We start from the raw sequence: 57671 nt of genomic DNA, 5'->3' as shown, positions 1-57671 counted from the left end.
TGAGCTATCCGGGAACGCCCGAGGATCACCAGCGCCGTCTCGCCCGCTGGCGCGAGGCCGCAGGCGACAAACCCTATGTCAGCTTTTTCCATCTCGACCTGGACGCCAATCCCGCCGCGCCGCTACAGCGGATACGCTTCGGCGGGCGCTGCGGACGCCTGGCATTGATCGACGAACTTCGGGAGTTGCAGGCGCTCGGCGTGCAGCACATCGGCCTGCAGCTACGTCACTGCGAGCGCGACCTGCACGAAGTAATCGAGGAATTGGCCGAACAAGTATTGCCGCAATTTCACTCTTCATGACGCTGCAGCGCCGGCATCCCTGGCGGCTGTAGCGGATCATCCCGCAGATCCAGTGATCTTCACCATGCAAGGAACGGAAAATTGAAAACGATCGAAGTCAGCGTTTCCACCAGCATTGCCCGCCCGGCCGCAGAAGTTTGGGCACTTCTCGGCGGATTCGACCTGCTGCCCCGCTGGATCGAATCCATCACCAGCAGCCGCCTCGATGACGGTGGCCGCCTGCGTCATCTGGTGATGGCTGATGGCTCGGCCATCGTCGAGCGCCTGCTGGAGTTCAGCGAAAACGAACGCCACTACAGCTATGCCCTGGTCGAAAGCGCGCTCCCGGTAGCCGACTACGTCGCCCGGGTAGCGGTTCGCGATACCGGAACAGGCCAGGCGCTGGCGACCTGGTCCAGCCGCTTTCGCAACACGGGTTCCGACGAAGCCGGGATCATCGCAGACCTTGAAGGCTTCTATCGCGCCGGACTGGAACAGTTGAAGGCGTTGGTCGAAGCGCACTGAGCCGTCACGCACCCTGCATGAATGCCTGCAGGCGCGGAACCATAAAGTCGAGGAAGACCCGTACCCGTTGTGGAACGTAGCGCCCACCTGGATAGAGCGCATGGACTTCCTCGCAGTCGTGGCCGCTTTCGGCTAGCACCTCTACCAGGCGGCCGGCAGCGATATCCCGGTCGACATGGAAATCGGCCAGCCGGGCGATACCCACCCCGGCGATGGCCAGGCGGCGGACCGTCTCACCGTTGTTGGCCAGCAGGTTGCCGCGCACCATGCGGTCAAGGATGCGCCCTCCCTGCCGCAGCGGCCAGACCGGAGCCGTGCGCTGGAAATTGAAACCCAGGCAGTTGTGCCGATCGAGATCCTCGATAGCCGTGGGCACGCCGTGCCGTTCCAGATAAGCCGGAGCGGCGACCATCCGCCGCCGGGCCACACCGATTCGTCGCGCGCGCAGCGTCGAATCGCTCAGCGCGCCGATGCGAAAGGCGATATCGGTGCGTTCGAGATAGAGATCGACGATATCGTCCGATAGCGACAGGTCCACCAAGATACCGGGATGAGCTTCCCAGAAGGCCGGTAGCAACGGCTCGATCCCCCAGATGCCAAAGCCCACCGAGGCATTCACCCGCACCGTGCCGCAGGCGTTCTGCGCACCCTGCGCCAGGGTCTGCTCGATATCGTCCAGTTCGGCGAGCAATGCCTGGCTGCGTTCGTAATAGAGACGCCCTTCGTCAGTCAACGACAGCTTGCGGGTGGAACGCTCCAGCAGGCGCACGCCCAGCCGTTGCTCGATTCGGTGGACAAGCTTGCTGATGGTCGAGGGGCTGCTCAGCAACTGGCGAGCAGCCGTCGAAAAACTGCCGGTATCCACGACCCGCACGAATACCTGCATCTCCCCGACCCGGTTATCCATGCGTTTCCTCTCGTTCGGCAGTTTGGCGAGCGGTGAAACGGTATCACAAACCGATCGGAACTCTCGGCGCCTCTCAACCTGAGCCAGTTTTTCCTCTTGAAGATTCGTGAATAGATCTCACAGATCCTGGGTAGGTCCGGCCGATTATCAATCGACGGTACAGTCCGTGCAGGTTTCCTGCTGACTGTCCCGGTCCGCCGTACATTCGTCTGGTTGGTATCAGCGACCGATCATCCGGCGGATCGACTCGACCAGCCAGTATCGAATGGCCGATGCCGGAGCTTTGGGGATGTTCGCTGGTCGAATCGGCCTGAATCGCCGCTGCGCCATTCCGGCGACCTGGCTACCACACCAAAGGATGCTGCATGAAGATTCGTATCACCACACTGACGCTGGTTGCCTGCCTGAGTGCCACGCCTCTCCAGGCCCAGGTCATCGACCCCGGCCTGTGGGAGATCACCTCGCCGAACATGGAAATCGATGGCTGGAAAATGCCCAGCGTGCCGGAAATCCTCGGCAGTCTGCCCCAGGAACAGCGCCAGAACATGGAAGGCATCTTGCGTCAACGCGGCGTCGAACTGGCCGGCCAGGACGTGCGGGTCTGCCTGACCAGAGAGCAGGTCGAAGCCAATGAACTGCCGTTGCAAGACCCCCAGTCCGGCTGCCGCCAGCAGATCACCGACCGGAACGCCAGTGCCTGGAAGTTCCGCTTCGAATGCCCCGATACTCGGGGAACAGGAGAAGCCCGCTTCATCAGCAGCAAGGAGTTCCAGACCACAATCGACAGCACCTTCACCACCGGCAATGTCGAGCGCAGCGGCAAGGTGGAAACCCATAGCCGCTGGCTGCAGGCCGATTGCGGTGCGGTGAAGCCGGTGCAGTGAGCCCCGGCTTCTACGCTTCACCCGGCAATGGCAGCTGTCCGCCGAAGCGATCAGGCCGCCGGCTTGAACAGGCCCTTGAGCTTCTTGGCGAATCGCTTGAACGGGCGATATTCGTCGATGACCACGATAAAAACCTTGCGGTAATGTCCCGGCGGGCAGCTGATTTCGCGCACGCCATGCCATGAGTTGCCGCGCCGGCTGAACAACAGGCTGTAGTTGCCGATGGCCTGCGATTCGGTGGCGCTGTCGAAGTCTTCGAAAGCCGGTGCGCTTTTGGCGGCGAAGCGGCCGCCATCGTCGAGCACGATCGTCTGCCCACCCCAGGCCGCTTGCCAGTCGTCTTCGGTGTTGAAATAAAAGATATGCGAGCCCAGCTTTTCGTGGGCATCGCAGTGTGGCGAAACCGAGCAGCTCGCCGGGGTGTAGTGCCAGTGAAAGCGTAGCCTGAAGGCGCGTGTACCGAGCATGCGGGAAATGAATTGCCGGTAGTGCGAACCGGTCAACTCAGCCATGAACGCTTGCCAGTGTGGCGAAAGCTCGACGTTCGGCGAGTATTCCAGCGCCAGGCGGTCGTGGGAGCGCTGGCCGTAGCGGCGGGGCTTGCCGAACACTGGCGTGAGTTGCTCGATAGCGGGCAGGCTTTGGCGCAGGGCCGCGTAGCCTTCCTCGGTCAGCAGGCCGGCCGGATTGACCCAGGGATAGGGGTACTGCTGCTGGAACGCCTGGGTATCCATGTGCTCCAGGGCCGCGAGATCCAGATAGCGCATTTCATGCTCCTTTTTACAGAATCAGCACAATTGCTTGTTCAAGATCGCTGCCAGTTCAGGTCGATACCGGGCGCGGCTTGCGCAAAGAGTGCCACAGTGTCCCGGGTACCCCCCGGGCCAGCGGTGAGCGCAGCAGGCGCAGGTAGGCGGCCATCCCGAGCCGACGGCGCGCATGCAGGCACATGTCGATCCAGAGTCCGGTCATGGCGCGCGTGAGCGCCTCGGGAGCATAGCGCCGGGTGCGACGGTTGGCAGCCGCGAGCCGGATCAGCCACTGCTCGGTCCAGTCGAGGTAATCCTGGTTCAAGGAGGCGCCGAGCCGGCGGGGGCGCGACAAGGCATAGTGGCGGTCGAGATCCTCTTCGCCGGGAGTGATGCCGATTTCGAGCAGCGCCCGGCGGCTGATTTCCCGCTTGCGGTCATGGCCCAGGTCGTAGTTCTGCCGGGTGAAACGGCCACTGTGCTCGCGCCCGCAGACGAGGACATCCGCAAGATTGGCCATGCGGTATGTGCGAGCCAGGCGCAGATGCAGCTCGTAATCCTCACAGCTCGGGAAGTCGTCGCTATAGCCATATTCGCGCAAAATGGCAGTACGGCCCATGATCGTACGGTTGGTCAGGGCACAATAGAACAGCAGGCTGGCGTCCACGTCATCGGCATCCAACGGCCTGCGCCGGACCCGGTTGATGCGCTGGCCGTTGGCGTCCATGAAATCGCAGGCGCTGCCGATCTGCACCAGTTCGGGATGCCTGTCGAGAACCGCGACCTGCCGGGCCAGGCGAGTCGGCCAGGCCTTGTCGTCACTATCGAGCAGGGCGATGTATTCGCCGCGCGCCAGCTCCAGGCCACGATTCCGGGTTCCGGGAAGGCCCAGGTTGCGTGGATTGCACTCCACTCGCAGGCGTGGATCGCGATAGCGTGACAGCATTTCAAGAGTCGCGTCGGTGGAGCCGTCATCGACGACCAGGAGTTCGAAGTCCTCGAATGTCTGCGCCAGGATGCTGTCGACAGCAGTCGTGATGTAGTGCTGGCGGTTATGGACTGGAATGAAGACCGTCACACGCGGTATTGAGGACATGGCGAGATTTCCAAACAGACAAGCCGACACTGAAACATCTGAACGGTACTGAAAGCCCGGCAAGGTAGCACAATTGGCCAGTTGCAGGGTTTCGGCGAAGGGCTGCGTCACTTGCCCGGATGTGCTTGCATCACTGATTTGGTCTAGGCTTGCAGCATGTTTGCGGTTGCCTGCAACCGATCATGCAGCGAAGGATATTTCATGCCGGCAAGCGTCATTCCTGGCGCGATTGCACTATGGCTTTTATACCTCATTCTTTGGCTATATTACCGATCGCCTTAATCTGGAGAGTCTTCATCCACCGGATGCAAGAACAAGAGGACATATGACTTCTTCCGCACAGCCCCAACCGTCGTTTCCCTCATCGTCTGCCAATGCCAATGTCGAACCATCGACCGCTGTCCCGCAGATCCAGCCAGTAGTGCTGGAAGCCCGGCCCGGAGCTCCTCAGGCAACCGCTGTGCGGATATTTCTAGGCACCGAGCTGGCGCAATACCGTGCCGAGCGGGTCTTTTTCCATTCTCTCGAACAGGTCCGCAATCCTGACCGGCGCTACGAGGTCTACCGCATGACCGGCCTCCCCGGCTTCAACCAGGAGCGCTGGCGAACCGGTTTTACCAATTACCGTTTTGCCATTCCCGATCTGGCCGGTTGCCAGGGAAAGGCCATCTATACCGATGTGGACCAGATATTCACCGCAGACCCGGCCGAGCTGTTCGACCAATCCATGAGCAAACATGGATACCTGGCGCTCTCGCCGGAAGATACGGCAGTCATGCTGATCGATTGCGAACGCATGGTCAGTTGCTGGAATTTCGACTCCGCGAGCCAAAAGAGCAAGAAGACGCTGCTGGTCCAGGCCAATTCCGAACCGGGCCGCTGGGGTTCGCTCGACCCCGCATGGCATGCCCGGGATATGGAATACCGGCATGGCGAATCCAAGCTGCTGCATTATACGACTCTGCATTTGCAACCCTGGCGCCCGACGCCGGAGCAGTACACCTATCAGATTCACCCCTATGCCGAATACTTTCTCAGCCTCGAACAAGGCGCCGATGCCAGCGGCTATGAAATCTACACGGCAACCCATCCCAGCCCCGACTTCATCCCTGCCTGCCAGGCCCAGGCCACGCCAGGGGACAGCGGGACGGCATTGCTGCCTGCCGAGGTCGCAGCCTTTGCCCGGATGCTCGGCTGCACCAGCTCCGGCCTGGTGGGGGCATGGTATAAATCTGCAGTAACCGGACTGGCGGTCGAGCGCTGGTCGTTCCGGCAGCTACCGCAAACGGAACTGACGGCCCTGGATCTTATCGCTGCCACGCAGCTGGAATTACTTCCGCCGGAAGACCTTCCCTGGATAATCGACCGGCTCTTTGCACTAAGCCGCAAAATGGTCTTCATCCAGGGCAGCCTCACGTCGAATGGCGCCGTCACCAGCACTATCAATGGCTGGCGGACCCTGGTACGGCGGATTGCCCAGCGTTATCCCGAGCGCTGCTGGCAGCTGGATTGCCAGGGCCCCGATGGCCAGACCCAGAGGTTCCGGGCAGATTTTCCGCTACGGCAGAAGGCGGGGCAGACGCCCAAGGTGTGGGTGCTGCTTGGCCAGAATACCGGCGACAACGACCAGCTCGTGGCCATAGCCAAAGCCCTGGGCTGGCCCTATGAGTACCGGCAATCCAGCTTTGATCCGAACAAATACAAATTCATCCCCGATATCCTGCTGCACAAACCGCTATCGAAAGCCGCTCCGGGCCTGGAAGCACCCTGGCCCGACCTGGTCTTGAGCGCAGGCTATCGTTCCGCTCCGGTTGCACAATGGATCAAGCGTTGCTCGGGAGGAAAAACACGAATCGTGGCAATCGGCCGGCCACGGGCCATGCTTTCCAAATTCGATCTGATTCTGACGACGCCCCAATACGACCTGCCGCTCAAAGAAAACATGATCGATATGCCGGCTCCCTATATAGAGCCGCGCACTCTGGATGAAAACTCGCTGGCGATATGGCAGGAGCGCTTCGAAAAACTGCCGCGCCCCTGGGTTGCCTTGCTGATGGGCGGCAGCCGCGCACCTAACATTCTCGATGCGGAAACGGCCAGACAATTGGGACAGCAAGCCAGCGCCATCATCAAGGCCCAGGGTGGTTCCCTGTTGATTTCGACCAGCCCGCGCTCTGCCACCGAAGTAACCAATGCCCTGCTGTCGGCCATCGATGTACCGCACCTGGCCTACCGTTTCGAGCACTCGAAAATCAGTGAAAATCCCTACCCGGCGCTATTGAGGCTGGCCGATGCCTTCATCGTCACCGGTGAAAGCGTCTCCATGCTTACCGAAGCCCGGATGACCGACCGCCCCATAGCGCTATTCCCGTTACCGGTATTCCGCCGCTTCAAGGCCCGATTGCGCCATGCCCTGGAACAGCGCCTGGGTGTCGTCGACAGGGGAGTCGGTATACGCGGCACACCTCGGCAACAGAACAAGCTGGAGCGCTTCTACTATGCCGGCATAGCGGCAGGCTTTAACAAACGCGGTCGTCAGGTAGAGCTGGTGCATACCGCCTTGGGTATCGGCCCGCTTATCGAGGGTTTGCAGCAACCTTCAGGAGTGTCTCCCCAATTACTGGCATCTTCGCGTTTGCGAGCACTGGAAGCCGTTCGTTCATTGATCACGGCGGAACACTCGCTACGCTGAATAGCGCGACTGGGTCTTTTCCTGGAAACCGCTAAAGGCTGGAGGCTGGAGGCTGGAGGCTGGAGGCTGGATAAAGACCAGCCAGCCTCCAGCGGCTTCCATAGCCGGCAGGCATTGATTGGCTCAAATTAAAAACACCTGGCGTTCAACTTTTATTTTGCAAAACGTACCAATTTGCGGAAATAAATGCGCCAGTGACCTGTACAGTTAAAATTGATTAACTCAGGTATTACTTAATCTTCGAAATCCATGAATATAATTCTCCATTCTATTGTTGGATAAAAATATTCTTCGCCAGATTACCGAAAAGAAAAGAAGAAAGTGGCAGCCAGGAAATCCATATGGTACCGGCGCATCCAGATCAAGAGGCTGCACAACTGATTCAAGTTGCCTGGCTACAGATAGGCCAGATTACCGGGATTTTTACTCCGGGCGATATGATATAGCCATATTTCCAAAGTACGGAGCAACCACCTCGGTCACTTGGTAAGTAACTGAATTACCAGTGAATGATAGAGCATTGGTCGAATCAACCGTTGTCGTTACAACCACCACCCATGACTTGATAGCGCAGCAAATGTCTTTCGCCATGCGAGTCTTCATAAAGCATATAGGCAGGAACGACGCCGCAAACGGTCGAGTCACTCTTGACCGAAATGACTTTCTCTATATCCGGCTTCATGCCGTAGTGATACTCCTCGACCTCAAGGGCTTCAGGATTATTTTCGTCGAGTACATCATCTGGCTTATCGGAAATAATACTTTCCGTATTCAGCTCAATTTGATTTTTTGTAGAGACAAGGGCAGGTTCCTCGGCCACGGTCTCTTCGCCAGCACTTGAAGAATCAGCCATAGCCAGGCAAGGAAGAGCAGCCACCATCAGCATCGCAAGATTTTTCATGATTTTCTCCACTTTTTCCAGGCAAAACGGCACCCTTACACAGAATTTCCGTGATGCTCGAAAAATATCGTTTATCGAATCCAGAGAGATTTGCCTTGTTGGCAGTAGCTATTCTAGGAACCTCGGTTCAGCTGAATAAGCAGCAAGATCAGGAAGCATATTTACTTATCTGGAAACAATCGTCATAAGCTTGTAACCAAACCATGCTATGGCGACCAATCGGTTGCTGGTGAAGCACCCACACGCACGCCATCGCCGCCACCTCTGCTCGGCGGCATTCCAACGTTTGAAGTGCTCTTTTCTGTTACCTTCAAGGCAAGGCGCATGGGTATCGCAGATAAAGTCGCTTGAGCAGAGCGGCAGGCAGGCAGGCAGGCAGGCGGGCAGCAATCAGAGACAGTCGAAAGCGTTCACAAACACTGCGAAGCTTCCCTGGCGTTGTGCTGCCAGCCGGTATTGCGGATGGCAGATGGAGTTCAAACGGGATGAGCGCTTCAGGACGCCAATTACGCTGTATACCGAAAAGAACTCACAGCAATCGATTTCGGTGGAGCTAAAAGAAAGTTCAGGCCGCACTGTCTGATAATGACTTGAGCCAACAAGGGCGCACCTATACCGATTAAAACGCCAAGAACCAGGTGAATGGCTATCGAGTCTATTCCCATCAGCTTATTGAGAACTATCCGGATGCCACTTCCAGCCAGAATATGCATTAGATAGATGGTCATTGAAGAGGCTCCAATATACGTAAGCCATTCAAGTCGAACAGACTCCAAGCACATCGAAAGCGCAACTATGAAAAAAATCGAAATGATTGCCAATGCCAGCTGCATAGCACCACCTGTTTCGTAGGTCAGCCCTAACACGACATGAAATATATACTGTCCACACAGGAAGAAGATCAAGAAGATAAAAATCAGTTTCTTGCATTTTTCCTTGAAGAGATCTTTGACTTCGTTAAACCAGACTCCCAAGGCAAAAAAAACCATATTCTCAAAAATGAACCTGGTAGCTGGATTAAAGGCCAGATCATCTTTGCAGATGAAAAGCGCTCCGAATACAAGAACCAGTAATGATGAGCGTGCTCGGTCAATTAATGGATAAACAATTGAGCTAACAACGAAAACCAGAAAAAGAGCATACAAGAACCAGAACTGCGCTCTAGGTCGCCAAAACAAGGAAAAGACATCATTAAAAGTTACATTATTATTCGTATAACTTGACAGGGCCACCTCAAAAGAGCCTTGCAATAGAGACCATATGACAAATGGATATAAAATCGTATCGGCTTTGTTAAGAAGCAAGCCTGCCCTACCATGCTTTTCCAGCGTTTTATAGAAGAAGCGCCCGGACAAAAAGAAAAACAACGGCATATGAAATGTGTAAATGATGCTATCTATCAATAAAAACGCGTGCTCATCCAACGGAAGCTTCGCATTTAGCAAACCACGAGCTACATGCCCATACACTACTAAAATTATTCCTACTGCCTTTGCGTAATCGACCCATGAACTTCTTTCAATCATTGAGAATTTCGCTTGTCAGGATTATTTTTCAGAGCATATTTTTTAATAAAGACATCTAAACTTTATTGCCAAATCAAATAGCTATTGAACGTAGTTTTCCTTGGATATATCAATAATAACCAAGCGCAAGCATTCATTATTAGCCCGGCGCAGTAAGTCGAGGGTCAAGTCACTGCTAGGAATAGCTGCTTCACTATCAACTTCCAAGCTATGCATCACAGGTTGCAGGATGCGACTGTCGCAAAGCTTTAAACGTGCCTTGGTATAAGCCTTGCGCAAAACTTTGTCATGCTGCTGTATCAGATGATCTACATTATTTGGCGTTACCACATATGAATATGGCTGATTGATCCCCTTCTGAATGTCGGCTAATAACTCCGTTTTACTCTCAGTGTAGAAATCCACACCGAATACTCGGCTTATATTAGTTGCCATTTCTCACAGCTTCCCGATTCCAGCTACGGCTATTGGTCGTGGTCTTGATTCAGTTCATCAGCAGCATAGTTAGACATGTATTTCTTGTCCAGCTAGTCAGTTTTTTTGAATTGCGCAGAAAATCCATGCCTTGGCTGGCTTGTCATGCGTCTGTTCTGCCGACCGATTAACTTCTGGGCGGATAGGGACAATCCGGGTACAGGGCAATCCATTTGAAAATATTTGTCGAAAGAGCCGGCCAGAAACCAATCCAGCGTCAGTAAATCTGCTGCTCAACAAATCATCGAGAGTAAGAAATTTTCACATTACGCAGTACTTATGCATTTCGCGTGACGACTATTCGCAAAAATTATCATTCTCATTTGAGGGCTTTCATGACTTTAGCGCAAATGTCTGATAATACAAGTCATGTTCATGAGCGGCCTGAACAGTCACAAAATGGCTAATAACCATATGATTAAAAAGCTATTTATGTAGCTTTGTATTATTCAATCAACTGGTGTATCGCAACATTTTTGAAAAAAGAAGTTCTTGGCGAATGAACCCTTGTTCAGCTCGCCCGGAAGGCATAAAAAGCGGCTCAAGCCGGAGAGATATCGCAAAACCATGCAATAGTCCTGTCGGGCAGCTTTATCACCGGCGACGCTAATTAACGAAGCAATGATGACCTTTCATCATTCCCTCTGATAATCAGTTTCGCGCCATTCGATTCGTCTGCGTGCACTCCACTCGCCAGACTCCACCCTCCAATCAACCGGATGGCGAATTCCCATGGAAGACACAACCTTTCGCTCCTGGCGCCTGCCCACAGCCATTGTCGCCATGCTGGTACTGAATGCCTGCGGCAAGGCGCCACAAAGCAACCAGGCGCCACCGCCAGCCAAGGTCAGTGTGGCCGAGGTGCTGCATCAGCCGATTGTCGAGTGGGACGAGCTGAGCGGGCGCCTGGAAGCACCGGAGTATGTAGAAGTGCGGCCACGTGTGTCGGGTTATATCGACCGGGTGGCATTCGAAGAGGGTGGGTTGGTGGAAAAGGGACAGTTACTGTTCCAGATCGATCCACGGCCGTTCGAGGCAGAGGTCAAGCAGCAGGAAGCACGCCTGCAACAAGCTCGCGCGCTACTCAAGCGCACGCTTGCCGAAGCCCAGCGCGGCGAGTCGCTGCGTCAGGGCCGGGCCATTTCTGCCGAGCAAGCCGATGCACGCAGCAGTGCGGCACTGGAAGCCAAGGCGTCGGTCGCGGCGATCCAGGCCGAGCTGGACAATGCGCGACTCGATCTCGGGTTCACGCGTATTGTGTCACCCATCACCGGACGGGTCAGCCGTGCCGAGATTACCGCCGGCAATCTGGTCAACGCTGGCGAATCGCTGCTGACCAGCGTGGTTTCGACTGACCGGGTCTATGCCTATTTCGATGCCGACGAGCGCCAGTTCCTCAAGTACGGTGAGTTGGCACAAAAATCCGGCAAGACAGTTCGCGATGCCAGCCCGGTTTACCTCGGCTTATCTGGCGAGGACGGTACGCCGCATCAAGGTCGGCTGGATTTTCTCGACAATCGGATCAATCCACGCACCGGAACCATTCGCGGCCGCGCCGTGCTGGATAACGCCAATGGCCGCTTCACGCCAGGCCTCTATGTACGGGTGAAGCTGGTCGGCAGCGAGAATTACGAGGCCATGCTGATTCAGGATGGCGCGGTTGGCACCGACCTGGGCCGCAAATTCGTGCTGGTGCTGGGTACGGACCATAAAGTGGCCTATCGCGCCGTCGAACTGGGCCCGAAACTGGAAGGCTTGCGCATCGTGCGCGGCGGATTGCAACCGGGCGAGCGGATTGTGATTAACGGGTTGCAGCGGGCCGCTCCGGGCTCGACGGTCGATCCGCAGGATGTACCGATGGCCGATGCCAAGACCCTTGCCGCCCTCGCACGACAACGCGAGGCACTGGCCGCCGCCCGCACACCGGAAGCGCTGAAAGTCGGGCTGAAGTAAGCATCAAAGGCGCCTCTCCCTGCGCAAGCGATAAACCCGGTCTGATAAGCCCACTCACTCAGGCCAGATACCCCTACCCTCTTCCAAAGGGAGAGGGAACGCGCCGTGACGCTTGGCTTATCCAAGGAATGCTCTATGAATTTTTCCCAGTTCTTCATCAGGCGGCCGATCTTCGCCGCCGTACTGTCCCTGGTGATTCTGATCGCCGGCGGCATCGCGCTATTCCAGTTGCCGATCAGCGAGTACCCGGAAGTGGTGCCGCCCACCGTGGTGGTGCGCGCCAACTTCCCCGGCGCCAACCCCAAGGTGATCGGCGAAACAGTCGCCGCGCCGCTGGAGCAGGCCATCGTCGGCGTCGAAGGCATGCTCTACATGTCGTCCCAAGCCACCGCCGACGGCAAGATGACCCTGACCATCACCTTCGCCCTCGGCACCGATCTGGACAACGCCCAGGTGCAGGTGCAGAACCGCGTGACGCGCACCCAGCCCAAGCTGCCCGAGGAGGTGACGCGCCTGGGGATCACCGTGGACAAGGCCTCGCCCGACCTGACCATGGTGGTGCACCTGACCTCGCCGGATCAGCGCTACGACATGCTGTATCTCTCCAACTACGCGACCATCAACGTCAAGGACGAGCTGGCACGGCTGGACGGCGTGGGCGATGTGCAACTGTTCGGCCTCGGCGACTATTCGCTGCGCGTCTGGCTCGACCCGCATCAGGTGGCTTCGCGCAACCTCACCGCCAGCGATGTGGTGGCGGCGATCCGTGAGCAGAATCGCCAGGTCGCCGCCGGTTCCCTTGGTGCACCGCCGACGCCGGGCGATACCAGCTTCCAATTGTCGATCAATACCCAGGGCCGGCTGATCGCCGAGGAGGAATTCGAGAACATCATCGTCCACACTGGCGAACACGGCGAGATCACTCGCCTGAAGGACATCGCCCGCATCGAACTGGGCTCCAGCCAGTACGCCCTGCGCTCGCAACTGGACAACCAGCCGGCAGTGGCCATGCCAATCTTCCAGCGGCCCGGCTCCAACGCCATCGACATCTCCAACGCGGTGCGCCAGCGCATGGCCGAGCTGAAGCAGAGCTTCCCGCAGGGCGTCGACTACGCCATCGCCTACGACCCGACCGTGTTCGTGCGCGGCTCCATCGAAGCGGTGGTGCATACCCTGTTCGAGGCCATCGTGCTGGTGGTGCTGGTGGTGATCCTGTTCCTGCAAACCTGGCGCGCCTCGATCATCCCCCTGGCCGCCGTGCCAGTGTCGCTGATCGGCACCTTCGCGGTGATGCACCTGTTCGGCTTCTCACTCAACGCGCTGTCGCTGTTCGGCCTGGTGCTGGCCATCGGGATCGTGGTGGACGACGCCATCGTGGTGGTGGAGAACGTCGAACGCAATATCGCCCTGGGCAAGGAGCCGCTGGAGGCGACCCGCCAGGCGATGAAGGAAGTGACCGGGCCGATCATCGCCACCGCGCTGGTACTCTGCGCGGTGTTCGTGCCGACCGCCTTCATCTCCGGCCTGACCGGACAGTTCTACCAGCAGTTCGCCCTGACCATCGCGATTTCCACGGTGATTTCCGCGTTCAACTCGCTGACCCTCTCTCCGGCGCTGTCGGCGGTGCTGCTCAAGGGGCACCACGCACCCAAGGACGGTTTCTCGCGGCTACTGGAACGCTTGTTCGGCGGCTGGCTGTTCAATCCCTTCAACCGCCTGTTCGAACGCGCCAGCCATGGTTACGTTGGCGTCGTCCGCCGCGTGCTGCGCGGCAGTTCCATCGCCCTGCTGCTGTACGCCGGAATGATGGTGCTGACCTGGCTGGGTTTCGCCAACACGCCGACCGGCTTCGTGCCGCCGCAGGACAAGCAATATCTGGTGGCCTTCGCCCAGTTGCCGGACGCCGCCACCCTGGACCGCAGCGACGCGGTGATCCAGCGCATGGCGGAAATCGCCGGCGCGCATCCGGGCGTGGCCAATACCGTGGCCTTCCCCGGCCTGTCCATCAACGGCTTCACCAACAGTCCCAACAGCGGCATCGTCTTCGTCGCCCTGAAATCCTTCGAGGAGCGTCGTGACCCGAGTCTGTCCGGCAACGCCATCGCCGCCGAGCTGAACGGCCATTTCGCCGACATCCAGGATGCCTACATCGCCATCTTCCCACCGCCGCCGGTGATGGGTCTTGGCACCATCGGCGGCTTTCGCGTGCAGATCCAGGATCGCGGCGAACTCGGCTACCAGGCGCTGTACCAGGAAGTGCAGAACCTCATCGCCAAGAGTCGCAATGTGCCGGAGCTGGCCGGGCTGTTCACCAGCTACCAGTTCAACGTGCCGCAGATCGACGCCGACGTCGACCGCGAAAAGGCCAGGACCCACGGCGTGCCCATCGACGCCATCTTCGATACCTTGCAGGTCTACCTGGGCTCGCTGTACGCCAACGACTTCAACCGCTTCGGCCGCACCTATCAGGTCAACGTCCAGGCCGAACAGCGTTTTCGCCTGGAGCCCGAACAGATCGGCCGGCTCAAGGTCCGCAATGACCGTGGCGAAATGGTGCCGCTGTCCACCTTCGTCACGGTCAAGGACAGCGCCGGCCCCGACCGGGTGATGCACTACAACGGCTTTCTCACCGCCGAGATCAACGGCGCCGCCGCCCCCGGCTACAGCTCCGGGCAGGCCGAAGCTGCGATGGAGAAATTGCTGCGCGAAGAACTGCCCAACGGCATGAGCTTCGAATGGACCGAACTGACCTACCAGCAGATCCTCGCCGGCAACACCGCGATCTTCGTCTTCCCGCTCTGCGTGCTGCTGGCTTTTCTGGTGCTCGCCGCGCAGTACGAGAGCTGGGGCTTGCCGCTGGCGGTGATCCTGATCGTGCCGATGACCCTGCTGTCGGCCATCGCCGGGCTGACCATCGCCGGCAGCGACAACAATGTGTTCACCCAGATCGGCCTGATCGTGCTGGTCGGTCTGGCCTGCAAGAATGCCATCCTGATCGTCGAATTCGCCAAGGAGAAACACGAAGACGAAGGCATGGACCGCGTCGCTGCCGTGCTGGAAGCCTGTCGCCTGCGCCTGCGGCCGATCCTGATGACCTCCATCGCCTTCATCATGGGCGTGGTGCCGCTGGTGTTTTCCAGCGGCGCCGGCGCCGAGATGCGCCACGCCATGGGGGTGGCGGTGTTCAGCGGGATGATCGGCGTGACCTTCTTCGGCCTGCTGCTGACACCGGTGTTCTATGTACTGGTGCAGGGCTGGAAGGAGAAACGGCTAGCCCGGCAGATGGCGCTGGCGTCCGATGGACCACAAGGGCTGGACCAGCCCTAGGTTCTTGTTGACGGTTCGAGAGGCGGTCAATCCAGCTTGGCCGCCTTTCCTTCGCAGCGCATGGATTCCATGCAGCGGCTGATCAGGTCGTAGTTCTCCCGGTGGCAGGAATACTCGACCACTGCGTCACCACCTAGGCGGACGGCCCTCAGTTTGAGCAACCACAGAGATTCCCCTTTGGTATGGGGATAACGTATGGCGGCCTTGCTATCGCATGAATTGCTTTCGATATCCCGGATGACGGTATGTCTGGGCGGGGTGACGGATGCCGGATAAGCCTTGACCGATTCGGCTTCCTTGATTTCGTGCGGATAGAAGTTGGCCGTGGTCGCCGCGCAACCGAGCAGCGCCAGGGTTGCCATACCGATGTAGAAGTGCTTCATGCCGAACCGCCCGCCCACCAAGAAAGAATGCTGAAAGCCTACTGCAAAAAAATCCTACTCATAAACAATAAATCTTGCCAGATTAAGCACTTCCACTCTGTTTTGGCCTTGCCGACCGTTTTCTGGCAAGGCCTGCACTGAGGCCGGGTAAAACCTGGGACACTGGCCCTTCCTTTACCGATCATGGCGAGCGTTTTCCGATGAAACCGACGATCTTCCTGGCTTCGCGTATTTCCACAGCGTTTCGTGAGCAACTGGCCAGTTGCGCCACTCTTGTCGAGGCCGGTGTGCCGGGGTTCGCCGACGCGCTTGACGCACTTTGCGAGTCACAGCGCAACGCGATCGGCATCATCGTCGCCTTTGGTTCGGTGCGCATGCCGAACACCGCCCTGGATCGGCTTCCCCGGCTTGGCCTCATCTGCTGCCTGGGCAGTGGCTACGATGGCATCGATCTGGCCTATGCGAAACAGCGCGGCCTGTGGGTGACCAACAGCCCCAGTGCCAATGCGCAGAGTGTCGCGGACCTGGCACTGGGGCTGCTGATCTCCAGTGTGCGAAATCTGCCCCATGCCCGTCAGTACCTGGAGGCAGGGCGCTGGCAAGGGAATGCCGGTGAGCGTATGCAGCCGGTGCGCGGCCTGACTGGCCGCAAGGTGGGTATCTGTGGGTTGGGCGCGATTGGCCTGCACGTGGCTCGGCGTGCCGCCGCTTTCGATATGGAGGTCGGCTATCACAGTCGACACGCGCGCAAGGATGTCGCCTATCGCTATCACACCTCGATCCTGGCGCTCGCCGACTGGGCGGATGTCCTGGTGGTTGCCCTGCGAGCAGATGCCAGCACCTTTCATGCAATCGATGCGAAGGTTCTGCAAGCACTGGGGCCGGAAGGCTATCTGATCAATGTCTCACGCGGCTCGACCGTGGATGAAGTCGCGCTGATCGAGGCCCTGACGACAGGCCGGATCGCCGGAGCGGGGCTCGATGTGTACGAACACGAGCCGCAGATTCCCGCCGAGCTGTTCCAACTGGCCCATGTGACGCTGACGCCACATATCGGCGGGAGCACCCTCGAAGCCGCCCACGCGCAAGAGGCTGGCGTACTGGCCAATATCGAAGCGCACCTCGCTGGCCAGGCGCCGCTCACACCGGTGCCGCTGTAACTAAACCGCGCCGATGGCAGCAGGTGCCTGGCCAGCGAGGTGCCGCTGCCACATCGCTTCGAATAGTCCTTCGAGGTTGCGTGTGTAGGCAAGAATATCGAATAGCGGGGTCGTCAGTCGGTTCGTCAGCAACCGCTGCTTGAGCTGCGCCAATTGCGCAGGTTTAGTGGCGAGCGACAGGGCCAGCTCGAAATAACCGTGCAGGTTGGTCGTGATCAATTCCGGCAGGTCGATGGCATGCAGCAGGCTACCCGCTACCCGCGAGGCGAAGGTATCGCCGGCGCAGGTCACGATCGGTACGCCCACCCACAGGGCGTCGCTGGCGGTGGTGTGGGCGTTGTAGGGCAAGGTGTCGAGCACCAGATCCGCCAGTTGCAGGCGACCCAGATGTTCGATCTGCGGCTTGGCTTCGGCGAACAGCAGGCGGCTCGGCTCGATACCGTGCTGGAAAGCCAGGTTGCGCAGATTGCCTTCGGCCATGGCGTCCTTCAGCAGCCACAGCACGCTGCCCGGACAACCGGCCAGCAAGCGGCACCAGAGCGCGAAAATCTCCGGGGTGATCTTGTACGCCTGGTTGAAGCAGCAGAACACGAAACCCTCCTCCGGCAACCCGGCCGCCGCGCGACTGGGTAATGCTCCGATGGCACTGTAACGGCTGTGCGGCTGGTAGGAATCGGGCAGATAGGCAAAAGACTCGCTGTAGGCGGCAGCGCTGTCCGGCGGAGTGAGAAAGCGGTCGGTAATGATGTAGTCGCAGAAATCGCCGCCCAGGGTGCCCGGATAGCCCAGGTAGTTGACCTGGACCGGCGCCGGGCGAAAGGTCAGGATTTCGGTGCGGGTATTGCGCGTATACCCCTTGAGGTCGATGAGGATATCGATACCATCCCGATGGATGGCCTCGGCCGCCTCGGCAATCGACAGCGCCTCGATATCGACGAAGCGCTCGAAGCTCTTTTCCAGCCGCTGGCGCATACCCTTGCCGTCATCCGCACCGTAGGAATAGGCAAATATCTCGAAGCGCTCGTCGTCATGGCCTTCGAAGAGCTCGATCAACAACAATGATGTGGCATGCTCATGAAAATCACAGGACAGATAGCCGATACGGATCTTCGTGCGCACGCCTTCGCGAAAGCGAAATGCCAAGGCATCGCGCTTGGCCGCGGAATCGGCGAGCCGCGTTTTCATCCAGAGATCGGCGCAGGCACGCTGCTCGATGGCACTCACTTGCGGCATGGCCAGCAATATGAACGGCGAAATCGTACTTGCCTCGCCGCGCGCGACAATCGACAGGATCCGTCCTCGCCACATCTCCAGCTCGTCCCACTCACACATGCGCCTAGTCAGGTTGTAGAGTCTCATCGGGAACATTCCTGGCTGGTCGGGCAGCGGCACCGCCGCGCGCTGCCCGACCGAAAAAGGCCTGCCGCGCCCGGAGTGGCGCACGGCCCATAGGCATGCGCGAACGCGCTGCCTTGCAGCCAGGGTACGCAGAACGCACGGCGGATGTCGAAGACTATGCACAATCCTGACGAACCAACCGTCGGAGCTGCGCGCGCAACCGGCAGAGCTTATGGCCGGAGTCGACGAATCGATATTCGAATAAAGTCCATGCCTTATGCCGGCATGACTTCGTTCAAGCCGTAGACGCCTCACACGCAAGCAGGGCAACTATATGTGGAAAAAGGTTTTTCTGACCCTCGCGATTCTCGGCATCGGGCTCATCGCCGCCTATGGCGTCGGCTCGATGCTGCGCCCGAGCATTCAAGGCCGGATCTTCGAAACCCTGGTCTGGCGTACCGACGTGAAACAGCAGAACGCCCTGCTGCTGCAACAGAACGCTGCGCCTCATACCAGCATCGGCCCGTCGCCGGAGTTGCAGGCGCGTTATGCTATCAGCTCGAAACAAGCCGGGGGTCATACGGTCTGGACCATCGCACCGCGCACGGGGGCGACGGAGAGGCAAGTCCTTTACCTGCATGGCGGCGCCTATGTCGCAGGTATTGCCGAAATGCACTGGAACTCCGTCGCCGCCTTCATCGACCATTGCCAGTGTACGTTCATCATGCCGGACTACCCGCTCGCGCCACAGCATACGGTCGATGATGCCCTCGCCATGCTGCTGCCGCTCTATGGGGAGCTGGTGGAAATGAACGGTGCCACCCACCTGACATTGCTGGGTGAATCCTCCGGTGGCGGGCTCGCGCTCGCCCTGGCGATGCGCCTGCGCGAAGCAGACCTTGAACAGCCTGCCGATTTGATCCTGCTCTCGCCCTGGCTCGATGTGACGATGAATAATCCCGCTATCGCCGAGGCGGACAAGCTGGACCCGATCCTCAATGTACAAGGGTTGCAGGACGCGGGCAAAGCCTGGGCCGGGACGCATCCGCTCACGGACTATCAGGTCAGCCCGATCTACGGCAACCTGGAAGGACTCGCGCCGATCATGCTGTTCATGGGCACTCACGACGTCTTCATTGCCGATGCCCGTAAATTGGCCGCCCAAGCCAAGACGGCCCGCGCCAGGCTCGACTACCACGAATATGACGGCATGCTGCACTGCTGGTACATCACCGACTATCTACCGGAGACGAAGGAATTGCTGAAGTTGGTAAGCGAGCGGATCGGGAGTTGACGGGGCGCTGTTCTCGTTCAACCTTACGTGCCGGAGAGCCTATCCAGTCCCGCCATTTGCGAGCCGCTGATGCCCGAAGCCAAGACCACGCTGCTGTTTCTGCTCACCGCCATTGCCGAAATCGTCGGCTGCTACCTGCCGTATCTCTGGCTGCGGCAAGGCAAATCCATCTGGCTGCTGATACCGGCAGCACTCAGCCTGACTTTATTCGCCTGGCTACTCAGCCTGCACCCGACTGCCGCCGGCCGGGTCTATGCGGCTTACGGCGGCGTCTATATCTTCGTCGCGATCCTCTGGCTGTGGCTGGTCGACGGGATCAAACCCAGCGGCTGGGACATCCTCGGCACACTGGTGGCACTGACTGGCATGGCCATCATCATGTTCGCGCCGAGGGCGCCGTGACGGGTTGACGTTCGCCACGCCAGTCGCCACCATCCGCCCATGACCTCTTTCAAACACGTCGACACCTTGACTACTACCACGACCGCCAAGGGCGGGCGTGGATGACTACGTGCAAATGAAATAGCGTATCAACCAAGACCCCGCCAGCGATGGACGGGACTTTGTCATTTCTCCGTCCAGACTGGCTCATACGGAGAAACTGCCATGCAAGATTCTGTTCTCGAAAAAGCTGCCCTGCTGATCATCGATATGCAGGTAGCGATGTATCAAGGACCGGATGCACCCTGGCGCGGTGCTCAAGTCCTGGAAAATATCAATACGCTGATTCAGCGAGCTCGCCTGGCTCAAGCACCGATTTTCGCCGCGCAGCATACAGGTCCGCAGGGCTCGCCAGCCGAGCGCGGCAGCCCTGGCTGGACATTATTACCAGGGCTTGCGCTCGAGACGAGCGAAGATCGAGTATTTGAGAAACACAAACCTAGCTGCTTCGCCGATACGGCGTTACATGACATGCTGGGCGCGGCAGGTATTACCCATCTGCTTATCGCTGGAATGAAGACGCAATATTGCGTCGATACGACCTGCCGTGCCGCCGCTGAATTAGGCTACCGTCCCGTTCTCATAGCCGATGCGCATACCTGCATGGATGCGGGAGGGCTTTCTGCCGAAGCGATAGTCAGGCATCACAACCTGACGCTGGCGGGGCCTTTTGCGAGACTTCTAACGACTGCTGAAGTCCGGTTCCGGTAAAACCGCTATCAAAGTGCTTTCGACAGAATTGACTCGGAAAGCGTAAGGTGGATCGCGCTTTATTTATCCACCTTACGGAGATTTTAGCGAAAGAACGAAACCATTTCGCTCGCCTCGCCGGCCGACAAGTGTTCGAACAGCACCGCTGCACCGACCGCGATCAGCACGATGCCTCCCAGGATTTCCGCACGCTTGCCGATCACCGCACCGATGGTATGTCCCAGCATCACGCCAATGGTGACCATCAGCGTAGTCGCCAGGCCGATGGCGAGTGCGGTCTCGACGATGCTGACATCGACGAAGGCCAGCGTTACTCCGACAGCCAGGGCGTCAATACTGGTAGCAATCCCAGTGAGGGCCAAAACCCAGAATGAATGACTGGTCTTCGGCTCCTCTTCTTCCTCTGGCTCGCCGAAGCCGGCCCAGATCATATGCACACCCAGGCACAGCAGGAGTGTGAAGGCGATCCAGTGATCCCACTGGGCCAGGTATTGCGATGCGACCAGGCCGAGCGACCAACCAATAAGCGGCATGATGGTTTCGATGGAGCCGAAAATAATGCCGGTACGCAAGGCCTCCTTCAGTGGCGGCTTGCACAGGGCAGCACCTTTGCCTACGGCAGCGGCGAATGCGTCCGTGGACATGGCGAAGGCAAGGAAGATGATCGAGGTGAAATTCATGAACAGATACCGGCCGGGCGCTGATCCACGACAGCCCCGCGCGCCCGACCCTGGCACGGGAATGTCGATGGTCTCGCCAACCGGAAGGCGCTCGTGCCACGGCAAAACGCCGAGAATGTTGACACGGGCTCTTCTGGAATCCAGAAGCAGGCTACTCCCCAAAGAGGCGGCAACCTTACCCGATTGAGCGGGAAAACTCCATCGAGCCCGGGCATGTACAAGGCTGCATATCCGGCTGCAGTTATCGTTTGAAGGATGCGATGCCTACCGATCTCTTTATTTGCTTACAACCGGATGCTTACTTTCATATTTGTTTTATTACTACACTTTATTGATCATAGGATCATTTTTATGATTTTATGGGCGTAATCATCAAAAAAACAAAATAGTGATTCTCTCCATGATCCCTCCAGAAAATTATTCCTCTTGCGTTTCAATGTCTGCCCCCCTGTCGAATATCGATGCAGCCTTGCTGGAGCGACTTAAATGAATATGGCGCTTGTTGGTGATATTGGTGGAACGAATGCACGATTCGCCCTGTGGAACAATGACCGGATAGAGTCGGTTCAAACCCTGGCCGCAGCCGATTTTCCCACACCGGAGCAAGCCGTCATCCATTACCTGTCCACCTTGGGGCTGGCACCGGATAGCCTGTCCGATGTCTGCCTGGCCTGTGCTGGACCGGTCTCCGGTGAAGATTTCCGTTTCACCAATAACCACTGGCATCTCAATCGCACCACGTTCCGCCAGGCGTTGCAGCTGGACAATATGCTGTTGATCAATGATTTCACGGCCATGGCACTGGGCATGACGCGCCTGCGTGAAGACGAGCGTATCCAGATCTGCCCCGGAGAACCGGAATCCGATAGCCCGTCACTGGTAATCGGCCCGGGTACCGGGCTTGGTGTCAGCACCCTGCTGCCTCAAGGCAATGAACAGTGGAAAGTGCTGCCGGGCGAAGGAGGACATGTCGATCTGCCGATCGGCAGCCTGCGCGAGGCCGCACTGTGGCAACAGCTCTTCGGCGAGCTTGGCCATGTACGCGCCGAAGATATCCTCAGCGGCAGTGGCCTGATGCGGCTCTATCGCTCGATCTGCGCCCTGGACAACCATGCACCGAACCTGACGACACCCGCTGAAGTCAGCACAGCTGCCCTGGCTGGTGATCCGATTGCGGAAGAAGTCCTGCAGCTGTTTTGCGTCTGGCTCGGGCGAGTCGCCGGCAACAACGTCCTGACCCTGGGTGCGCGCGGCGGCGTCTATATAGTCGGTGGGGTCATTCCTCGCTTTGCGGCGTTCTTCCAAACCAGCGGCTTTGCCAGCAGCCTGAGCAGCAAGGGTTGCATGAGCGGCTATCTCAAGGGCGTCCCCGTCTGGCTGGTAACTGCCAGCTATCCCGGACTGGAAGGCGCGGGTGTTGCCTTGCAGCAAATGCTGGAACCGGCCTGAGTAGCCCTCCGTAACCTTCCCGGTAAACCGGGAAGGCATTCGCGCAACGCCTCTATCGCTTTCGGTGAAACCCGGAAACACCGACAATGCCGAACGTTAGTTCGTTTATACAACGTACATCATCGGCGAAGCTTTTACCGCGTTTCGTATGGATGATCCGGGAGGCTGTTCATCCATGTCGTTACGTTTCGCCTGGCTGTCGTGGCTGTTGTGTTCCATGGGCGTGGCCGCTGGGCCACTGTCCTTCCAGCATGATATCCAGCCGATCCTGACGGCCAAATGTGTGGCCTGCCATGCCTGCTACGATTCGCCCTGCCAACTGAATCTTGGCAGTTCCGCAGGATTACTGCGTGGTGCTACCAAGTTACCGGTATATGACGGCACGCGCAGCGAGCCCCAGGCGACCACTCGGCTGTTCATTGATGCGATGGATGAGTCCGAATGGCGGCGCAAGGGATTCTATTCAGTGCTGGATCCAGAGCCGGCCACCGGCCAGCAGGTCGCCTTGCTCGAGCGCATGCTGGAACGCGGGCACGATCAACAATGGCAGCCCAACAGCCGGTTACCGGATGGGCTGGATACCAGCATCACTCGGCGGAACATCTGCCCGGTACCGGGTGAACTGGAAACCTTCGCCCACGACAATCCGCAACTGGGCATGCCCTTCGCCGTTACCGGCCTGACCACGGGTGAATACGCCACCTTGCAGCAATGGCTGGATCAGGGCGCGGTAGTGGATGAGCACCCGATCCAACCCTCCCCCCACGAACAGCAGCAAATCGCCGACTGGGAAACCTTCTTCAATGCTCTCGATCCGCGCCAGGAGTTGGTCAGTCGCTGGCTCTATGAACACTTGTTTCTGGCGCACCTGTATTTCGAAGAGGGAGAGGCAGGGCATTTTTTCGAGTGGGTACGTTCCAGTACTCCCAGTGGCCAGCCGGTAGTGCCAGTGGCCACCCGACGACCCAACGATGACCCCGGCCCGACTTTTTATTACCGCTTGCGTCCCGTACAGGGTGTGATCGTCCGCAAAACCCATATTACCTATCCCTTGAGCGAGCACGGGCTCAAGCGGATACGCGAATTGTTTTTGGCTGACAATTGGTCGGCCGACCGGATACCCGATTACAGTCCTTATCATCGGACAAGTCCCCTGGCGACCTTTGCCGCCATCCCGGCCCTGGCCCGCTACCAATTTCTGCTGGAGAACGCCGAATATTTCGTCCGGACCTTCATTCGCGGCCCGGTATGCCGGGGGCAAATCGCCACGGATGTCATCCGCGACAACTTCTGGGTGCTCTTCCAGGCACCTCAGCAGGACCTGTATCTTACCGACCCGGCCTATCGCATTCGCACCACTCCCTTTCTGACCTTGCCGGGAGAGTTTGGCACGCTGGGGGAAATCCCCAATATCTGGCAACGCTTCCGCGCCCAACGCAATACCTATCTCAACCTGCGCCGGATGGCGTATGCCAAGGCACCAGCACCGGACTGGTCGCATCTCTGGCTAGGCAACGAGAACGCCCTGCTGACGATTTTCCGTCAGTACGACAGTGCCTCGGTGCAGAAGGGCTTGATCGGCGAGATTCCCCAGACCCTGTGGCTGCTGGATTTCCCACTGCTGGAGCGGATCTACTACCTGCTGGTGGTGAACTTCGATGTATTCGGCAATGTGGCGCATCAGGCACTGACCCGACTGCATTTCGACATGCTGCGCAATGGCGCCGAGCAGAATTTTCTGCGCTTGCTCCCGGCCGATCAGCGCCAGCCGCTGTTGGACGACTGGTACCAGGGAGACGGCAAGCTGCGCCTGTGGCTGGATTACCCGACGGTCGACAGCAAGACGCCGAGTGGTCTGGAATTATCAGGGCAGAATGCCAAGCAGGATTTTGCCAACGCCTTGCTGGCGCGCTCGGCGGCCGTCAATGCCAGCCCGGACCCCATAAACCGTTGCCAGGCCGCGGTGTGCCACAGGCCCGGCCTGCCCTCTGACCTGGCCCGGGCAGAGCAGCTCCTGAGCACCTTGACCGGAAAGCCTGCCAGTCGCTTGCAACTGATCGAACAGCTACCGGAAGCCACTGTCCTGCGGGTGGAAAGCCCGGGAGGAAAACGCGAGATCTACAGTCTGCTGCGCAACCGGGCCCATACCAATGTGGCGTTCATGCTGGGCGAGTCCTACCGGCTGCAACCAGCGCTGGATACCCTGACCCTCTATCCCGGCCTGCTGAGCAGCTACCCCAACTTTATCTTCAACATACCGGCCGGTGACATGCCGCAGTTTGTAGCCAAGCTTCAGGCGGTGCATGGAAATACCGATTTCGAACGGGTAGTGAGCCGCTGGGGTATTCGTCGCACGCACCCCGAGTTCTGGCGCTACTTCAACGACCTCAATACCTATCAGCAGGAAACCAGGCCGCAGGAGGCCGGAGCCTTGGACATGAACCGTTATCAGAATCTGTGAAGAAACCTAGTCACCGGATAACCATCGCCTTTTCCAGAGGCCTGGCAACAGGCAATCCAGACTCAGCCAAGCAGCCGAAAGGATCGATAGCGCTGAAGCGATGATTCTTTCGATATAAAGAGCGCCAGACTGAAGTTGCCTCAGGAAAGTGGTTACTCGCCTGCGCGTCCATTCGCCGATGTACAAAAACGGAAATAGCCGTGCTGGAGCCGTACGAAAAGGTCGCCGCCAGACAAGGCCGGCGACCTGGCACACTCATTCGGGATGAATGATCCCCTGAAAGAAGCGCACGCTGGGCTCTCCGGCCAGCAGCGGCGCACTGCCCTGCTTGAACGGGGCGTAATGCGGCATCGTCTGGTGGTATTCGAAGGCATTGCGGTCGCGGTAGACCTCATGCAGCACCACCGTGTCGGCGTTGCCTTCGTGGATCAACACGTCGAAGGCATAGCAATGTTCCTCGTTGGCCAGTGATTCGCGGGCATCGGCATTGGCCAACTCCAGGAAGGCATCCAGCGTACCGGGCTTGAGGTTGAACTCGGCAAGAACGACAAAGCGAGTGGTAGTCGTTGACATGTTTTTCTTCCTCTGCTTGCGCAATCTTGTTTCAGGAATTGTTTACGGCCCGAACGCCAACGCCCGGACAGCCATGATGGGCCTTCGCTTCTTTACGAATGCAGGCTTCGACCAGCATATCCGGCTCAAGGTCGATCCGTTCGCCGAATTCGCATGAGTTCCGCCACATTCAGCCTTTTCACGCACCTGAGTGTACAGAGAGGGGGGGTTCCGTACCCAGCCGAACGAAACAGCCTTTGGCATTGCAGCTCGTCTGCCTGCGACAGTCACCGGCAAGCTTGCGAAATGCGTGCGGCAAGGTACCCCGGAAATTTTTCGATTACTTATAAAGTATTGTTTATAAATAAAAATACCGCCGTTTTCCAATAACTTGCGGCATCTCCTGAAGCAGGCTCGGCTACACATGGCATACATCCTGCCATTCATATCCTGCCAACCGTTCTGCCAGGCCCCTCAATCGGGCGCCGGTTACGGGCTGCTAAATAACGCCTACGAAGGAGACAGAGCCATGCCAATGGTACTGCTGGAGTGCGACAAAGATATTCCTGACCGTCAAAAGCACATTTATCTGAAAGCACCCAACGAAGACACCCGCGAGTTCCTGCCGATCGCCAACGCGGCAACCATCCCCGGCACGCTGTCCGAGCGCGGATGTGCGTTCTGCGGTGCCAAGCTGGTAATCGGTGGCGTGCTGAAAGATACCATCCAGATGATCCACGGTCCGCTCGGCTGCGCCTACGACACCTGGCACACCAAGCGCTATCCGACCGACAACGGCCACTTCAACATGAAGTACGTGTGGTCGACCGACATGAAAGAAAGCCATGTCGTATTCGGCGGCGAGAAGCGCCTGGAGAAAAGCATCCACGAAGCCTTCGACGAAATGCCTGACATCAAGCGCATGATCGTCTACACAACCTGCCCGACCGCACTGATCGGCGACGACATCAAGGCCGTCACCAAGAAAGTGATGAAAGAGCGTCCCGAGGTGGACATCTTCACCGTCGAGTGCCCCGGCTTCTCCGGTGTATCCCAGTCCAAGGGTCACCATGTCCTGAACATCGGCTGGATCAACGAGAAAGTCGATACGATGGAGAAAGAAATCACCAGCGAATACACGATGAACTTCATCGGTGATTTCAACATCCAGGGCGACACTCAACTGCTGCAAACCTACTGGGATCGCCTGGGCATCCAGGTTGTCGCCCACTTTACCGGCAACGGCACCTACGACGACCTGCGCTGCATGCATCAGGCCCAGCTGAACGTCGTCAACTGCGCCCGTTCTTCCGGCTACATCGCCAACGAGCTGAAAAAGCGCTATGGCATCCCGCGTCTGGATATCGACTCCTGGGGCTTCAGCTACATGGCCGAAGGTATCCGCAAGATCTGCGCCTTCTTCGGCATCGAAGAGAAAGGCGAAGCGTTGATCGCCGAGGAATACGCCAAGTGGAAGCCGAAGCTCGACTGGTACAAAGAGCGTCTGCAAGGCAAGAAAATGGCCATCTGGACCGGCGGCCCGCGTTTGTGGCACTGGACCAAGTCGGTTGAAGACGATCTGGGCATTCAAGTAGTCGCCATGTCCTCCAAGTTCGGCCACGAGGAAGACTTCGAGAAAGTCATCGCCCGCGGCAAGGAAGGCACCTACTACATCGACGACGGCAACGAGCTGGAATTCTTCGAAATCATCGACCTGGTCAAGCCTGACGTGATCTTCACCGGTCCGCGCGTCGGCGAGCTGGTCAAGAAGCTGCACATTCCCTACGTCAACGGCCACGGCTACCACAATGGTCCGTACATGGGCTTCGAGGGCTTCGTCAACCTGGCCCGCGATACCTACAACGCCGTACACAACCCGCTGCGTCACCTGGCTGGGGTAGATATTCGCGACCGCTCCCAGGAAACGCCGGTCATCGTGCGAGGTGCTGCCTGATGAGCCAGTCCCATCTCGACGATGTATTCGCCTACACCGAGGAGCGTTGCCTGTGGCAGTTCTTCTCGCGCACCTGGGACCGTGAGGAAAACATCGAGGGCGTACTCAATCAGGTCGCTCGCCTGCTGACCGGCCAGGAGCCGGTTCGCGACACGCCGCAGGAGCGCCTGTTCTACGCCGATGCCCTGACCATGACCAACGATATCCGCGAGCGTTTTTCGTGGGCTTCGCAGATCACCAAGGAAGAAGTCGACTCCCTGATCAGCGGCCTCAAAGCCCGCTTGGTCGACGTGACCATCACACGCTCGACCAACCGCGAACTGACCCACCACCTTTATTAAGTCGATGACGCGGAGCGCTACCCTGCGCTCCGCTCTCGAAGGAGCTTTTCATGAGCAATTGCGACGTAGTCACGATCACCCCGCCGGACGTCAAGCTGACCCCGCGTGACCGTGAAGGCATCATCAACCCGATGTACGACTGCCAGCCCGCCGGTGCGCAGTATGCCGGTATCGGCATCAAGGACTGCATCCCGCTGGTCCATGGCGGCCAGGGCTGCACGATGTTCGTCCGCCTGCTGTTCGCCCAGCACTTCAAGGAAAACTTCGATATCGCCTCGACCTCGCTGCACGAAGAGTCGGCGGTATTCGGTGGCGCCAAGCGAGTCGAAGAAGGTGTGTTGGTTCTGGCGCGCCGTTACCCGAACCTGCGCGTGATTCCGATCATCACCACCTGTTCGACCGAAGTCATCGGTGATGATATCGAAGGTATTATCCGCGTTTGTAACAAGTTGCTGGAAGCCGAATTTCCGGAGCGCAAGATCTACCTGGCACCCGTCCACACGCCGAGCTTCAAGGGCAGCCATGTAACCGGCTATGCCGAGTGCGTGAAGTCCGTATTCAAGACCATCACTGCCGAGAAAGGTAAGGGTGAAGCCACTGGCAAGCTCAACATCTTCCCAGGCTGGGTCAACCCGGGCGACGTCGTACTGCTCAAGCGCTACCTGAAGGAAATGGGCGTCGAAGGTACCATCTTCATGGATACCGAAGACTTCGACTCGCCGATGCTGCCGAACAAGAGCATCGAGACCCATGGCCGCACCACTATCGAGGACATCGCCGACAGCGCCAACGCCCTGGCTTCCCTGGCTCTGGCCCGCTACGAAGGCGCGACCACCAGCGAGCTGTTGAAAAAAACCTACGATGTGCCGCACAACCTGGTGAACACCCCGTACGGTATCAAGAACACCGACGACATGCTGCGCAAGATCGCCGACCTGACCGGCAAGGAAATCCCCGAGTCGCTGGTCCACGAGCGCGGCATCGCCCTCGACGCCCTGGCCGACCTGGCACACATGTTCTTCGCCAACAAGAAGGTCGCCATCTTCGGTCACCCGGACATGGTCCTGGGCATGGCTCAGTTCTGCATGGAAATCGAACTGGAACCCGTGCTGTTGCTGATCGGTGATGACCAGGGCAACAAGTACAAGAAGGATCCGCGCATCCAGGAACTCAGGGACGCCGCACACTTCGACATCGACATCGTGCACAACGCCGATTTGTGGGAACTGGAAAAACGCATCAACAACGGCCTGAAACTGGACCTGATCATGGGGCACTCCAAAGGCCGCTACGTCGCCATCGAAGCCAACATCCCGATGGTTCGCGTCGGTTTCCCGACTTTCGACCGCGCCGGTCTCTACCGCAAGCCATCCATTGGCTATCAGGGTGCCATGGAGCTGGCCGAAACCATCGCCAATACCCTGTTCGCTCATATGGAGTACACCCGTAACAAAGAGTGGCTCCTCAATACGTGGTAATTCGCTGTAACGGTGGCCCAACCGGCTGATTCGTGCGTTCGACACCGAACGGCCCGGGCTTGCCGAACGACTTGCGGGTGTCTCCATCTCGGGGGTGGGAGACACCGGCCCTTTTTCCCCCGAACGTCGTGCCGTATCGAAGGAGTGTCGCCATGCGACAGTTGCAGGAGATGGTCACTCAATATCGTGCTTGTTTCGGTGAGCACTGCAGCCAGCCGGAACATCGGCATATCGAACCCTATACCCGGCCCAAGCGCCTGAATTTCCAACCACTGGCCGTGCAGGAAGAACCTCGCCTGCCGGGCAGCCTGGTGCTGGCCCTGACCAGCGCCTATGCACTGCTTGCCGATTGGCAGGAGTGCCAGAACCCCGAGCTTGCCACGCTCGGCAGTTGGCAACGCTACCTTGCATTACCCAAGCGCAGCGCCACAGAGAAGCTGGCGGCGGAAATCTTTCGCATCCTGCGGGTTTTTCGCACTTCGGCGATCCAGAAAGGCGGGTTAATCGAAATCCGCGAGGATGGCCTGATCCGCGCCAGTTGCAGTTACAACTATTGTGCGTTGAGTCTGTTGATCACCCAGGCCGGCCTCGAATTGCTGGTCTCCAGCGTCGCCTGGTATCTGGAATCGCTCGACCAGCCACATAGCGAAGCCTACGTCGAATTGATGCTCGGCCAGTATTTTGCCGACATCGTCGCCGAAATCCGCGGCTTCAGCGACGATGACCGGATTCTCTATCAATTCCGCCAGAAAGCCTGGTTCAACCGGCACTTCCGCCTGGAATTCGATAACCCGCGCCTACAACACGAAGAAGGACATTACCTCGTCGATATCGGCAAATACGGCAATGATCCGGCCCGTTATCCGATTGATTGCTACATCAGCCTCGACGCCGACCTGTTCATCGTACCGGTGGAAGCCTTGCGCGACGGACGCATCGCGACCGCTGACCTGGGCAAGTGGCGGGCCCGTACCGCCGAGGGAGCAGCCCTGCCGGATGCCTTCCGCCTGCGCTTCGCCCACGAGAAAAACGTCGTCGGCATGCCGATGACCTGAGCGGAACGGGCCTTGCCCGGATCTGCACCCCCATCGATGCAAGGAGCTTGGACATGAGTGAAATCGGGCATATCAAGATCGCCATTACGACCAACGACCTGCTGCAAGTCGACGCCAACTTCGCCACGGCCAAGCAGATCGTCTTCTATGACGTCAGCTACGACGATGCCGAATTCGTCGATTGTGTCCAGTTCAAGGGCGGTGGGGTCAAGGGTGGTGGAGCCAAGCGCGGGCCTGGCGGCGGCTCCGGCTGTTCCATGGGCGACCCCACCGGTGGTGCGGCAGTCGACCAGATCCAGCTGCGCGTCGATGCACTGGAAGGCTGTGCGGTGCTGTTTACCCTGGCGCTCAGCGATTTCGCCGCCGTCAACGTGAAGAATGCCGGTGTGTTTCCCGTGAAAATGCAGCAGAGCCGTGAAGTTCAGGAAGTGATCGATCAGCTGCAATCGATGATGCGCAGCAATCCGCCGCTGTGGCTGCGTAAAGCCCTGGGCTACGGCCTGCGCAATGCGGAATTCCTGATTGAGCGCGAAGCATGATCGAGACGCGCAGACTATTCGGTACGCAAGAGCTCGATACCGGACAGTCCGTCGCGGAGCAGACAACCAAATCCGCTGCGAGTGGCACCGAATGCGGCCCAGCGGCGCTACTGGTGCTTGATCGAGTATCGGTGAAGCGCGGCACCAGCAACGTGCTGAGCGACATCAGCCTCGATCTGCCGTGCGGCAGCATCACCGCTATCGTCGGCCCCTCCGGCGCCGGCAAGAGTACCCTCATGGCCACCCTCAATGGCCTGCTGCAACCCAGTGCCGGCTTGCTCAGTGCAGCCGGTATCGGCCGTCTGGACTCGGCCGCCAGCCTGCTCGCCCATCGCCGGCGCACCGCCACCGTATTCCAGGAACACGCGCTGATCGCGCGGCTGTCGGCGCTGGATAACGTCCTGCTCGGCCTGGCCGACCGGCGCAATCCGTTCTCGCTGCTGCCCTGGCCACGAGCGCTGCGCGAACAGGCCATCGCCGCACTGGCCGAGGTCGGCCTGCTGGACAAGGCACTGAAGCCGGTAGCCCGCCTCAGCGGTGGCGAGCGCCAGCGCGTCGGCATCGCCCGCGCCCTGGTTCGCCGCCCTGTGCTGTTGCTGGCCGACGAGCCATTCGCCTCGGTCGACCCGACGCTGACCGAGCGCATGGCCGATGAATTCCGCCGGTTGGTCCATGAGCATTCGCTGACCCTGGTCATTGTCCTGCATCAGCTCGACCTGGCGCGCCAACTGGCCGATCGCATCGTCGGTATCACTGATGGCCGCATTGCCTTCGAGGGTGAACCCGACACCTTCGATGCTACCGCCCAAGCCCGGATTTTCCCGATGTTGTAACCATAGCCAACCACTAAAACACAAGGATGGAACACTGATGTCGCGTCTTCTGAAACGTTTCTGGCCACTGGTCCTGGTGGCTCTCCTGCCTATACTTTCCGCTCAGGCCGCCAATTCCGGCATGCCCAAGAAACTGGTTGTCGGCCTTTTGCCCGGTGAGTCCGCCCCCACCGTGATGCGCTTGAACGAACCACTGCGCCAGCATCTGGAAAAGACCCTCGGCATTCCCGTCGAACTGATGGTCGGCGCCAACTATGCGGCCACCAGCGAAGCGCTGCGTTTCGGTCGCATCGATATCGCCTATCTGGGCCCGATCACCTACATCCTGCAGAGCCGCAAGGTTCAGCTCGAACCCTTCGCCCGCCCGACCCACGCTAACGTCGGCCCGACCTTCCTGGCCTCGATCATCGTCCCGGCCGACAGCCCGGCCAAGACCCTGAAGGATCTGAAGGGCAAGGAAATTGGTTTCGGCGACCCGGCGTCCACCTCAGGCACTTGGGTGCCACGCTACATGCTGGCCGAACAGGGCCTGATCTCCGGCCGCGACTACACCCTGCGCGTCCTGGGTGCCCACGATGCCGTCGCACTCGCCGTGGCGAGCAAGAAGCTTGCAGCCGGTGGGATCTCCAAACCGGTCTACGAGCGCCTACTGAAAGAGGGCAAGATCAAGGCTGATAGCGTGCGTATTCTCGAAGATTCGACGCCGATCCCGGAATATATGTGGACCTTCCGCGAAGGGCTGGACCCCGAAGTGAAAGAGAAGATCCGCCAGGCTTTCATCGGTACCACCGACCCGGCAGCCCTGGCCGTATTCCGGGCTCAGGCCTTCATCCCCTGCGTCGATTCCGACGTGGATCGCGTGCGCACCTGGATTTCGGTGGTCGAGAAAGATCATCCGGAAGATGCCGTGGTGAACGCGAAGTGAGTCCCGCCGCCATGCAGCAACGAACCATCCTGCATACCGCATTCCGGCGCGAATGGCTGTCGCGCCTGCTGCTGGTGGCTTGTATCGGTTGCGTACTGCTGGCCGCCCACTGGGCCGGAGCGCTCGATCCCGAGCGCTACCGGGAAATGCTGCCAACGCTCTGGACGCTTGCCACGGATGCCTGGCCACCGGACTTCGAACGGCTGCCGAACTGGGGCAAACCCCTGCTGGATACCCTGGCCATGAGCGTTGCCGGTACTGCTGGCGGCGTGCTGGCAGCCTTGCCGCTTGGTGCCCTGGCTGCCCGCGGCCTGGCTCCGGCGCCGGTACGGCATCTGGTGATGCTGCTACTCAACACAGTGCGCTCCATCCCCGGTTTGCTCTGGGGCATCATCTTCGTTGCCTCGGTCGGTTTCGGCCCACTGCCAGGAGCGCTGGCACTGGCCTGTCATTCAGCCGGCATGCTCGGCAAGTTCTTCGCCGAGATTTTCGAGCATGTCGATCGCGCTCCGGTAGATGCGCTGCGCAGCCAGGGCGTCACGATCCTGGGCGTACTGCGCTTTGGCGTATTGCCGCAAGTATTGCCGCGGCTGGTCGACGTCAGCCTCTACCGTTGGGAACACAACATTCGTGCCGCAACCACCTTGGGTGTCATCGGCGCGGGCGGCCTGGGACTGGAAATCATCACCGCCTTCCATCTGTTCGAATACCGTGAAGCACTGGCATTGATCGGTGTCCTGCTGGCACTGGTCACGGTTGTCAACCTGCTCGGCGCCTATATCCGCCGCCGTTTTCTCGATTACACCACTGCATGAAAGGAGGCTCCCCATGAGCATCGAATCCGCCAAGTCTTATATCAACCGCATGCGTACCGACGAAGCATTCCGGCATAGGGTCAATGAGGTTTCCGAAGATGAAGAAGCCAGCTGGGCGCTGTTGAAGGCACAGGGCTATGAATTCGACATGAACGAATTCCGCAAGGCGCAGGACGAAATCTACGCCGAGCACGGTATCACTCCTCTTTGATTTCCAGGCTCTCCCGGCTTAACCAGGCTCCTCTGCCGTCTTCCGCCTGGAAGACGGTTTCAACATTCTGGTTCACCTGAATCCGGGGATACGGCCTGCGCAGTTTGACCCTGGCAGCCTCGATAGTGGAAAACGCGACGGTATCGCCCTCATATCCAGGCCTGGCCGGCACAACCTGGCAGTACGATTACCTTCGAGCCCGGTAACGAATAGCCCCTGACCGCGGTCCTGGCCATACACCTCGCAATACCAGCCCATGCGCGCGCGACCACCGCCGGTTATGGCGACAGTGCTGCTTACCCGGCTTGGCAGCCTGTTTCCGGTTTTGATGCAGCGATCTCCCCTCGCCAATTAGACCAAAGCGCGATGAAACATTTATACATACTTAGCATGGTAATGTAATACTTAATTAAATGAACTTTAAGAAAACCTTAATAAAAGATAATATCTGGAAACGTGATCAGTTTTCTCTTCGTGCGGGCCCAGTGTGAAAAAACCATTTCTTGCCCACCAGATAAGACTTGCTGCGTGACCACCTCTACTTACGGTTGACTATTGCCATGCGTGCTATGCGGTTCTCGATCCATAAAGAAGAATTTCTGCGCCAGCGATCTGGTGCGGCCAGAGCATCCCGGTTCGTAGCACTTTACGAATATATCCGCCAGGCTATTTCAAGGCGTTCCCCCGGAGATCGCAAGCTCGCCCCCTTGATTGCCGTTGTCGGCTGTGACGGAGCAGGCAAATCGACGGTTTCTGAAGCCATTCTTTCGTGGATGCAGGAATCGCGTATCACCGAAGCCTGTCACTTGGGTATCCAATCCAAGACGATCGGTCTGGCTCTCGTGAAGCTGCCATTGGTCGGTCAGCATATCGAGCACTTGATCGCGCTTAACTCCAAGCGCGGGAACAAGGATGCACAGGAGATGGAGGACAAGGGGCCCACGACACTGGCAGCAGTGGCGATTTATCTTCTCTCGCTACGGCGCTGGTACCGTTACCAAAAAATGATGAGATTGCGCCGCAGAGGCATGGCCATTGTGGCCGACCGCTATCCACAGATAGCCGTACCTCAAATGAAAATCGATGGCCCCGGTCTATCTGCCGTTCCCTACCGCAATGCCATTGTCCGCTTTCTGGCCCGGCGCGAAAAAGCGCTTTACGCCTATATGACCAGCTACCGCCCTGACCTTGTGATTCGTTTGAACGTTGACCTCGAAACGGCCTACGCGCGCAAACCGGATCATCGTTACGAATCCTTGGCCATCAAGATTGCCGCAGTACCGCAGCTGGAATACCGAGGTGCACGTATTGTGGATCTCGATAGCCGAGAGCCACTGGCAGATGTCATTGCGAAAGCAAAACAAGCCATAACCGCTTGCCTGGCAGGCCGTTGAAAACTCAAAAGACCGCATAGCAAGCTGATCGATCGAACCGGGTAGCCGATCGAGATCGCGGCGCGGCTCGCATGTGTAAAGCGGGTTGCGCCAGGAACATCGTGCAGAAATCGGCTAATGAACCGCTCTTCCAGGAGAGAGGGTCGAGCCTGAGCGCTTGCAAAACGACGAATCTGGCAGGTTGAAGTAATGGGTGCTGAATTTTTCAACGGCCCAGAGCTTGTTGGCGTTTCAGCACAAACCGTCCTTGCGAGTTGCGCGGCATTGTTTACCACCAGACACGGCCTGCGACGAAATTCAACCAGGCTCTAGGGGTAGCTTTATGAATATGAATACTCAAGCCATTACCACTGATCGTGCCCAGGCTGACGTTGGCATGGCACCGCTGATCGCCATCATAGGATGCGATGGTTCGGGAAAGACGACTCTGGCATCCGGGATATGTTCAGCCCTGCACAGCTATTCGGCCAGATCCTGCTATCTCGGTCTTGGATCGCGTGGCATTGCTTCGCGGATCGAAACCTGGCCGCTGATCGGAAAGCTGCTGGTACGTTATCTTTCCAGCAAGGCACGACAGGCACGCACCAAGGGTGAACGCATCCCGGGGAATTTGACCGCGCTGGTAATTTTTTGTTTCTCCAAATTACGCGTTTTTCGCTTCAAACGGATGTTGAAGCTGCGAAAGCAGGGTCATGTCATGATTTGTGACCGGTACCCACAGGTGGATATTCCAGGCTTCTACGATGGCCCGGGTCTTTCGGCAGCGCGCGCAACCGGGCCTTTTACCGCCTGGCTCGCCAAGCGGGAGCGAAAACTGTACGAACACATGGCTGGTTATCGACCGACATTGGTCATCCGCTTGAATATCGATGCCGAAACCGCTTATGCCCGCAAGCCGGATCATGAGCTGGTGTTACTGCGCGAAAAGGTAGCCGTTACGCCTCTGCTTAATTTCAATGGCGCCACGATTATTGAGCTCGATGCCAGCCAGCCTTATGTCGATATCCAGGCAACAGCTCTGCAAGCAGTACAGCGGGTAATCCTGGATTATCAGCGCTCCCGGCTCTCAGCCGTATTGCCCCATGAACTGTCTATCTTGTGATTTGTGAAAAGCTGCCTTGCCTATTCAGGAGTCGGCAAGCGATCAACGCAGAGCGCCATACTCCTCTGGCAGTATCTGAGGTCAGGCTACATCGGGTAATCAAACGAATCGCACAGCGCATGCTCGTGTTCAAGAACTGCTGCTGTACCTACAGGCGGGAATGGACATCATGCACGTCATGGCTAAAGCAATAGAGGGCAGGGTTCACCTGCCCTCTGTACAGCACTGGTATGCGCTAGCTGAAATGCCTAGCGCTCTTGTTCATCCTCCAATACCCAGGCAACCAGCGAATCGCCAATTTTAGTGCCGAACGAGCCATGCCCTCCAGCCATCCCCACGACAAACTGCCGGCCTGTTTTCTCCGACACATAGGTTATTGGCGTCGCCTGACCACCTGCGGGTAAACGCCCTTTCCATAGCTCTTTGCCATTACGCACATCGTAAGCACGCATGTAATAGTCCAAAGTGCCGCTGAGAAATGCCACGCCACCAGCGGTAATCACAGGGCCACCCAGCGCAGGAACTCCCAACGGGAACGGAATAAAAGGTGCATTATCGCGACTGGTACCGTTCTTGTGCATCCACACCGGTTTCATGGTGCGCAGATCCACAGCCGTAACGTAACCCCACGGTGGTGTCTGGCAAGGCAAGCCCACCGGAGACATGAATGGTCCCAGATGCACCATATAAGGCGCGCCAAGATTAGGTTGCAGACCGACTTCGCCACCCCCTCTGTGCTCTTCTTTGACATCGATTTCGTCGCGCTTGACCAACTTCGAGACGAAGGCCAGGTAGTTCGGCGTGCCGAACATGAGTTGCCGCACTGGATCGACTGCCAACGATGACCAGTTAAAGGTTCCGACGTTACCCGGATAGATCAACGAACCCTGTTCGCTCGGTGGCGTGAAATCTCCCTCGTAACGCAGCTTGCGGAATTGAATGCGACATATCAGCTGGTCGAGCGGTGTACCACCCCACATGTCGCGTTCGCGCAAGGGTTCCGTCGGCGCGTAGCTAAGTGCAGAGACGGGCTGGGTCGGGGCGGTGAAATCGCCTTCGACCGCGCCTTGCGGTACGGGAATCTCAGTTACCGGCACTATAGGCTTGCCAGTGCGCCGATCCAGCACGAACAGGTCACCGCGCTTGGTCGCCTGGATGATTGCCGGCACCTTGTCACCCTGCGGGCCATCGATATCGACCAGCGTGGGTTGCGATGGCAGGTCACGATCCCAGAGGTCATGATGCACGGTTTGGAATTCCCAACGCACCTTGCCAGTAGCCAAATCAAGCGCCACTAGGGCAGCGGTGAAGCGTTCGGTTTCCGGCGAGCGCTGCACGCCCCATTGATCCGGCGTCTGATTGCCGGTAGGGATGTAAACCAGCCCCAACTGCTCGTCGGCCGTGGCAATGGTCCAGGAGTTTGGTGTGCTGCGTACGTAGGCAGCACCTGCCGGCAATGGCTCGGTAGCATCAGGATTGCCCGGATCCCAGTTCCATACCAACTCGCCGGTACGTACATCGTAGGCACGAATCACACCACCGGGAGAATCCACCGAACCGTTATCGGTCACCGAACCACCGACGATCACTAGCTTTTCGGTCACCACCGGTGGCGAAGTCGGCAGGTATATCCCCCGGGCGTCGTCACCCATACCCACTTTCAAATCGATCATGCCGCCTGTGCCGAAATCTTCACATGGCCGGCCATCTACGGGGTCCAAGGCGAACAGCGTAGCATCGTTGGTGGGCAGAAAGATCCTGCGAGTACAGCGGGCAACGGCTGCCTGACGAGGCTCGTCAGCGCTGGCAACGGCCTCGCTCGTCTTAGAGTAGGCGGTGGCATCGTGATAGGACAGACCGCGGCAAGTCATATGCTGATAGTACTTGGCATCACGGTTGATATTGGGATCGAAACGCCACAGCTCCTCACCACTGTCTGCATTCAAGGCAATGGCAATACTATGGGGGGTACAGATGAACAAGTTGTCACCCACCTTCAAGGGAGTGACTTGATTGGTCAGTTCACCAGGATCACCCTCGCGCGGCCAATCACCGGTGTGGTATTCCCATGCTTTCTTCAGCCGTCCGACATTTTCGGGTGTGATCAAATCGGCTGGAGAATAGCGGTCAGCACGAGCCGAGCCGCCATATGCCAACCATTCGTTCGCCGAATAGCCAGTCTGCTCTCCCGAGGTTTTGCCGAGCATTCGCTCATCACTGAACTCACCGGTAATACTCGAGTAGTCCTGAGTCAGCGAATAACCGCCCATCAGCACACCGAGTATTACACCAATGCCAAGCAGGCCACTGGCACCATCCCGCCAGTTTGGCAAATTACCGATATAGCGATTGACGACAGGCAATAGCAGCCAGGCGCCCAACGCTAGCCACAAGTCGATACGAGGCGCTAACTGCCACCAATCGAAGCGTACTTCATAGATCGTCCAAACCAGCGTCGCGAGCAGCAATATGGCATACAACCAAATTGCCAGGCGCCGCTGGGCAAATATCAAAACACCCACAGCCAACAGTCCGAGACCAGCGAGCAGGTAGTACCAGGAACCCCCTAGTACTACCAGATAACCGCCTCCGAACGTCAATGCTGCTCCCAACAACACCACCACTGCAGCGGTCAATTTGACCAACAGTGGCAGTGGCGCTTTTATCGTAGTCATTCGCCTCTCCTGTACCCCTACCTAATAAATACCGACCGAACAGCTACCCAGGGATTTTCTTCGAATAAAACTGGAAATTTACCCTTGTATAGATAAGCCGCTTGTTTAATTATAGAAAACTTGTAAAGCACCAACACTGGCGGACGAAAATACGCGATTCTGTAATTGATCGGTAGACTTTTATGTATAGAAAAACGACAAAACGTTTAGTTCAAAGTTTCATCGACCCATCCTCGATTTTAAAAATCGCCTGAAAAGTTATCCCTGTTTGTTTGGCATGCTCTCTGCCAAATACTCTCTGCAAAAAAATAGTCAGGCGGGGCGCTATCAAGCCAGCCCCGGGCATGATCGACGTAAGCGTTTTTTCGGATGCACGTTGACGGCAATCAGCAGAACTCTCCGGCTCGGCAATAGCCGCCTCATCCTTATTGCGAGAGTTTCGGGTGGCGAAGTTCCTTGCCATGGCTCTGCGCCTGCTGGCTCACCTCCTCCCGTGCATACCGTCGCGGGTAGGAAGATCCCAACAGAAGAAGTGGAGATGAAGAGGCCTACAGCGTCCGATCTTCAGTTTCCCGCTTTTGTTGAACAAGCTCTTTAGGCTTCTTCGGCTTGATCAGGCTGAAATCGATCAGACTCTTCGGATGTTGAGGATTGCCTATCAGCAACGGCCGCGCTTTGAATTCGGCGTTCACCAGACTCTTGCTCGGGTCGAATTCGTCGAAGCGCAGACCGGCCAGATCCGCCCAGGTGTGGATGAAGTGCGAGCTACTATAAGGACGGTGCAGACTGGCGCTGAAATCCCAGGCCTGTTGCGCCTGCCATCTTGGCGAACTCCAGACGATGAAAGGCACTGTGTACATCGGCCCGGTCGGCGCCTCTTCGTTACGCCCGAGTATGTCGGGATTGGCGGCGTCGAACACCGCCTCGCCGTGATCGGACAGATACAGCAAAAAGCCGTTGGGATCAGTGGCGCGCAAGCGTTCAATTAACGAAGAAACCACATAATCGTTGTACAGCACGGCATTGTCATAACTGTTGTAAGTCGGCAACTGGTCATCAGTGACGTTGGCCGGCACGCCAGTGCGATCAGTGAAGCGGTTAAATTCTTCTGGATAGCGATAGTGGTAGCGCATGTGGGTACCCAGCAGATGCACTATCACGAATTTGCGTGGTGCATCCTCGGCCAGTAACTGGGCGAAGGGTTCGAACACGTCGCCATCGTATTTACTGGTGAGATTCTGATCGCGGTTGTTATTCAGATAGAACTGCTCATCCGCTTGCTTGGAAAAAGTGGTGAGCATGGTATTGCGCTTGGTAATGGTCTGCTGATTGGTGATCCAGTAGGTCTTGTAACCGGCCTGTTTCATCAGACTGATCAGCGATGGGGTGGTCAGATAGAGGTCGGGATGCTCCTGATCGGCGAAGGTCAGCACCTGCTCCAGCGCTTCGATAGTGTAAGGACGTGGGGTGACCACGTTATCGAACACCTGCAACTCACTACGCATCTTGTCGAGATTGGGCGTAGTCGGCCGTGGATAACCATAGAGGCTCTGGCGCTGGCGGTTGGTCGATTCACCGATAACCAGCACCAGGGTCGCTGGCTGTCCGGCATGGGCATCGACCAGATGCTCCAGCGGCGGAATTCGCTCCTGGCTGGCCAGCAGGCCTTCCATGTTTTCCAGTTGCCGGCGATATTGGTGATAGCCAACCAATAACTGCCAGGGCGAGGCCGCCTCGATGTTCTCTTCGAATTCATCGATAGCCGTCTGTAGATCCGGGCGCTTGAAGTACTGGCGCGTCGCTTCGTAACCCATCGACAGGACAAACAGGCAGCAAGCAGGCCACGCGTGCCGTCTGACGTGGCAGATAGACCGGGCGTACCTTGCGCCACAGCAGCCATCCGCCAAAACCGTAGGCGACGGCAGCGAACACTATCGACCAGGAGAAGTAATGCTCCAGATACTCGGTCGCTTCGCTCACATTCGACTCGAACATGATGAAGATGACGCTCTGGGAAAACTCCTGGCCATATACCAGGAAATAGCCAAAGCCAGCCAGGGAGCATAGCCAGAGGAGTGTACCGATCATCCCGGCGAGCAGCTTCGTCCGCGCTGGAAACAACAATAGCGGTATCAGCCACAGGGCGCTGGCCATCGAGGCTTGGCGCAAACCTTGAAACCCGGCAACCCCTGAAAACGCAATCAGCGTCTGGGTAACCCCGGAGAAGTACCAGAAAAACAGAAACATCCAGCCAAACCCGGCCCAATCGGTGCCGGTACGCCTGGCGAGTGCAGATTTCATTATTGTCATGAGTTTCTCGATTGCCGCGCCTGGCGCCGGGATTGCTCCACGCATAAAAAAAGGAGCGGACTATGCCATAGGGCCGACAGAAACTGAATCGCCTCACCTTTACAGGGGTTCCCGCTCTTGAAAGAGACGACTTGATCGAGGAGAAAGAAGTGGTTCAGGAAATTCGAGCAGGGCTAAATGGAATGTCCATGGGCACGAGATTGATTGCCATATTAAAGAATAGCGGTGAATCGATCTGGACAAAGGCTGGTACCAATACCAGTATATGGCGCCAAATGCCTTTGTCCTGCTCAAACACTATCGGACAATTGCGGCACACCGCGACAAACAACTGAAGATCAACGGCCTGCCGACACAGCGGTGATAGCTGGTCCGGTAAACTCTTTTCAGTGTCCGGCAGCCTCTTCCAGCAAGGTCTTCTGCAGAATCTGGACCGCCTCGGCAATGGACCGGCGATTGTCTTCAGCCGCCTGGTCAGCAGCCGGTTTCTCCTTGCTGCGCTCGATCCAGACCAACGCCTGGGTCAGGATGTGCCGGGCCTCCTCTTCAGCCTTGGCGGTCAGGGCGTTACTCCCCAGTTTGCGAGCGCCGATCAAGCGGCGAGTAGCATTGACGATGCCGCGCGTCTTCATGGAATGAGTCCTTGTCGCTAAGTGCGTGAAGGGGCGACGCCCGCTTCTTGTCGACGTTGGCGATGCCAGCGGCGTGCCAGATCCATCCCTAGCACCGCGCAGAGCTGTCGCCAGGGTTTTACGGCACGGACTGACGCGACAAACAGCACACCAGAGGGTTCGTCGAAGTACTTCATCGGCGTCTAAATGTACCTTCCGGAACTTCTCGCTGGCCGATTCGAGAATCACCTGGATGGCGGACAGTCCCGCCATGGCGAGCTTGAAGCCTCCTTCGCCGCAAGCTGGCCCGAATCTCGCACCTAAACCATACGAACAACAGCTTCGGCCGGAACGAGGAGGGCAGCGTGACTCGAGCTTACCCGCAAACCGTATACGACCCTGGTCGCCATCACGACCTACCGGCCCCCGATGAACTGGGCGCTCTGGATCTGCTGGGACGCATGCCGATCCCATTGCGCCGACCGTTCAAGGTCGGCATCGACCGCACCGTGGCGGCGAATCGCACGGCGACCGGGGAAACCCTGAACTGCTGCTGCCTGGGTGGCGGTGAATGGTATAGCCCGTTCGATACCCTGGCAGATGAAACCGACCCCGCCCGGTTGCCGGGCATGCTGGTCTCCACCATCTACCATGATGTACTGGACCCGCGCCTGCTGGCGCATTACCAGCCGGACGCCGCTACCCGGCCGTTACCGGAGCTGCATCCGGCCTGCATCGAGGCCGGTATCGCCGATCCGCTCGGGGTGTTTCGCGTATTCTCGGTGATTCCCTTCGTCTGGCTGGTGGACCAGCGACGCCTGAAAGGTCGCCCGCAACCTCGGGTATGGAGCGATCTGCTCGACCCGTGCTGGGCTGGCGAAATCGTCTTCGGCGGCTGGCGACCGAATGCACAGGTGCCCTATCAGGATTACAACGCCTACCTGCTGCTGATGCTCTATCGCGAGTTTGGCCAGGCCGGATTGCAAGCCTTCGCCGCCAATGTCCGCCACCTGCAGCACAACGTGCGTACCGCAACCCAGGCCGGTTCCAACAGCCGCGACGTTGGTACCATCGCCATCCTGCCCTGGCTGCAGGCCGAACTTTGCCCGCGTCGCGAGCGCACCCAGGTAATCTGGCCGGAAGACGGCGCACTGGCCATGCCCATCGGTTTTCTCGCCCAGGCACGCGCGCAGGAGCGATTGGCGCCGTTGGTGGACTACCTCACCGGCCCGGAACTCGGCGCGGTACTGACGCGCAATTGCTATCCACCGGTGAATGCCGCGGCGAAAAACGCTTTCCCTGCTGGCGCACGGCTCAAGTGGCCGGGCTGGGAATTCTTTCGTCATCGGGATTTCGCCGCCGAGGAGCGCCTGGCGGCGGAGTTGTTCTTCGCTGCCGGCCACGGCCAGCAAGGAGTACAGGCATGCAACTGATTACCGTGGCGGGCTCGCCCTCCGTCGGCAAGACTTCGGTCATCCTGCGCGTGGCCGAACTGCTGCGCCAGGAGGGCCGCAAAGTCGGCGTGGCCAAATTCGACGCGCTATCGACCTCCGACGACAAGCTTTATGCCCAGAAGGATATTCCAGTGGCCGTCGGCCTGGCCGGCTCGTTGTGTCCGGACCACTACTTCGTTTCCAACATCGAGGACTGCCTGGCCTGGGGCGCACGCCAGGCGCTGGATGTACTGATCAGCGAGAGTGCCGGATTATGCAATCGCTGCTCGCCGCATATCGATGGCGTGCTGGCCGTCTGCGTGGTCGATGCCCTGGCCGGCGTACACACGCCCAAGAAAATCGGGCCGATGCTGCGCCTGGCCGACGTGGTGGTCATCACCAAGGGCGACATTGTTTCCCAGGTCGAGCGTGAGGTGTTCGCTTTCCATGTCCGCCTGGCCAATCCCGGTGCGCGGGCGCTGTTCTGCAATGGCATCACCGGGCAAGGCGCCACCGATATCGTCCGCCACCTGCGTGCTGCCGAGACGACCGAGAGCCTGGATGGCAGCCGCCTGCGCTTCTCGATGCCGGCGGCCGTTTGCCCCTATTGCGTTGGCGAGACCTGCATCGGTGAAACCCATCAGCGCGGCAATGTGAAAAAGATGCGCTTTGTCGACCTGGAGACGCCTCGATGAAGGCACTGGAGCTTGGCAAACAGCCACTTACCACGGTGCTGGAACAACACCCGATGGTGGCCGACTTTGTCACCGCGCTGGGATTTTCAGCGCCCGACGAGCACATCAGCCTTAGCCAATGGCTGGCCGAACTGCCCGACGAGGCACTGTTCGATGCCGGGATGGAGCGCGGGCAGATACTCGATCACCTGCAGCGTCTGGTGGCTGAAGTCCAACTCATGGCGGATCGTCACGCAGAGCGCATCGACAGCGTCACGCTGATCGGCGGTCGCGACAAGAGCGGGCGGGCGGAAAACCTCGAACTGACGTTCCGTGCCGGTGAGATCGTCTGCATCGTCGGCCCGACCGGCTCCGGCAAAAGCCGCCTGCTGGGCGATATTGAATGCCTGGCCCAGGGCGATACGCCGACTGGCCGACGCGTGCTGATCAACGGCACCGAGCCGGACGACGATCGGCGTTATGCCCCTGATCGCAAGCTGGTTGCACAACTCTCACAGAACATGAATTTCGTCGTCGATCTGAGCGTGCGCGAGTTGATCGCCATGCACGCGCACTGCCGCCTGGTCAGTGCGCCGGAGCAGATGGCGGACACCGTGATTGCTTGCGCCAATGCCCTGACCGGCGAAAAATTCTCCGCCGATGTGTCAGTCACCCAACTGTCCGGTGGACAGACCCGTGCACTGATGATCGCCGACGCCGCGCTGCTATCGGCCTCGCCAGTCGTGCTGATCGATGAAATCGAGAACGCCGGGGTCGACCGCCGCCAGGCACTTGAATTATTGACCCGTGGCGAGAAGATCGTCCTGATTTCCACCCATGACCCGCTCCTGGCGCTGCGCGGTTCGCGCCGGCTGGTGATCCGCAACGGCGGCATCGCCGAAGTGATCGAGACCAGTGAACGTGAACGGCAGAATCTACGTCATATCGAACGTATCGACGCGACATTGATGGACATCCGCGAGCGCTTGCGCGGCGGACAGCGCATCGAAGAGGACATTGCATGGCCGAACTGAATGCCGCTGAGCCAGGCAGCATACGGGACAACCCGGTGCTGGCGTTCCTGCTCGGGCGCCACTCCTGTCACAAGGTGCGAGCTCCCGGACCGAACGAAGCCGAGCTGCAACTGATTCTGCAGGCGGCGTTGCGCGCACCGGACTTCCTGCGCCTGCGGCCGTTTCGCTTTCTGATCGCCCAGGACGAAGGGCTGGATCGGCTCGGCCAGGCCATGCAGCGTGCCGCCATCGCCGCCGGCAAAGACGCGACAATCATCGATCGGGCGCCACGCATGCCGCATCGGGCGCCACTGCTGATCACCGTGGTCGCCAGCCTGAAACCAAACAACACGGTACCGCCGTTCGACCAGGAACTCTGTGCCGGCAGTACCGTACTGATGATGCAGATGGCCGCCCGCGCACTCGGCTACGGCGGCGTATGGCGCTCCGGCTGGCTGATGTACGATGAAGTGCTCCACCGCGAGCTGGCGCTGGGCGAACACGAGCGCATCGTCGGCTTTCTCTATCTCGGTACACCGGCACATGCGGAATCGGGACGGCTTCCCGTCGAGAATCCGCACGACTATGTAACGTGGGTGTAAGGAAACGCACGATGACTGATCTCGTTACCATGCCCCCGGTAAAGTGCGGTATCGAATTCGAATATATGCTGGTCGATCGCCATGGCCCGCAAGCCGGTTGCCTGCGCGATTTCACCAACCTCGATTTCACACACATCAGTCAGATCCTGGAAGACAAGCCCGGTCGCGAAGACGGCCAGTTGGCCACCGGCGACATGGGCGTGCGCAGCGGCTATTGGTACATCGAGGGTGATGAGCGCTTTCACGCCGATGGCAGTTTCAACACCTTCGCGGTGAAAGGCGTGGAAATCCGCACGCCACCTGAAGACAGCGTCGAAGCGGCTGTCGCCCGCCTGCTCGAAATCGAGAGGCAACTTGCCCAGCGCCTGGAACTGCACGGATTCGGCCTGGCCATCACGGCACTCAACCCACTGCGGGCAAGCTACGACTACTCACCACCCCTCAACGATTTCGAGAAGAAGCTGCGCGCCGAAGATCATGAATACGACGGCACCGACATTTCCACCCTGACTTACGGCCCGGACATCAACCTCTCACTGCCCGAGTGGGACATGTGGCACAACCTGGATGCCGCTCGCAAACTCAACTACTACGCCCCCTATATCGTGCCATTCAGCTTTGGTTCGCCATTTTTCGCCGGCGCACCCTGGCACGGCCTGTCGCGGCGCACCTGGATGCGCTGCGAGATCCGTCCCGCAGTCAAGCTGTTTCTCGAACCGGAAGAATTGCCGATCATGGCTGATTACTCCGTGCTGGTCCGCCCGGCCCGTCTGGCGCGAGAAGCCGGGCGCATCGAATTCAAGGCCTTCGATGCCATGCCCTCGGTGGAGCTGCTCACAGCCTGCAGTTACCTGCTGGTCGGCATGTGCCTGAGCAAAACCCTGCGAGGCCGCAGCGAAGTATCCAATGTGGCGCTGTACCAGCGTGCGGCGCTCACCGGCTTCGCTGACGACGATATCCATGCCGGTGCCCGCACGGTGCTGGAAGCTGCGTGCAACGCCCTCGACCGGGTTGGTAATGCCCGTGCGGTCGCCGCCCTGGCACCGCTCGAACGGATGCTCGCGGAACGCACCACGCCCGCCCATGCCATGCGCGCCGAAGACCGCATGTTCCATTCAGGAGGCCTGGCTGGCAGCCGGACCGACACCCATGACAGCCCAGCATTCCGGGTTGCTGCGGCCGATTGACCGGAAAACCCGGTACCCATCCCTTTCACCGCCACAATCGCATCGCCCGTCCAGCCATGCTACGAACTCAAAGCTCGTAGATGGTCGCCTGCCAGGGTTGGAGAGATAGCTGGGTAGCGCCGGGCTGTGCCGGTTGCTGCGCAGCACCGTTGTCCAGCAGCGTCGCGGCAACCTTCAATCCATCCGGAAGCGTGTAGGCGACTGTCTCATGGGTAAAATTGATCGCGACGAGATAGCGCTTGTCGCCCTGGATGCGCGTATAGGCGAAGACCTTGGGGTTGTTGGGGTCGATATCCCGGTATTCGCCATAGATGAGCGCCGGGATCTGCTGCCGCAGCGCCATCAATCGGCGGTGATGGTTGTAGACCGAGGCCGGGTCGTCGACCTGTGTCGCCGCGTTGATCTGCGCATAATTCGGATTGACTGCGAGCCAGGGCTTGCCGGTGGTGAAACCACCATTCGGTGCGCTGCTCCATTGCATCGGGGTACGCGCATTGTCGCGACTGGTCTGGCGTAGATCGGAAAGGTATTCCTCCGCCGGAACCTTGCCGCTTTCCACGAAATCATGCCAGTCGCCCTTCACTTCGATATCGTCGTAATCCTCCAGGCCACGGAACGGATAGTTGGTCATGCCCAGTTCGTCGCCCTGGAAAAGAAACGGCGTGGCACGCTGAGTCAGCATCAGCGTGGCCAGCGCCTTGGCCGAGACGGTGCGCCATTCGGGACTGTCGTCACCGAAATGGGAAACAGCGCGGGGATTGTCGTGGTTGCTCAAGAAACTGGTGTTCCAACCATGAGCACCACCCGTGCGATCGATTTGTACATAAGCTGCTTTAAGTTGAGGCAGCGTCCAGTCCTTCTTGCGCCAGCCATCGCGGTCGAGCCGAACAATGTCAAAATGAAAAATCATGTTGAGCTCTTGGCGGCGGGCGTCCGTGAACAACGACGCCTGCTCGAAGGTGACGCCGAAGGCTTCACCGACGGACATCGTGTCGTAGTGCGAGAGAACCTCGCGATTCATTTCCTGGAGAAATTGATGGACACGCGGCCCGTTCGAGTAGACGAATTCGGGATGGCCAAGCCTGTCCGCAGGTAGATCGGGCAGGCCATCCTGCTTGGAAATGAACGGGATGACGTCCATGCGAAAGCCCGACACACCTTTGTCCAGCCAGAAACGCATGGTGTCGTAGACTTCGGCGCGGACCTTGGGGTTTTCCCAGTTCAGATCGGGCTGCTTCTTGGCGAAGTAGTGAAGATAGTACTGCCCGGTGGCTTCGTCTTTTTCCCAGGCCGAACCACCGAAGAAGGATGGGTAATTGTTCGGTGCTCCGCCATCCTTGCCATCGCGCCAGATGTAGTAGTCGCGGCAAGGGTTATCCTTCGATTTGCGACTTTCGACGAACCAGCGATGCTCGTCGCTCGTATGGTTGACCACCAGATCGATAATCAGGCGCATACCGCGTTTTTTCATCTCGGCGAGCATGCGATCGAAGTCATCCATGCTACCGAACTCGGCCATTACCTTGCGATAATCGCGGATGTCATAGCCGTTGTCGGCGTTGGGCGAATCGAAATGCGGGCTCAGCCAGATCACATCCACGCCCAGCGTCTGCAAATAATCGAGCTTCGCGGTGATGCCATTCAGATCGCCGACGCCATCACCATTCGAGTCGTTGAACGAGCGGGGATAAATCTGGTAGACCACTGCCTCTTTCCACCAGGCGGGACCAGATACCGGAGCTTTGGTGGTTTGCTTCATCGGTGCCAGCTTCTCTGTAGCGACGCCCGGCTCAGCAGTGGCGCCCATGGTTTGACAGATACCCAAGGCACCCACCAGAGCGCTCAACAGGGTCTTTCGAAAACCGATTATCTGTAGCATATCTTCGACCTTTCTTATTCTAGGAAATGAAAAAGCCTCCAGCCTGGATAAACCCCGTAACGGGCTGCCGAGCTTGGAGGCCGGTTGAGGCATGGGAGAAACTTACGAGCGCGTCAGCCAAACCGCCGTATTGCCCGGCAGCGTGTCCTGATCCTTCAGCGGCTCGCTGGATAGCACCAGCGTGCCGCCAGCCGGGAACGGCACGCTCTGCTCGCCCAGGTTGATCACGACACGAACGTCGCCATTGTCAAAGGTCAGCACATCTTTCTTGCCGGAATCTACCCAGCTGAGTTTGCCGTCGCCCAGCTTGTATTCACGACGCAGTTCCAGGATCTGCCGGTACAGCTTCAGAGTGGAATCCGGCGCACTTTCCTCGCGATCCACGGCATATTTCGCATAGGATGCCGGCTGCGGCAGCCAGGTTTTATTGCTTGGGCCGAAGCCGAAGGACGGCGCATCGGCCTTCCAGGGCAACGGAATACGGCAACCATCGCGGCCGATTTCCCCACCCTTGGTACGGATGAACATCGGATCCTGGCGGTACTTCGCTTCCAGGGTGGTATGTTCGGGCAGACCCAATTCTTCTCCCTGATAGATGTAGCTCGATCCAGGCAATGCCATGGTTAGCATGGCCAGGGCGCGAGCCCGGCGCAGGCCCAGCGCTTCGTCGGGTTGCGGGCTCTTGGGGCCGATACCATTGCCCGGCAGGGCATGAGCACCCAGCTCCTTCAGGCCATAGCGCGAAGTCGCGCGTACTGTGTCATGGTTGGAAGTAACCCAGGTGGTCGGTGCGTTTACCGAGGCCGACAGCGCGAGGGAATAATCGATGACCTCCTTGAAGGCTTTGGCGTCCCATTTCGTCATCAGATAGTCGAAGTTGAATGCCTGGTTCATTTCATCGGGCCGGATATAGTGAGCCAACCGCTCTTTCGGGTTGACCCAGGCCTCGGCCACCATGATGCGCTTGCCAGGATAGCTATCCAGGACCTTGCGCCAGGAACGGTAGATCTCGTGAACGCCATCCTGGTCCCACATTGGGCCAACCAGCGCACCGGCGTTCTCCTGGCCTTCCTTGATGTCTATGTCAGGCAAGCCTTGCACCTTGATCAGGCCGTGCGCCACATCGACCCGGAAGCCATCCACGCCACGATCCAGCCAGAAGCGCAGCACCTTCTCGAACTCGGCGCGAACCTCCGGATTGTCCCAGTTCAGGTCTGGCTGCTTGCTGTCGAATAGATGCAGATACCATTGCTTTTCGCCCGGCACACGATCCCAGGCAGCCTTGCCGAACACGCTGGGCCAGTTGTTGGGCGGCAGCTCACCGTCTTTGCCCTTGCCGTCGCGGAAGATGTAGCGAGCACGCTCGGGGCTGCCGGGTGGCGATTTCAGCGCTTCCTGGAACCAGACATGCTCGTCGGAGGTATGGTTCGGAACCAGGTCGACGATTATCTTGATGCCCATCGCATGGGCTTTTTTCAGCATCTCGTCGAAATCTTCCAGCTTGCCGAACATGGGATCGACGACTCGGTAATCGGTTACATCGTAGCCGGCATCGGCCTGAGGCGACTTATAGAAAGGCGACAGCCACACGGCATCCACACCCAGCTTACCCAGGTAAGGCAGGCGCGAAGTAACACCTGGCAGATCGCCAATGCCATCGCCATCGGAATCGGCAAAAGAGCGCGGATAAACCTGATAGATGACGGCATTGCGTGACCAATCCGCTGGCTTGGCACTACTGTCGGCGCCGGCTGCTTGCTCGGCAAACGCATTGCCCTGAAAGGAAGCCATGGAAAGCCCCATGGCAGCAACGACGAAGGAGCGCAAAAGCTTACGACGAAATGGCATTTATTATCTTCCTGTTTCTATTGGATTTATTGTCAGTCGATGTTGCCAAGCAAGCGAGATAAAAACCTATCTATGTTGCTCTTTCCCCAAAATCGAAAACCCTGAAAGTCAGACCGCTACGTTCACATCCATGGAAATCACTTCCACCAGTATTCGAACTGTACCCCGAAGTTGGAACCATGCCGGTCAGTGCCGAATTCGCCAGTGCTGGACAATGCCGTATCCGGATGGCTTACATCGGCTGCCCGCTGGGCCGCTTTGTTCCAGCTCGCGTAGGTGTAATACAGGCGAAGTTCCGGCCGGGCCCAGAAGTCCATGCCGCCGAATGCCCAGGTCGGCGCGATAGTGAACTTGGTCAGTTTCCGGGTACCGTCCGGTGCCTTGATCTGGTCGCGTCCGATCTCACCCTGCAGCTTGAAGTGCTCGGTAAAGGCATAGATTGGCCGAATACCGGTGGAAAGCCAGCGCTGATCATCGCCATCGGTGCGAATATCCTTCTGGTAAACCACCTGGAGCTGGCCACTGAAGCGCGGCGTGATTTGCCAGACCATATGCTCGACCAGACGCCAGCTCTTGTTGCTCTCGCCCAATGTCGGATCGCCGGTGTAACCAAGCCCGGTGCCCGGCCCACGGCCATATTGCAGGGCAAAAGTGTTGGTACCGGTCCCCAGGACATCCAACTGTTTGTGCTGGGCGCTGATTGCCCAGCCATTGTGCGAATTGGAGCTGTCCGGCTTCTGGATATAACTCAGACCGACCTCCACCTCACCACCGGGGTTGGTCTTGAAGCCGGCGACGTTGAAGTCGTGGCGATTGATGTAGGGTTCCTGATCGTAGTTATCCTTGCGCGAAAACACGTAGCTGTAGCGAAGATATCCAATCGGGACTTCATCGATACCGAAACCGGTGGCGCTCTGGTTCCAGTAATAGAAGTCGGTCATGTGGATATCGTTTCGTTTGTAGTAGCGCCGGCCAAGCCAGAAATTGCCACCATTCAGAATGGGCATGTTTGCCCACTTGATGAACATCTGCTGGATCCGGGAGCGGCCACCGCCATGTTCGTTGGAATCCTTGAACTTGGGCGTATGCCCATAGGGATTGTAAAAACCGCCCATGACCATGGCGCTAAGCGTCGATCCATCGGTAAATTTAATACCTTGTTCCAGAGCAAGTTCGCTCCACTGCTCGCATTCGTTACCGAGCCGGTATTTGCTGTGCGCACCGGGTAGCTGGAAGCAGGATTGGGTCCCTCCCTTGGAGTTACCGCCCACGCCCGTCCGGATGTAGCCTGTGAAATGAAGATCAGTGAGCTGAGCCGCTTCCGCCGGCAATGACAGGGCGAGACAACAGGAAAAGGTCGAGATCAGCTGCTTTCCCGAACGACAAAAGCGCCGGGTATATCCGGCTGCAGGCCGGCGTCTACCGAAATTCGTATCTAGCAGGTTCGGCCAAGCTAGAAAACGTTCCGCTCTGCGAGATTCCATCCCTAGATCATGAAAACCTGGCCTGGGCAATAAGCCCGCTAGCCTCGCCACCTTTCGCCTGGGCTGGCGATGTGGCCAATAATCTTTCAGGTTCGACCAGAGCGAGCGAGTCTGAAACCGCGCATCGTCGGGATTCGCAGGGGAAAGTTGATTGCCTGTCGAGAGGCCGGCTGGGAGCTCGAAAAAAACGGGATGGCGCTGTTTGAGCATGAGTTCATGACACTCTTTGATGTTGTTATTTTTATGAAAACATGAAAATAAAATCATAGGTAAAACGTTTCATCAATAAATTTTTCATCAATGTTCATCTCTTGAGCAGCATAGAGCAGAAGATTGAAAAAGCTGTGAACCCACCGGTTGAAAAAATTTAAAAGCCGGTCTATATCGACGAACACATTGTTTCTGCTGGAAATTAAAGCCCGGGAACGGACACCGAAAATTTTCGGTGGTCGAAAAACTTTCCCGGTTACCACAGACTCCCCCAGAAAACAGAAAATGTATTTGTTTTTCAAAAAGTTATAAGGATTAAATTATCACTACCCTAAGGCTTGGAAGGATAATGAAAACCTGACATTGAAGACCTTTCAGGTATTCGGCTCATCCAGATTCCAAGTGATGAAGAACATCACGACCAGGCAATAGATCCGATCAACCAGAAAAAAAAGAAGGTCATATGCACGCACTAATACTTTGTAAAAATTTATTTCATAAAAGTTTGTTGAGTGTGGCAATAAGCACGCTCGGGATCTACCAAGCGATAGCCGCCGACAGCACTTTGAATTCCGCCGCACAAACAGCACCGGGAGCACCGGGCAAGGCCTCGTTCTGGTCCTACTCGGGCAAGACCGGGATCGGTACTTCCTACGAACAATACCGCGATGGCCAGTATGCTTCCGCAGCAGCGACGGGTGAGGTGTCGAAAGTCTGGTTTTCCCTGGCCAAGGGAGCCGTCACCGAAACCATGTTCGGGTTGATCCACGAAGCCCAGCTCAGAGAAATGCAGCTAGTCATCCAAGGGCCGGGCTTCGTGGACCTGGAAACGGAAGATACCCAGAGCGAAACACAGTATCTGGCGCTCGATGACCAAGGCCGCCCGACTTCCCTGGCCTACCGGATCATCAACCGCGACAAGGAAGGCCTGTACGAAATCGAGAAGCACGTCTTCACCGATCCCGACGCCAATACCTTGATGATGCGGGTCATTTTCCGCAGCAAAGATCCACAAATCCAACCCTATATCTATATCGACCCGGCCATGGGCAATAGCGGCGGTGGCGATAGCGCTTTTGTCGAAAACCAGGCGCTGTACGCCCAGGAAAAGGAAACGACGCTGGTCGTCAAGGCAAGCAGCCCCCTGGAAAATCCCACGGCCGGTTTCGTGGGCGTCTCCGATGGCCTGAGCGAACTGCGCGAGACCGGAAAGCTTGAGAAACTGTACCGGACGACTGGCTCCGAGGCGGGCAATGTCGCCATGCTGGCGCGCATTCCCAGGACCGGTGACACCACGACCATCGATCTGGCCGTAGGCTTCGGCAGTAATCGGCAGGCAGCCGATCAGGCGGCGGACAAGACTCTCGAACGCGGTTACGACAAGGTATTGGCCCATTACAACGGAGACGGCGACGCCATCGGCTGGCAAGACTACCTGGCTTCCCTCTCCGGCCTTGCAGAGATGCAGGCCCAGACAGCGGACGCGGGCAAGCTGCTCAATGTGAGTGCCATGGTGCTCAAGGCCCAGGAAGACAAGAGCAACGCCGGCGCCTTGATCGCCTCGCTGTCCAACCCCTGGGGCGAAACGGTGCCCGCCGAGAAAGGCACTACTGGCTATAAGGCAGTCTGGCCGCGGGATTTCTATCAGTGTGCGATGGCGCTGCTCGCCCTTGGCGACCGCCAGACGCCGAAAGTGGCTTTCGAATACCTGAAAAAAGTCCAGGTCACGCAGGATACGCCACCCTTGCAAGCTGATTCTTCGGCTTATATCCATGAGCAGAAGCAGGGCGAACAAGTCGAAACGAATACCCCCGGTACCACCGGTTGGTTCCTGCAGAAGACCCATGTCGATGGCGAAATCGAATGGGTCGGAGTGCAGCTCGACCAGACTGCCATGCCCATCATGCTGGGCTGGAAACTGTGGCAGGCCGGGATACTGGACGACGCCCAGGTCAAGCAGTGGTATCAGGACATGCTCAAGCCGGCGGCGGAATTTCTGGTCAAGGGCGGTCAGGTGAACATCGGCTGGAACAAGTGGAAGGTCGTCCCGCCCCAAACTCAGCAGGAGCGCTGGGAGGAACAATCGGGTTACTCGCCATCGACCACCGCCGCCATCATCACAGGATTGGTAGCTGCTTCCGAACTTGCCGGGCATGCCGGTGACGCCGAGGCGGCACAGCGCTTCCTGAGCGCGGCGAAAGGCTACTCAGACAAGGTGGAAGCCAACATGGTCACCCAGAACGGCGGCCTGGGCGATGGGCGCTATTACCTGCGCATCACCCATAACGACAACCCCAACGACGGCCAGCCGCTGACCGACAACAACAGCCGTCCCGGACTGCCGGAGAACCAGATTCTCGACGCCGGCTTTCTCGAACTGGTGCGTTACGGCGTCCGCCCCGCCAACGATCCGAATATTGTCGGCAGTCTGGACGAACTCGACAGCCAGGAGTTACCCGAGAACCTGAAGGTCAAGTACAGCTTCACTTACCCAGGAGTCGAAGGCGAATTTCCCGGCTGGCGCCGCTACGGCAACGACGGCTACGGCGAGAGCGAGGTTTCTGCCATCAACTTCCCGGCCACCGAGGCTCCCGTACCGAACTCTGGCCTGCGAGGCCGCGTCTGGCCGATCTTTACCGGTGAGCGTGGTCATTACGAACTGGCGCTCGCCAAGGCCCGGCTGGCGGAGGGAAACAAGGCGTTGAGTGCCGAGCAGCTGGCACAGCTCAAAAACACCTACGTCAAGGCCATGGAACTGTTCGCCAACGAAGGCCTGATGCTGTCGGAGCAGATCTGGGACGGCGTGGGTAACAATAGCCGACATAACTATGTGAAGGGAAAAGGCACGGATTCCGCCACGCCCCTGGCCTGGAGCCATGCGGAATACATCAAGCTGGTTCGCTCCCTGACCGACCAGGCGCTCTGGGATGACTATCCTATCGTCCCGCAAAAGCTGCAGCAGCACTGATTCGCAGCGTCTTATAGCGTGCCGGACAATGGCCCCAGCGATTGTTCGGCACTGCTCGCAAAAGGCTTTGTCGAACCGAACGGTAGAAAGCCATCCAGGCAGGCGTTCCTATTCGTAGGAGCAGTTGCCCTGAAAAGATCACAACAATAAACAAGGGAATTTCCCGCTGTTTTCCGGTGGTAGGAAACTGCCTGGGCGGGCTGTTTCCGCGTGAGGACAAAGCATGCGTCGACTCCCTCAACCGCAACGTCAGAAACGCTTCTTCGCACTCTCCTTCTCCATCCTGCTGGCCGCTGCCTGCACATCCGCCAGGTACGACTGGACTTACCAGGATGTCAGCTCAAGACCGGTAATTCCGCCCGATCAAGCCTATCCGGAATTATTCCAGTCGATCCAGGATCAGGGTGTGTTCGATGACCAGAAACAGATCGTGGATGCCGTGCCGCTACAGAGTCCCGCCACTATCCGAGCCGACTACCTGGCGCAATACCAGCGCAAAGGGTTCGAGCTGAAACGCTTCGTGGCCGATCACTTCGAAATACCGCCACCGGCCGAAACCCACCCGACTCAATCGAACGCCAGTCTGCGTGCGCATATCGATAGCCTCTGGCCGGTGCTGACTCGGCATTACGAGCAGGTTCCGGTGTACAGCAGCATGCTGCCACTGCCCTACCCTTATGTAGTACCCGGCGGACGCTTCCGCGAGCTGTACTACTGGGATTCCTACTTCACCATGCTGGGGCTGGCCGAAAGTGGCGAACGGCAACTGATCCGGCAGATGCTCGACAACTTCGCCTACCTCATCGACACCTACGGCCATATTCCCAACGGCAACCGCAGCTACTACCTGACCCGTTCGCAACCACCGTTCTTCTCGCTGATGGTCGAACTGGCAGCCCAGCTCGAAGGAGACGAGGCCTATCGCCGTTATCTGCCACAATTGCAAAAGGAATACGCCTACTGGATGGAGGGCGCACAAACTCTCAACAACGGTACGGCAATCCGTCACGTCGTGAAGCTGGCCGATGGCACGCTATTCAACCGCTACTGGGATGCCAGCGATGCACCACGCCAGGAATCCTGGCGGCACGATCGCGATACCGCCAGGCAAGCCAGCAACCGCCCCGCCAGCGAAGTCTACCGGGACCTGCGCGCCGGTGCCGAAAGCGGCTGGGATTTCTCCTCCCGCTGGCTGGGCGATCGCAAGACCCTGGCAACGATCCGCACCACAGCGATTGTCCCGATCGACCTGAACAGCCTGATGTATCAGTTGGAAACCACCATTGCCCTGGCCTGCCAGAAAAACGCCATGCAAAGTTGCACGCAAACATACAGCGCGCATGCCGACCGGCGAAAGCGGGCTATCGAACGGCACCTTTGGAACAACGGAGGTTATTACGCCGATTACGACTGGAAGAAAGGCCAGCTCAGCAATCAGATCACTGCTGCCACTCTGTACCCTCTGTTTACCGGCGTGGCTTCTCCCGAACACGCCAGCCTGACGGCAAAGACGGTGCAGGCAAGCCTGCTCAAACCGGGCGGGCTGGCAACGACCCAAATCAAGAACGATCAGCAATGGGATGCGCCTAACGGCTGGGCTCCCCTGCAATGGATCGCAGTGTCCGGCCTGCGCCGTTATGACCAGAACCAGTTGGCACAAACCATCGGCGAGAATTTTCTTGGCCGGATAAACACCTTATTCAAGGCCAAGCACAAGCTGGTGGAAAAATACGATGTGGAAGGTTCCGGCGAAGGCGGTGGCGGCGAATACGAACTGCAAGACGGTTTCGGCTGGACCAATGGCGTAACGCTGAAACTGTTGGACCTGTATCCACAGAAAATCACAACCAGCCACTGATATTTGATTGATGCTTGTAAAGCGACCGTAACACCGATCCGTGGATCGGCTGCGTTACGGTCGCAGGCGTTGCTAGCGAGTCATCCTGTAAAGATCAAGCGATCACTTTGGGACGGCGCGCATACCAGCCATAGCCGCTGATACCGGCATAGCAGATTGCCGGGATGGCAAGGGAAGCAGCGAGAGTAGTCAAGTCTGCCGCATAGCCGGTCAAAGGAGGCACGATCGCGCCGCCGACGATGGCACAGCAGATCAAGCCCGAGCCTTCAGCGGCACGCTCGCCAAGTCCTTCGGAAGCCAGTGTGAAGATGGTCGGGAACATGATGGAGTTGAACAATCCAACCGCCAGCAACGACCAGCCGGCAACGAAACCTGTAGAGTTGGCAGACAGGATTATCAGCACAATCACTATCGCGGCGGCACAGGCAAGCAGTTTTCCCGGGGCGAATTTACGCAGCAGCAGCGAGCCGATGAATCGGCCAACCATG

Annotated in this window: 47 protein-coding genes, 2 pseudogenes and 1 riboswitch (1 of these 50 running past the window's edge); of the genes and pseudogenes, 31 read left to right on the top strand and 18 right to left on the bottom strand. The window is 58.2% G+C overall.

The features are described from left to right. Both FHR87_RS07865 and FHR87_RS07860 read left to right on the top strand, forming a co-directional pair. Nucleotides 1–302, top strand: the 3' portion of a protein-coding gene (locus FHR87_RS07865; protein ID WP_183166170.1) for a TIGR03571 family LLM class oxidoreductase. It extends 628 nt beyond the left edge of the window; 302 of the gene's 930 nt are visible here — the last part of the coding sequence; its start codon lies off the left edge, out of view; it ends in the stop codon at nucleotides 300–302. An 81-nt stretch (nucleotides 303–383) separates the two neighbouring features. Then, nucleotides 384–806 (top strand): SRPBCC family protein, encoded by a 423-nt coding sequence (locus tag FHR87_RS07860; RefSeq protein ID WP_221189776.1) that lies wholly within the window; start codon nucleotides 384–386, stop codon nucleotides 804–806. A gap of 4 nt (nucleotides 807–810) precedes the next feature. On the opposite strand, the gene FHR87_RS07855 is transcribed toward FHR87_RS07860, so the two are convergent. Then, complete coding sequence (locus FHR87_RS07855; RefSeq protein ID WP_183166169.1) at nucleotides 811–1713, bottom strand: LysR family transcriptional regulator; 903 nt, start codon at nucleotides 1711–1713, stop codon at nucleotides 811–813. Nucleotides 1714–2078: 365 nt separating this feature from the next. Between FHR87_RS07855 and FHR87_RS07850 the strand changes: the two genes are divergently transcribed. After that, nucleotides 2079–2597: a DUF3617 domain-containing protein gene (locus FHR87_RS07850; RefSeq protein ID WP_183166168.1), complete on the top strand. Its 519-nt coding sequence runs from the start codon at nucleotides 2079–2081 to the stop codon at nucleotides 2595–2597. A 50-nt stretch (nucleotides 2598–2647) separates the two neighbouring features. On the opposite strand, the gene FHR87_RS07845 is transcribed toward FHR87_RS07850, so the two are convergent. Both FHR87_RS07845 and FHR87_RS07840 read right to left on the bottom strand, forming a co-directional pair. Next, the gene (locus FHR87_RS07845) at nucleotides 2648–3364 is read right to left on the bottom strand and encodes a 2OG-Fe(II) oxygenase (RefSeq protein ID WP_183166167.1); all 717 of its coding nucleotides are present in this window, start codon (nucleotides 3362–3364) and stop codon (nucleotides 2648–2650) included. A gap of 55 nt (nucleotides 3365–3419) precedes the next feature. Beyond that, nucleotides 3420–4442, bottom strand: a complete 1023-nt coding sequence (locus FHR87_RS07840; RefSeq protein ID WP_183166166.1) for a glycosyltransferase family 2 protein — start codon at nucleotides 4440–4442, stop codon at nucleotides 3420–3422. A 325-nt stretch (nucleotides 4443–4767) separates the two neighbouring features. Here FHR87_RS07840 and FHR87_RS07835 point away from each other — a divergent pair, with 325 nt between their 5' ends. Continuing rightward, nucleotides 4768–7134, top strand: a complete 2367-nt coding sequence (locus tag FHR87_RS07835) for an ELM1/GtrOC1 family putative glycosyltransferase (protein ID WP_183166165.1) — start codon at nucleotides 4768–4770, stop codon at nucleotides 7132–7134. A gap of 529 nt (nucleotides 7135–7663) precedes the next feature. Here FHR87_RS07835 and FHR87_RS07830 read toward each other — a convergent pair. The 3 genes from FHR87_RS07830 to FHR87_RS07820 form a co-directional block, all read right to left on the bottom strand. Then, entirely contained in the window at nucleotides 7664–8035 is a 372-nt protein-coding gene (locus FHR87_RS07830; RefSeq protein WP_183166164.1) for a DUF2790 domain-containing protein, read from the bottom strand. A gap of 506 nt (nucleotides 8036–8541) precedes the next feature. Further along, entirely contained in the window at nucleotides 8542–9561 is a 1020-nt protein-coding gene (locus tag FHR87_RS07825; protein WP_183166163.1) for an acyltransferase family protein, read from the bottom strand. 81 nt (nucleotides 9562–9642) lie between these two features. Continuing rightward, complete coding sequence (locus tag FHR87_RS07820) at nucleotides 9643–9996, bottom strand: hypothetical protein (protein WP_183166162.1); 354 nt, start codon at nucleotides 9994–9996, stop codon at nucleotides 9643–9645. Nucleotides 9997–10767: 771 nt separating this feature from the next. On the opposite strand from FHR87_RS07820, the gene FHR87_RS07815 reads away from it, so the two are divergent. Both FHR87_RS07815 and FHR87_RS07810 read left to right on the top strand, forming a co-directional pair. Further along, the gene (locus tag FHR87_RS07815) at nucleotides 10768–11988 is read left to right on the top strand and encodes an efflux RND transporter periplasmic adaptor subunit (protein WP_183166161.1); all 1221 of its coding nucleotides are present in this window, start codon (nucleotides 10768–10770) and stop codon (nucleotides 11986–11988) included. Between the two features lie 135 nt (nucleotides 11989–12123). Beyond that, entirely contained in the window at nucleotides 12124–15315 is a 3192-nt protein-coding gene (locus FHR87_RS07810; RefSeq protein ID WP_183166160.1) for an efflux RND transporter permease subunit, read from the top strand. A gap of 26 nt (nucleotides 15316–15341) precedes the next feature. Here FHR87_RS07810 and FHR87_RS07805 read toward each other — a convergent pair whose 3' ends face one another. Next, nucleotides 15342–15698 carry a hypothetical protein gene (locus FHR87_RS07805; protein WP_183166159.1) on the bottom strand — a complete coding sequence of 119 codons (357 nt, stop codon included), beginning with the start codon at nucleotides 15696–15698 and terminating at the stop codon, nucleotides 15342–15344. Nucleotides 15699–15898: 200 nt separating this feature from the next. Here FHR87_RS07805 and FHR87_RS07800 point away from each other — a divergent pair, with 200 nt between their 5' ends. Beyond that, the gene (locus FHR87_RS07800; RefSeq protein ID WP_183166158.1) at nucleotides 15899–16858 is read left to right on the top strand and encodes a 2-hydroxyacid dehydrogenase; all 960 of its coding nucleotides are present in this window, start codon (nucleotides 15899–15901) and stop codon (nucleotides 16856–16858) included. Here the strand turns inward: FHR87_RS07800 and FHR87_RS07795 are convergent, their stop codons facing one another. Next, nucleotides 16859–18217, bottom strand: coding sequence for an O-linked N-acetylglucosamine transferase, SPINDLY family protein (locus FHR87_RS07795; protein WP_183166157.1), 1359 nt, complete (start codon nucleotides 18215–18217; stop codon nucleotides 16859–16861). Nucleotides 18218–18530: 313 nt separating this feature from the next. Here FHR87_RS07795 and FHR87_RS07790 point away from each other — a divergent pair, with 313 nt between their 5' ends. The 3 genes from FHR87_RS07790 (at nucleotide 18531) to FHR87_RS07780 (ending at nucleotide 20642) form a co-directional block, all read left to right on the top strand. Continuing rightward, nucleotides 18531–19490, top strand: a complete 960-nt coding sequence (locus FHR87_RS07790) for an alpha/beta hydrolase (protein WP_183166156.1) — start codon at nucleotides 18531–18533, stop codon at nucleotides 19488–19490. Between the two features lie 69 nt (nucleotides 19491–19559). Then, nucleotides 19560–19892, top strand: coding sequence for a YnfA family protein (locus FHR87_RS07785; protein WP_183166155.1), 333 nt, complete (start codon nucleotides 19560–19562; stop codon nucleotides 19890–19892). Nucleotides 19893–20096: 204 nt separating this feature from the next. Then, entirely contained in the window at nucleotides 20097–20642 is a 546-nt protein-coding gene (locus tag FHR87_RS07780; protein WP_183166154.1) for a cysteine hydrolase family protein, read from the top strand. 83 nt (nucleotides 20643–20725) lie between these two features. Here FHR87_RS07780 and mntP read toward each other — a convergent pair whose 3' ends face one another. Next, on the bottom strand, nucleotides 20726–21322 hold the full coding sequence (gene mntP / locus FHR87_RS07775) for a manganese efflux pump MntP (RefSeq protein ID WP_183166153.1): 597 nt from the start codon (nucleotides 21320–21322) through the stop codon (nucleotides 20726–20728). Nucleotides 21323–21330: 8 nt separating this feature from the next. Beyond that, nucleotides 21331–21489, bottom strand: a riboswitch (yybP-ykoY riboswitch). 319 nt (nucleotides 21490–21808) lie between these two features. Between mntP and FHR87_RS07770 the strand changes: the two genes are divergently transcribed. Beyond that, nucleotides 21809–22771 (top strand): glucokinase, encoded by a 963-nt coding sequence (locus FHR87_RS07770; protein ID WP_183166152.1) that lies wholly within the window; start codon nucleotides 21809–21811, stop codon nucleotides 22769–22771. A 175-nt stretch (nucleotides 22772–22946) separates the two neighbouring features. Beyond that, a complete protein-coding gene (locus tag FHR87_RS07765; protein ID WP_183166151.1) occupies nucleotides 22947–25232 on the top strand; it encodes a fatty acid cis/trans isomerase in 2286 nt (761 codons plus the stop codon). 255 nt (nucleotides 25233–25487) lie between these two features. Here the strand turns inward: FHR87_RS07765 and FHR87_RS07760 are convergent, their stop codons facing one another. After that, complete coding sequence (locus FHR87_RS07760; RefSeq protein ID WP_183166150.1) at nucleotides 25488–25805, bottom strand: putative quinol monooxygenase; 318 nt, start codon at nucleotides 25803–25805, stop codon at nucleotides 25488–25490. On the opposite strand from FHR87_RS07760, the gene FHR87_RS07755 reads away from it, so the two are divergent. The 12 genes from FHR87_RS07755 (at nucleotide 25804) to FHR87_RS07700 (ending at nucleotide 36431) form a co-directional block, all read left to right on the top strand. Beyond that, on the top strand, nucleotides 25804–25962 hold the full coding sequence (locus tag FHR87_RS07755; protein WP_183166149.1) for a hypothetical protein: 159 nt from the start codon (nucleotides 25804–25806) through the stop codon (nucleotides 25960–25962). The genes FHR87_RS07760 and FHR87_RS07755 overlap by 2 nt on opposite strands. Before the next feature lie 351 nt (nucleotides 25963–26313). Further along, on the top strand, nucleotides 26314–27738 hold the full coding sequence (gene vnfD / locus FHR87_RS07750; protein ID WP_183166148.1) for a nitrogenase vanadium-iron protein, alpha chain: 1425 nt from the start codon (nucleotides 26314–26316) through the stop codon (nucleotides 27736–27738). Next, nucleotides 27738–28079, top strand: coding sequence for a V-containing nitrogenase subunit delta (vnfG, locus tag FHR87_RS07745; RefSeq protein ID WP_183166147.1), 342 nt, complete (start codon nucleotides 27738–27740; stop codon nucleotides 28077–28079). Before vnfD ends, vnfG begins: the two co-directional genes overlap by 1 nt. 50 nt (nucleotides 28080–28129) lie before the next feature. Further along, on the top strand, nucleotides 28130–29557 hold the full coding sequence (gene vnfK, locus FHR87_RS07740) for a V-containing nitrogenase subunit beta (protein ID WP_183166146.1): 1428 nt from the start codon (nucleotides 28130–28132) through the stop codon (nucleotides 29555–29557). 152 nt (nucleotides 29558–29709) lie between these two features. Further along, nucleotides 29710–30612, top strand: a complete 903-nt coding sequence (locus FHR87_RS07735; RefSeq protein WP_183166145.1) for a hypothetical protein — start codon at nucleotides 29710–29712, stop codon at nucleotides 30610–30612. Between the two features lie 53 nt (nucleotides 30613–30665). Next, nucleotides 30666–31151, top strand: coding sequence for a NifB/NifX family molybdenum-iron cluster-binding protein (locus tag FHR87_RS07730; RefSeq protein WP_183166144.1), 486 nt, complete (start codon nucleotides 30666–30668; stop codon nucleotides 31149–31151). After that, complete coding sequence (locus FHR87_RS07725; RefSeq protein ID WP_183166143.1) at nucleotides 31148–31984, top strand: phosphonate ABC transporter ATP-binding protein; 837 nt, start codon at nucleotides 31148–31150, stop codon at nucleotides 31982–31984. Before FHR87_RS07730 ends, FHR87_RS07725 begins: the two co-directional genes overlap by 4 nt. A 37-nt stretch (nucleotides 31985–32021) precedes the next feature. Further along, nucleotides 32022–32909 (top strand): phosphate/phosphite/phosphonate ABC transporter substrate-binding protein, encoded by an 888-nt coding sequence (gene phnD / locus FHR87_RS07720; protein WP_183166142.1) that lies wholly within the window; start codon nucleotides 32022–32024, stop codon nucleotides 32907–32909. Continuing rightward, nucleotides 32906–33724 carry a phosphonate ABC transporter, permease protein PhnE gene (gene phnE, locus FHR87_RS07715; protein WP_338021232.1) on the top strand — a complete coding sequence of 273 codons (819 nt, stop codon included), beginning with the start codon at nucleotides 32906–32908 and terminating at the stop codon, nucleotides 33722–33724. Before phnD ends, phnE begins: the two co-directional genes overlap by 4 nt. Before the next feature lie 13 nt (nucleotides 33725–33737). Next, nucleotides 33738–33935 (top strand): Nif11-like leader peptide family natural product precursor, encoded by a 198-nt coding sequence (locus tag FHR87_RS07710; RefSeq protein ID WP_183166141.1) that lies wholly within the window; start codon nucleotides 33738–33740, stop codon nucleotides 33933–33935. Between the two features lie 521 nt (nucleotides 33936–34456). Continuing rightward, entirely contained in the window at nucleotides 34457–35329 is an 873-nt protein-coding gene (locus FHR87_RS19160; RefSeq protein ID WP_246335864.1) for a nucleoside/nucleotide kinase family protein, read from the top strand. A 322-nt stretch (nucleotides 35330–35651) separates the two neighbouring features. Next, a complete protein-coding gene (locus tag FHR87_RS07700; RefSeq protein ID WP_183166140.1) occupies nucleotides 35652–36431 on the top strand; it encodes a nucleoside/nucleotide kinase family protein in 780 nt (259 codons plus the stop codon). Nucleotides 36432–36679: 248 nt separating this feature from the next. Here FHR87_RS07700 and FHR87_RS07695 read toward each other — a convergent pair whose 3' ends face one another. The 4 genes and pseudogenes from FHR87_RS07695 to FHR87_RS07680 all read right to left on the bottom strand — a co-directional run bounded on the left by FHR87_RS07695 (nucleotide 36680) and on the right by FHR87_RS07680 (nucleotide 42048). Next, nucleotides 36680–39106, bottom strand: coding sequence for a membrane-bound PQQ-dependent dehydrogenase, glucose/quinate/shikimate family (locus FHR87_RS07695; protein WP_183166139.1), 2427 nt, complete (start codon nucleotides 39104–39106; stop codon nucleotides 36680–36682). Nucleotides 39107–39317: 211 nt separating this feature from the next. Further along, nucleotides 39318–39569: a hypothetical protein gene (locus FHR87_RS07690; protein WP_183166138.1), complete on the bottom strand. Its 252-nt coding sequence runs from the start codon at nucleotides 39567–39569 to the stop codon at nucleotides 39318–39320. 85 nt (nucleotides 39570–39654) lie between these two features. Next, a pseudogene (gene cptA / locus FHR87_RS07685) lies at nucleotides 39655–41416 on the bottom strand (phosphoethanolamine transferase CptA). A 386-nt stretch (nucleotides 41417–41802) separates the two neighbouring features. Next, complete coding sequence (locus tag FHR87_RS07680; RefSeq protein ID WP_183166137.1) at nucleotides 41803–42048, bottom strand: hypothetical protein; 246 nt, start codon at nucleotides 42046–42048, stop codon at nucleotides 41803–41805. A 344-nt stretch (nucleotides 42049–42392) separates the two neighbouring features. Here FHR87_RS07680 and FHR87_RS07675 point away from each other — a divergent pair, with 344 nt between their 5' ends. The 5 genes from FHR87_RS07675 to FHR87_RS07655 are packed head-to-tail and all read left to right on the top strand — an operon-like array spanning nucleotide 42393 to nucleotide 46936. After that, nucleotides 42393–43460 carry an ABC transporter substrate-binding protein gene (locus FHR87_RS07675; protein WP_338021231.1) on the top strand — a complete coding sequence of 356 codons (1068 nt, stop codon included), beginning with the start codon at nucleotides 42393–42395 and terminating at the stop codon, nucleotides 43458–43460. Beyond that, nucleotides 43451–44155: a GTP-binding protein gene (locus FHR87_RS07670; protein ID WP_183166136.1), complete on the top strand. Its 705-nt coding sequence runs from the start codon at nucleotides 43451–43453 to the stop codon at nucleotides 44153–44155. Before FHR87_RS07675 ends, FHR87_RS07670 begins: the two co-directional genes overlap by 10 nt. Continuing rightward, a complete protein-coding gene (locus FHR87_RS07665) occupies nucleotides 44152–45168 on the top strand; it encodes an ATP-binding cassette domain-containing protein (protein WP_183166135.1) in 1017 nt (338 codons plus the stop codon). Before FHR87_RS07670 ends, FHR87_RS07665 begins: the two co-directional genes overlap by 4 nt. Next, entirely contained in the window at nucleotides 45156–45749 is a 594-nt protein-coding gene (locus FHR87_RS07660) for a nitroreductase family protein (RefSeq protein WP_183166134.1), read from the top strand. Before FHR87_RS07665 ends, FHR87_RS07660 begins: the two co-directional genes overlap by 13 nt. 11 nt (nucleotides 45750–45760) lie before the next feature. Further along, complete coding sequence (locus tag FHR87_RS07655) at nucleotides 45761–46936, top strand: glutamate--cysteine ligase (protein ID WP_183166133.1); 1176 nt, start codon at nucleotides 45761–45763, stop codon at nucleotides 46934–46936. A gap of 67 nt (nucleotides 46937–47003) precedes the next feature. On the opposite strand, the gene FHR87_RS07650 is transcribed toward FHR87_RS07655, so the two are convergent. The 3 genes from FHR87_RS07650 to FHR87_RS07640 all read right to left on the bottom strand — a co-directional run bounded on the left by FHR87_RS07650 (nucleotide 47004) and on the right by FHR87_RS07640 (nucleotide 52030). Then, nucleotides 47004–48815 (bottom strand): glycoside hydrolase family 13 protein, encoded by a 1812-nt coding sequence (locus tag FHR87_RS07650; protein WP_183166132.1) that lies wholly within the window; start codon nucleotides 48813–48815, stop codon nucleotides 47004–47006. Nucleotides 48816–48917: 102 nt separating this feature from the next. Next, entirely contained in the window at nucleotides 48918–50663 is a 1746-nt protein-coding gene (locus tag FHR87_RS07645; RefSeq protein WP_221189775.1) for a glycoside hydrolase family 13 protein, read from the bottom strand. 137 nt (nucleotides 50664–50800) lie between these two features. Beyond that, nucleotides 50801–52030: a maltoporin gene (locus FHR87_RS07640; protein WP_420826734.1), complete on the bottom strand. Its 1230-nt coding sequence runs from the start codon at nucleotides 52028–52030 to the stop codon at nucleotides 50801–50803. Nucleotides 52031–52871: 841 nt separating this feature from the next. On the opposite strand from FHR87_RS07640, the gene FHR87_RS07635 reads away from it, so the two are divergent. Both FHR87_RS07635 and treA read left to right on the top strand, forming a co-directional pair. Next, on the top strand, nucleotides 52872–55325 hold the full coding sequence (locus tag FHR87_RS07635) for a glucan 1,4-alpha-glucosidase (RefSeq protein WP_338021230.1): 2454 nt from the start codon (nucleotides 52872–52874) through the stop codon (nucleotides 55323–55325). Nucleotides 55326–55548: 223 nt separating this feature from the next. Then, on the top strand, nucleotides 55549–57183 hold the full coding sequence (gene treA, locus FHR87_RS07630) for an alpha,alpha-trehalase TreA (RefSeq protein WP_183166129.1): 1635 nt from the start codon (nucleotides 55549–55551) through the stop codon (nucleotides 57181–57183). Between the two features lie 94 nt (nucleotides 57184–57277). Here treA and FHR87_RS07625 read toward each other — a convergent pair. Next, a pseudogene (locus FHR87_RS07625) lies at nucleotides 57278–57671 on the bottom strand (glucose/galactose MFS transporter); the annotation flags it as partial.

Origin of the sequence: Azomonas macrocytogenes (assembly GCF_014191985.1) — a bacterium.
Taxonomy (GTDB): Bacteria; Pseudomonadota; Gammaproteobacteria; order Pseudomonadales; family Pseudomonadaceae; genus Azomonas; species Azomonas macrocytogenes.
This window is presented reverse-complemented; position numbering and strand designations above follow the sequence as displayed.

Excerpts from the sequence above, each read along its gene's own strand:
- FHR87_RS07855 (WP_183166169.1), bottom strand. The coding sequence starts at position 1,713 with ATGGATAACCGGGTCGGGGAGATGCAGGTATTCGTGCGGGTCGTGGAT.
- FHR87_RS07850 (WP_183166168.1), top strand. The coding sequence starts at position 2,079 with ATGAAGATTCGTATCACCACACTGACGCTGGTTGCCTGCCTGAGTGCC.
- FHR87_RS07845 (WP_183166167.1), bottom strand. The coding sequence starts at position 3,364 with ATGCGCTATCTGGATCTCGCGGCCCTGGAGCACATGGATACCCAGGCG.
- FHR87_RS07840 (WP_183166166.1), bottom strand. The coding sequence starts at position 4,442 with ATGTCCTCAATACCGCGTGTGACGGTCTTCATTCCAGTCCATAACCGC.
- FHR87_RS07835 (WP_183166165.1), top strand. The coding sequence starts at position 4,768 with ATGACTTCTTCCGCACAGCCCCAACCGTCGTTTCCCTCATCGTCTGCC.
- FHR87_RS07830 (WP_183166164.1), bottom strand. The coding sequence starts at position 8,035 with ATGAAAAATCTTGCGATGCTGATGGTGGCTGCTCTTCCTTGCCTGGCT.
- FHR87_RS07825 (WP_183166163.1), bottom strand. The coding sequence starts at position 9,561 with ATGATTGAAAGAAGTTCATGGGTCGATTACGCAAAGGCAGTAGGAATA.
- FHR87_RS07820 (WP_183166162.1), bottom strand. The coding sequence starts at position 9,996 with ATGGCAACTAATATAAGCCGAGTATTCGGTGTGGATTTCTACACTGAG.
- FHR87_RS07815 (WP_183166161.1), top strand. The coding sequence starts at position 10,768 with ATGGAAGACACAACCTTTCGCTCCTGGCGCCTGCCCACAGCCATTGTC.
- FHR87_RS07810 (WP_183166160.1), top strand. The coding sequence starts at position 12,124 with ATGAATTTTTCCCAGTTCTTCATCAGGCGGCCGATCTTCGCCGCCGTA.
- FHR87_RS07805 (WP_183166159.1), bottom strand. The coding sequence starts at position 15,698 with ATGAAGCACTTCTACATCGGTATGGCAACCCTGGCGCTGCTCGGTTGC.
- FHR87_RS07800 (WP_183166158.1), top strand. The coding sequence starts at position 15,899 with ATGAAACCGACGATCTTCCTGGCTTCGCGTATTTCCACAGCGTTTCGT.
- FHR87_RS07795 (WP_183166157.1), bottom strand. The coding sequence starts at position 18,217 with ATGAGACTCTACAACCTGACTAGGCGCATGTGTGAGTGGGACGAGCTG.
- FHR87_RS07790 (WP_183166156.1), top strand. The coding sequence starts at position 18,531 with ATGTGGAAAAAGGTTTTTCTGACCCTCGCGATTCTCGGCATCGGGCTC.
- FHR87_RS07785 (WP_183166155.1), top strand. The coding sequence starts at position 19,560 with ATGCCCGAAGCCAAGACCACGCTGCTGTTTCTGCTCACCGCCATTGCC.
- FHR87_RS07780 (WP_183166154.1), top strand. The coding sequence starts at position 20,097 with ATGCAAGATTCTGTTCTCGAAAAAGCTGCCCTGCTGATCATCGATATG.
- mntP (WP_183166153.1), bottom strand. The coding sequence starts at position 21,322 with ATGAATTTCACCTCGATCATCTTCCTTGCCTTCGCCATGTCCACGGAC.
- FHR87_RS07770 (WP_183166152.1), top strand. The coding sequence starts at position 21,809 with ATGAATATGGCGCTTGTTGGTGATATTGGTGGAACGAATGCACGATTC.
- FHR87_RS07765 (WP_183166151.1), top strand. The coding sequence starts at position 22,947 with ATGTCGTTACGTTTCGCCTGGCTGTCGTGGCTGTTGTGTTCCATGGGC.
- FHR87_RS07755 (WP_183166149.1), top strand. The coding sequence starts at position 25,804 with ATGTTTTTCTTCCTCTGCTTGCGCAATCTTGTTTCAGGAATTGTTTAC.
- FHR87_RS07760 (WP_183166150.1), bottom strand. The coding sequence starts at position 25,805 with ATGTCAACGACTACCACTCGCTTTGTCGTTCTTGCCGAGTTCAACCTC.
- vnfD (WP_183166148.1), top strand. The coding sequence starts at position 26,314 with ATGCCAATGGTACTGCTGGAGTGCGACAAAGATATTCCTGACCGTCAA.
- vnfG (WP_183166147.1), top strand. The coding sequence starts at position 27,738 with ATGAGCCAGTCCCATCTCGACGATGTATTCGCCTACACCGAGGAGCGT.
- vnfK (WP_183166146.1), top strand. The coding sequence starts at position 28,130 with ATGAGCAATTGCGACGTAGTCACGATCACCCCGCCGGACGTCAAGCTG.
- FHR87_RS07735 (WP_183166145.1), top strand. The coding sequence starts at position 29,710 with ATGCGACAGTTGCAGGAGATGGTCACTCAATATCGTGCTTGTTTCGGT.
- FHR87_RS07730 (WP_183166144.1), top strand. The coding sequence starts at position 30,666 with ATGAGTGAAATCGGGCATATCAAGATCGCCATTACGACCAACGACCTG.
- FHR87_RS07725 (WP_183166143.1), top strand. The coding sequence starts at position 31,148 with ATGATCGAGACGCGCAGACTATTCGGTACGCAAGAGCTCGATACCGGA.
- phnD (WP_183166142.1), top strand. The coding sequence starts at position 32,022 with ATGTCGCGTCTTCTGAAACGTTTCTGGCCACTGGTCCTGGTGGCTCTC.
- FHR87_RS07710 (WP_183166141.1), top strand. The coding sequence starts at position 33,738 with ATGAGCATCGAATCCGCCAAGTCTTATATCAACCGCATGCGTACCGAC.
- FHR87_RS07700 (WP_183166140.1), top strand. The coding sequence starts at position 35,652 with ATGAATATGAATACTCAAGCCATTACCACTGATCGTGCCCAGGCTGAC.
- FHR87_RS07695 (WP_183166139.1), bottom strand. The coding sequence starts at position 39,106 with ATGACTACGATAAAAGCGCCACTGCCACTGTTGGTCAAATTGACCGCT.
- FHR87_RS07690 (WP_183166138.1), bottom strand. The coding sequence starts at position 39,569 with ATGGCAAGGAACTTCGCCACCCGAAACTCTCGCAATAAGGATGAGGCG.
- FHR87_RS07680 (WP_183166137.1), bottom strand. The coding sequence starts at position 42,048 with ATGAAGACGCGCGGCATCGTCAATGCTACTCGCCGCTTGATCGGCGCT.
- FHR87_RS07670 (WP_183166136.1), top strand. The coding sequence starts at position 43,451 with ATGCAACTGATTACCGTGGCGGGCTCGCCCTCCGTCGGCAAGACTTCG.
- FHR87_RS07665 (WP_183166135.1), top strand. The coding sequence starts at position 44,152 with ATGAAGGCACTGGAGCTTGGCAAACAGCCACTTACCACGGTGCTGGAA.
- FHR87_RS07660 (WP_183166134.1), top strand. The coding sequence starts at position 45,156 with ATGGCCGAACTGAATGCCGCTGAGCCAGGCAGCATACGGGACAACCCG.
- FHR87_RS07655 (WP_183166133.1), top strand. The coding sequence starts at position 45,761 with ATGACTGATCTCGTTACCATGCCCCCGGTAAAGTGCGGTATCGAATTC.
- FHR87_RS07650 (WP_183166132.1), bottom strand. The coding sequence starts at position 48,815 with ATGCTACAGATAATCGGTTTTCGAAAGACCCTGTTGAGCGCTCTGGTG.
- FHR87_RS07645 (WP_221189775.1), bottom strand. The coding sequence starts at position 50,663 with ATGCCATTTCGTCGTAAGCTTTTGCGCTCCTTCGTCGTTGCTGCCATG.
- treA (WP_183166129.1), top strand. The coding sequence starts at position 55,549 with ATGCGTCGACTCCCTCAACCGCAACGTCAGAAACGCTTCTTCGCACTC.